This window comes from Cytobacillus spongiae, from assembly GCF_021390075.1.
Genome location: NZ_CP089997.1, coordinates 1,613,772 through 1,671,442, shown reverse-complemented (window position 1 = coordinate 1,671,442; position 57,671 = coordinate 1,613,772). Strand labels below are relative to the sequence as shown.

Below are 57,671 nucleotides of genomic sequence, written 5' to 3'. Positions count from 1 at the left end.
GTTCACAAGCTTCACGAATCTCTGCTTCTAATTCTTTATCTAGTTCAAATAGAGTAACTTCTCTATTTTGCTTCCCGATTTCAGCAACGATTTTTTCTTGGAATTCAATTAAACGCTTGATTTCATCGTGTCCGAACATGATTGCTTCCAGCATTACTTCTTCAGGAACCTCTTCAGCACCTGCTTCAACCATATTAATGGCATCCTTCGTTCCTGCCACTACTAGGTTCATATCGCTCTTTTCCAAATGTTCAACAGTAGGGTTAATGATGAAATTTCCATCTATACGACCGACTGTAACACCAGCAATTGGCCCTTGGAACGGAATATCGGAAACCATTAACGCTAAAGAAGAACCAAACATAGCTGCCATTTCAGAAGAGCAATCTTGGTCCACACTCATAACCATACTTACTACTTGTACTTCATTACGGAATCCATCTGCGAATAATGGACGAATCGGTCTGTCAATTAATCGACTCGCCAAAATAGCTTTTTCACTTGGACGTCCTTCACGCTTAATGAAACCACCTGGGATTTTCCCTACTGCATATAAACGCTCTTCATAATTAACAGTTAACGGGAAGAAATCTACAGTTTTTGGTTCTTTTGAAGCTGTTGCCGTACTTAATACAACGGTTTCTCCATAACGAATTAATGCAGCGCCGTTAGCTTGCTTAGCCAGTTGGCCAATTTCTACCGTTAACTTACGACCTGCCCAGTCTATTGAATAGACATGCTTACCTTGTTCCATATTAATAAACCCCTCTCTACCTATATAAACTACGGAGTTATAGCGATGAAGTCTAACAACTTAAATTTCGCTAATATCTTCTTGTATAGTGAAAAAAAGCATAATAATGCTTTTTATTGACTCATAAATTAGTTATAGTATGTCCATATTCTCTCATACTTAAAATAAAACAATCAATTATGTATGTATGAAAAACTGATGTTTTTTTTCCTAATAAAAAAGCGGGAACAAAATCCCGCTTTCTTTTGACTATCTACGTAAACCAAGTTTAGTAATTAACTCACGGTAACGTTGGATGTCTTTGTTACGTAGGTAAGTTTGAAGATTACGACGTTTCCCTACCATTTTAAGAAGACCACGACGAGAGTGATGATCTTTCTTGTGAGTACGTAAGTGTTCGTTTAAGTTATTGATTTGTTCTGTAAGGACAGCGATTTGAACTTCTGGAGATCCAGTATCGTTCTCATGAATTTTGTATTCATTGATCAGTTCATTTTTACGTTCTTGTGTAATTGCCATTATGTTAGCCTCCTAAAATTATAATCATAATCCCCTGTTACTGAGCAAGCGTCGGAGTCTCAACTAGCCAAGCAAAGGTTCATTTTTGATACGTTAATTAGAATACACGTTTTTATGACAAAAAGCAAGACTAAACGCTGTTTTTTTCAAAATAGCTTAATGCTTTCTGCTTGTCCCGTGCAATTTGAGTGACAAGCTCATCAATGCTTGTAAATTTTTGTTCACTTCTTATATGTGAATGCCATTCAATCTTAACTTCTTGACCATAGATTTCTTCATTGAAATCAAAGATGTGCACTTCAATTGAAGGCTTCTTTAATTCAGTATGGAAAGTAGGCTTATATCCGATATTACAGACACCTTCGTACCAGAGATTTGCCACTTGAATCCTTACAGAATATACACCTAAAGGAGGAATAATGTACTCACTATTCACATCAATATTCGCAGTTGGGAAACCAATTGTTCGCCCTCGCTTATCCCCATGAATGACAATCCCCGTAGTCGTATAATATCGACCAAGTAATCCTTGTAGTCGATCTGTTTTTCCTTCCCGAATCAATGAACGAATAAGGGAAGAGCTAATTTTCTCATCATCATTTGTCAACTTAGGAACAACTGTAAAATCAAACTCTTCGCGGGAATGGAAAGGTAATGTTTCCATTGTTCCTTTTCCCATTTTTCCATATGTATAGTCAAAACCAGCCACAACATGCTTCGCATTAAGGCTAATCACATACTGATCAATGAATTCCTGCGGAAGTAAGTTTGCAAATGCGTGGGTAAAATGAACAACAAACACATAGTCAATGTTCAGCTTCTCAATCACATTCAATTTCTCTTCTAATGGCGTGATATATTCTACATGCTGTGTACTTCTCCCAAGAATGACAGAAGGATGCGGATCAAAGGTCATCACTGCACTTTTGAGGCCTTTATGATTTGCAACCGTCTGTGCTTGATTAATTACCCTTTGATGTCCCAAATGGACCCCATCAAAGTACCCAAGGGCTAATGATAATGGTGGGAAATCGTCTTTATTAAACGAATGAGGGTGATGAATTTTAATTACTTCCATAATGATACTCACCTTTTTCTATATAGAGCGTCTACTATGATCAGTCATTTCTTAATACTTTTGACGGTTTCATTAGTCCAGGCTTTGTCGGATGGTGCTCATAAATTGCCAACACTAATCCGTCAGATGTTTCAATAGCTATAGGTCCTTTAATCATAGATAATTCGGCAGGAATCGACAAAACCGCCCCGTTTTTTACTTTCTCTGCTACTGTATCATTTATTTGATATTTCGGCAAATGAGAAAGCGCCATTTCCAAAGGTCGCAAAACATCGTCAATCGTTCCCTTCTCCATATGTTCTTCAATCTCCGTAAATGTTAAGCAATCCTTTACTGCAAAAGAGGAAGATTGAATTCTTGTTAATTCTGACATATGTGCTGGGTATCCTAATTGCTCTCCCATCATGACAGCTAGTGTTCGAATATATGTGCCTTTACTACAGCTGACGCGGAACTTAAACGTAATCGTCTCACCTGTAAATACGTCCCTGTCATCTAAAAGTTCGATGGAATAGATTGTTACTTTTCTCGTTGGCCTCTCGACTTCAATCCCTTGGCGTGCATACTCATAAAGACGCTTCCCATTTACTTTCACTGCAGAGTACATCGGTGGAGTTTGTTGAATTTCACCAGTAAGTGATTGAATGACTGCGAGAATGTCTTCTCTTTTCAAGCTTCCAGATACCTTTCTTTCTGCTACTACATCACCTGAAGCATCTTCTGTAGTAGTGGAAAAACCGATCGTCACTTCTCCTTCATATGCTTTACCCGCATCGGTAATGTACTCTGCTACCTTTGTTGCTCGTCCAATGCAGATGGGGAGTACACCTGTAACATCCGGATCTAACGTACCCGTATGTCCTACCTTCTTTGTTCTTAAGATCTTCCTTAACTTAAAAACACAATCATGGGATGTCATTCCCTTTGGCTTAAATAAAGGTAGAATTCCTTCCATTCTGTCTCCTCCTAAATGATGTGATGAGTGATAGAAAATAACAATATTCATGTGTATGGACTGAAAAAAAGGATAGACTTAAAAGTCTATCCAATTCGACTTACTATTCATCACCTTGTTCTTTCGGATTTTCCTCCGAAATCTGATGAAGCAATGACTCAATACGGTTTCCGTAGTCAATGGATTCATCAAACTCAAAGATGATTTCAGGTGTTTTACGGAGACGGATACGCTGACCAATTTCAGAGCGAATAAAGCCTTTCGCCTTTGCTAGCCCTTTCAATGTATCTTCTCTCTGCTTCTCATCACCTAGAACAGAAATATATATTGTTGCTTGCTGAAGATCTCCTGTCACTTGAACATCGGTTACCGTCACAAAGCCCACTCTTGGATCTTTGATTTTTCTGCCGATGATATCCCCAAGCTCCTTCTTCATTTGTTCTCCAACACGATTCGATCTAAGGCTCATCTAAATAAGTCACCTCTTTATATAGGTCTTAAAGGAGAGTTCCGATACTAGGAACTACACCTTATAAGAATATGATTGAACTGCTCAACCACTTGTTCGTGCACCGCTTAGAGCCATTCCATATCCGTAATCGTTCGCTCGATTTCAGGAAAAGAATCGATAAAAGCTAGCACCTTTTGAAGCTCTCTATCAACTGAAGTTTTTACAGATGCTACGGCAACAATCGCTAGTTTCGTTCGTTGCCAAGTATCCTGGTAGTCAACCTCTGATACAGATATATTATATTTTTGCTTTAATCTCGTCATTACTCTTTGCAGTACAGCACGTTTTTCTTTTAACGAATGGGCATCATAAATGATACATTCACAGGCAACAAGGCCTACGATCATTTACGCTCCACTTCTTCCATAATATAAGCTTCAATAACATCGCCTTCTTTAACGTCATTGAAGTTCTTAATGGTAATTCCGCATTCATAGCCTTGGCTTACTTCCTTCGCGTCATCTTTGAAGCGTTTAAGTGCATCCACTTCCCCTTCAAAAATAACCACACCATCACGGATTAAGCGAACGCCACTATCACGAGTGATTTTTCCATCCGTTACATATGAACCAGCAATTGTACCGACTTTTGATACTTTAAATGTTTGACGAATTTCCGCTTGACCAATAATTTTTTCTTGGAATTCTGGATCAAGCATCCCTTTCATGGCTGCTTCAATTTCCTCAATTACTTTGTAAATGATTCTGTGAAGTCGGATATCCACTTCTTCTGCATCCGCCGCACGCTTTGCATTTACATCCGGACGAACGTTGAATCCAATTACAATTGCATTTGAAGCTGCAGCTAATGTAATATCTGACTCATTAATTGCTCCAACAGCCGTGTGAATGATTCTTACATTAACACCTTCTACCTCAAGCTTTTGAAGAGCAGCTGCTAATGCTTCTACAGAACCTTGTACGTCTGCTTTCACAATCACATTTAAGTCTTTCATTTCCCCTTGCTTCATATGCTCAAACAAGTTATCAAGGCTAACACGTGTTTTTTCACTGCGCTGTGCTTGAAGTGCTTGCTGTGCTCTTGATTCTCCTACCTGGCGTGCTGTCTTTTCATCATCAAATACAACGAACCGATCCCCAGCAAGTGGAACATCATTTAAGCCAGTAATCTCTACCGGTGTTGAAGGACCTACTTCTTTAACTCGACGACCAAGATCATTAACCATAGCACGGACACGACCAAATGTATTTCCTACTACAATTGGATCTCCCACTTTTAATGTTCCGTTTTGGACTAATAATGTAGCAACTGAACCGCGCCCTTTGTCTAACTGAGCCTCAATTACTGTACCAACTGCATTACGACTTGGATTCGCTTTGTATTCTTCAACTTCACCTACAAGTAGAATCATTTCAAGTAAATTATCGATACCTTCACCAGTTAATGCAGAAAGCGGAACAAAGATGGTATCTCCGCCCCATGCTTCAGGAACTAATCCATGCTCAGTTAACTCCTGCATTACGCGATCAGGATTCGCAGTTGGTTTATCCATTTTGTTTACGGCAATGATAATTGGAACCTCAGCTGCTTTTGCGTGATTAATCGCTTCAACTGTTTGAGGCATTACTCCATCATCTGCAGCAACTACAAGAATCGTAATATCCGTAATTTTCGCACCTCGCGCACGCATCGTTGTGAACGCTGCGTGTCCAGGTGTATCAAGGAACGTAATTTTCTTGCCGTTTTCAATTACTTGGTATGCACCGATATGCTGTGTGATTCCACCAGCTTCTCCAGCTGTTACCTTTGTATTACGAATAGAGTCAAGTAACGTTGTTTTTCCGTGGTCAACGTGACCCATGATCGTTACAACTGCAGGTCTTTCTGAAACAGCAGTTTCATCGTCCTCTGTGAAGTACACTTCAAGGTCTGTTGTATCAACCTTGATTTCTTCTTCAACCTCAACACCGTACTCTCCAGCAATTAGTTCAATCGCATCTTTGTCTAGCTCTTGGTTGATCGTTGCCATTACACCAAGCATGAATAGCTTCTTAATTATTTCAGAAGGCTCACGGTGTAGCTTTTTCCCTAATTCAGCAACCGTTAATGATTCGCTAAACGTAATTTTAGCTGGAAGCTCTTTTTCTTTTTTAGGCTGTGGTGTATGTGTAGGTTGTTGATTATTCTTGCCCTTGTTGTTACGGTTGTTCTTTTGATTTTTATTGTTGTTGTTTTTATTTTTGTTAAAAGGCTTGTTGTCTTTAGACTGGCTTTGCTGCGATTGCTTTTTGCCATCGTTTGATTTAGGAGCTGTTTTGATTTTAACCGTGTTAGAGGTCTTGTCGTCCTCTTCAATAGAGCTGCTCTCTTGCTTGTTTGATTGATTCTGTGGTTGCTTGTTATTATTCACCTTGAAAACCTCATCAAGCTTCACAACAACCTCATCTTCGATAGTTGTCATATGGTTTGATACCTCAATATTCATATCTTGTAATTTTGCGATTACATCTTTACTTGAAAGATTATATTGTTTTGCATATTCATAAACGCGCATTTTACTCATATATTCACCCCCGCTAGTATTAATCGAGCAACGTCACCATTTTCTTGGCAAACCCATTATCTAAGATTGCTACTACTACCCGCGCTTCTTTGCCGATAGCTTGCCCAAGTTGATAGCGATCTTCAACTAATTTATATGGAACTTCGTAGGATTTACATTTATCGGTAATTTTTTTCATTGTATTTGCAGATGCATCTTGCGAAAGCAACACAAGCTTTGCATTACCATTTCTAATTTCCTTTACGGTTAGTTCCTCACCAGATATGATTTTACGTGCTCGATTGGCTAAGCCAAGCAATGACATCCATTGATTTGATTTCATTAGGATTGTCGTTTCTCCTTCTCGATAAGCTCAAAAACTTCATCATAAATTGCTTCAGGTATGGTTACCTGTAATTGGTTAGCTAAAACATTTTTCTTCTTTGCTAGTAAGACTGCTTCTTGATCTTTCGAAAGATAGGCACCTCTACCGGACTTTTTCCCTGTTAGGTCAACAGAAACTTCTCCTTCTTTCGAGCGAACGATGCGAACTAGCTCTTTTTTGGGCCTCATTTCACCTGTTGCTACACATTTTCGGAGAGGGATTTTTTTGCCGTTGTTCACATTCATACACCTCTCAATTATTCTAATTCAAACTCTTGATCATCCTGAGCGAACTCTTCTTCATCAAAAGAAAGAAGTTTCTCTTCTCTTGGATAGATCCCAGCTTCTCTTGCTTCACTTTCTGGCTTAATATCAATCTTCCAGCCTGTTAGTTTCGCAGCAAGTCTTGCATTTTGTCCGCGCTTCCCGATTGCTAATGATAATTGATAATCAGGAACAACTACAGTAGTCGCCTTCTCGTCTTCATTCACAATGACATCTAGTACTTTTGACGGACTTAGAGCGTTAGCTACAAACACGACAGGATCGTCTGACCATTTCACGATATCAATCTTTTCGCCCTTAAGCTCATTTACGATTGCCTGAACTCGAGTTCCCTTTGGTCCAACACATGCTCCTACTGGATCTACTTCTAGGTTGTCTGAATGAACAGAAATTTTAGAGCGGTCTCCTGCTTCACGAGCAACCGATCGAATTTCAACCGTACCATCAAATATTTCTGGCACTTCAATTTCGAATAAGCGCTTTAATAAGCCAGGGTGCGTTCGTGACACGTAAATTTGTGGACCCTTTGTTGTTCTTTCAACTTTAGTTAAGAACACTTTTATACGATCATGCGCCTTGTATTGCTCATTTGGCATTTGCTCATTAGCAGGTAAAATCGCTTCAATCTTCCCTAAGCTAACATAGATGAATTTAGGATCTTGTCTCTGAACAATTCCAGTCATAATATCTTCTTCACGATCAATAAACTCGGAATAAATAATGCCTCGTTCTGCTTCGCGAACACGCTGAGTAACTACTTGCTTTGCCGTTTGAGCAGCAATTCGTCCAAAGTCTTTAGGTGTAACCTCAAGCTCGACAATATCTTCAACTACATAGTTCTGATTGATCTTCTGTGCATCTTCTAAAGAGATTTCAAGTCTTGGATCAAACACTTCCTCAACTACCTCTTTACGAGCAAACACCCTCATCGTCCCCGAATCAAGGTTTAGGTCGATTCGGACATTTTGTGCTTGGTTGAAATTGCGACGATACGCAGACACAAGCGCTGCTTCAATCGCTTCAATAATTACATCCCTTGAAATTCCCTTATCTTTTTCCAGCAATATCAGTGCATCTAATAATTCACTGCTCATGAAATGGTATCCCCCTTTAATCTCTCAACATCATCTCTCGTATTTTAAGAGAAAGCTACTGCTAGACGAGCATTTGCCACTTTCTCATATGGAATTTCAACACGCTTCTTTCTCGTTTTGATTTTGACCTCAATCGAAACCGTTTCGCCATCAAAACCTGTTAAAATCCCTTCAAATGTCTTCTCTCCATCAATCGGTTCATACGTTTTTACAAATACATTTTTTCCAATTGCTTTTTGAAAGTCTTTTTCCTTTTTCAGCGGGCGTTCTGCACCTGGTGAGGATACTTCTAGAAAATAGTTATAAGGAATTGGATCGATTTCATCTAGCTTTTCACTCAATCTTTCGCTTACAATTCCACATTCCTCGATATCCACGCCTGCTTCTTTATCAATAAATATGCGAAGAAACCAGTCTTTCCCTTCCTTTACATATTCAATATCAACTAATTCTAATTGTAGTTCTCCTAAAATTGGAGTAACTAGTTGTTCAACGATCTCCGTCACTTTACTCATACGATCCCTCCTCTAGCATGAAAATTCCTTGGATTCATTTCAAATGGAGCATTCATTTTGTTGAGAAAGCTATGTATCACAAATGTTCATGATCAACTTATCTTCGTAAAAAGGATCCATTCAACGAAAACACTTAAAGTTACTTTTTCTGAGAAAATAGTGTAGACAAATACGAAAGAGTGGGTTTCCCCACTCTTTTCCTGAGAGTTATTAATAGTATTTCCAATAAAACTATAACATAACCATATATTTAATGCAAATAGAATAGCTGTCAGTCAAGGGGTTCGCTCCAATTACATACATATTTTTTAGGCTCTGTCTTCAGCTCTAATTTGCATGCATTTTATGAAGAAATGAAGAAAGAAAACAAGTTTTCTTCAAATAATCTTTTAGTCAAAAACAACCGTTTATAAAAAACTTAGAACAAGGATAACTGATTTTGATCAGGCAAGGATTCTAAGCACCCATGATTATCAAGATACTCGAGGATAGTTTTTGAAATCTTCCCCCGTTGCTGGAGGTCTTCTTTTGATAAAAACTCCCCTTCAGCTCTAGCCTTTACAATATTCAATGCAGCGTTTGTTCCAAGTCCAGGAATGGAATTAAACGGTGGGATCAGAGAATTTCCATCAATAATAAACTCTGATGCACTTGAGCGATATAAGTCTACTTTCGTAAAAGAATATCCTCGCTCGACCATTTCTAAGGATAGCTCTAACACCGTCAGTAAGTTCTTTTCCTTCGGGGATGCTTCCAACCCTTTAGCGCTGATTTCTTCAATCTTAGCCCGAATAGCTTGTCCTCCTTTTACCATCGCTTCAATATCAAAGTCTTCTGCACGAACGGTAAAATATGCCGCATAGTAAAGCAGCGCATGGTGAACCTTGAAATAGGCAATACGGACAGCCATTAATACATAGGCTGCGGCATGGGCTTTTGGGAACATATACTTGATTTTTTTACATGATGATATATACCATTCAGGTACTTCGTTTTTTCGCATTTCTTCTTCCATTTCGTCTGTTAACCCTTTTCCTTTACGAACAGATTCCATGATTTTAAAGGCAAAGGCTGGTTCTAATCCTTGATAAATTAAATAGACCATAATATCATCACGACAACCAATTACTTCACTAAGTGTACAAATTTTATTCTGAATAAGTTCTTGAGCATTCCCAAGCCAAACGTCCGTCCCATGAGAGAGTCCTGAGATTTGGACAAGCTCTGAGAAGGTAGTCGGTTTCGTATCTTCAAGCATTTGACGTACAAATCTTGTTCCGAATTCAGGGATCCCTAATGTACCTGTCTTACACATGATTTGATCCTCTGTCACTCCGAGGGATTCTGTTCCACTAAAAATTTTCATCACTTCAGGATCATCGGTTGGTATTGTTTTCGGATCGATTCCACTTAAGTCTTGAAGCATACGAATAACGGTCGGGTCATCGTGTCCAAGAATATCAAGCTTAAGCAAATTATCATGGATGGAATGGAAGTCAAAGTGTGTCGTCTTCCATTCAGAACCTTGATCATCTGCAGGGAATTGAATAGGTGAGAAATCGAAAATGTCCATATAATCAGGTACAACGATAATTCCCCCAGGATGCTGACCGGTTGTTCTCTTCACCCCAGTACAACCTGAAGCAAGTCTCTCAATTTCAGCACCTCGAAGCTGAAGGTTATTATCTTGCTGGTATGCCTTAACATATCCGAAAGCCGTTTTATCTGCAACTGTTCCTATCGTTCCTGCACGATATACATTGTCAGCACCGAACAGTACTTTCGTATAATTATGTGCACGGGGTTGATATTCTCCTGAGAAGTTCAAATCAATGTCTGGTACTTTATCTCCTTTAAAGCCAAGGAACGTTTCGAATGGGATGTCGTGTCCATCTTTTTTATATGGTTCTTGACAATTTGGGCAATCTTTATCAGGAAGGTCAAAGCCTGAGCCAACAGATCCGTCATTAAAAAATTCTGAGCCCTTACAGATAGGACATACATAGTGTGGTGGCAAAGGGTTTACTTCTGTAATTTCAGTCATTGTTGCAACAAACGAAGAACCTACTGATCCACGGGAACCTACAAGGTACCCATCGTTAAGTGACTTTTTAACGAGCTTATGTGAAATTAAGTATATTACCGCAAATCCGTGTCCAATAATACTTTTTAGTTCTTTTTCTAGACGAGCCTCTACAATTTCAGGGAGCGGATCACCGTAAATACTCCGGGCCATCTCGTAGCTCATATTCCTCATTTCCTCGTCTGCACCCTCAATTTTAGGTGTATACAGATCATCCTTAATCGGTTTAATATTGTCAATCCAATCAGCAATTTTATTCGTATTGGTCACTACGATTTCTTTTGCTTTTTCTTTTCCTAAAAAAGAAAATTCATCTAGCATTTCATTAGTTGTTCGGAAATGAACATCTGGAAGCTGATGGCGATTGAGTGGATTCGCTCCACCCTGTGAATTCACGAGTATTTTCCGGTGAATCTTATCCGTTTCCTTCAAGTAGTGGACATTGCCGGTTGCAACAACCGGGATATCTAATCGTTCACCTAACTCAACAATGTTACGAATAATATCTTCAAGCGCTTGATTATCTCTAACTAACTCAAGCTCTAATAAATGAGCATAGACCGGTTTCGGGTGAACCTCTAGATAATCATAAAATCTGGCCTTTTCTTCTACTTCTTCTATTCCTTTTTGCATCATACCTTCAAATACTTCGCCTTTATCACAAGCAGATCCGACAATAATCCCTTCTCGGTATTTCTGGAGCTGTGATCGCGGGATTCGAGGTACTCGAAAGAAATAGTTTAAATGAGAAATAGAAACGAGATGAAAAAGATTTTTTAACCCTACTTCTGTTTGAGCTAAAAGGGTACAATGGTATGGCCTTGCACGTTTATATGCATTTCCCGCTCCCATGTTATCGTTTAGACGATCATGGAACTCTATTCCCTTCTCCATCGAATCTTTTAACATTTTGAGTAACAGATACCCGGTTGCTTCGGCATCATAAATTGCCCGGTGATGCTGAGTAAGCTCTATGTCAAATTTCTTGGCAAGCGTATTTAAACGGTGGTTCTTCATCTCAGGATACAAGAAACGTGCAAGCTCAAGAGTATCAATGACAGGGTTCTTCGCTTTGTCATACCCCATTTTTTTATAGCCTATGTTTAAAAAGCCCATATCAAATGAAGCATTGTGAGCGACAAATATACTATCTTCTGCCCATACATGAAATTGCTTCAGCACCACGTCAATATCTGGAGCATTTCGAACCATATCATCTGTAATACCGGTTAATTCAATTGTTGTGGCAGATAATGGATGATGGGGATTAGCAAATGCTTCAAACCGATCAATAATCTCACCATCATGTATTTTAACAGCTGCAAGCTCAATGATTGTGTCATATACAGCTGATAATCCGGTAGTTTCCACGTCAAACACTACATACGTATCATCTGCTAATTTTCGCGGTGCATCATTATATGCAATTGGAACGCCATCATCTACTAAATTCACTTCAACGCCATAGAGAACCTTAATGTCATTCTTTTTTGAAGCTCCAAATGCTTCCGGAAATGACTGCGCAACCGCATGGTCTGTAACCGCAATCGCCTTGTGCCCCCATTTCTTCGCTTGAGTAATCAGCGTGCTAACAGATGTAACAGCATCCATTTGACTCATTGGAGTATGAAGATGCAGCTCCACTCGCTTTTCGCCTTCAGGTGCGGTGTCTCTTTTCTCAGGTGCTTTTATTTCATTAATATCATTCCCAATCATAACGAGGTCCCGAACGAACGTGTCGTTTTGAATACTACCTCTCACTCTTACCCACATGCCTTTTTTAACGAGCTGATAGAGGGCAGCGTCTTCCTTATCTCGAGAGAACATTTTTACCATGATCGAGCTTGTATAGTCTGTGACTTTAAAGGTAAGGAGTGTACGGCCACTTCTTAACTCTTTTGTTTCTGCAGCAAATACGAATCCTTCAATAGCAATTCTTCGTTCTTCATCTAGAACATCTTCAAGTTTTCTGAAATCAGCATCATCTTTAATCGTAAGCCCTATCGATAAAGGACCTTGGAGCTCAACAGGTCCATCCGTATCCTTCTCAGCTTCTTTCTTTTGCATTTCCAGTAAAGCCTGCATCCCACGCTCTTGATCTTCTTTTTGTTTCTTCTGGAGAAATTGCTCATATTCAGCATTTGAGTCTTCACTGCTTATCTCTGTATCTATTGATAACATGGGAAATCCAAAAGCCTGAAATATCCCAGAGATAATTTCTGCATACTTTCGTTTAATTGCCAGAGATTCTAGTTCATTACGAACTTGAATGATTACCTTTTGACCTTGTATTTTTGGAATTTGTTCACTTAAGAGCTTAATTAATGGAGGTGAAATCCCGTCAAGCTCTTGAATACAGCTGGTCCAGTAATCGATTACTTGTTGATCATGAAACTGTTGGTCGATTACATTAATCGTAAAGGAGGTATTGGCTATATGCGAAAAGCTTTTCGTAAGTTCAGAAGAAAACCGGGTATACACATCACCAGGTAGAATTTTTTCTAGGATAAAGAAGAAATGCCATTTTCTTTCCTGTTTATCAACAATGACTTTTTCAATTTGCGCATTCGAAAAATGCTGTACGAAAAGGTCTTCGGTCAATTGTAACTGCTGGAGTAAGAGTTGAAATCGCTCCTTTTTACCAGAAGGGTCACTCATAAGTCTCTCTCCCATCTATTGAAAATCTATTTGTCTTTTATATATTAATTAGTCAAAAATCGAATAAAATTAGTAAAGCAAAAGCTATTATAACATATAGGAGGTTATTGAGCCGTTTACAGCGTCAAGAAATTTCATCCATGGCAATAACGTCTTAAGAAAAAAACGGGCCGAATACTCGGACCCGCTTTCCTTTAGATTTGTTGCTGTAGGTCTGAAATGACTTGAATAAGCTCGTCTTTATGAACCTCAACCATTTCTCCTGTCTTGCGAACTTTTACTTCTACAATACCATCAGATGCTTTTTTACCTACTGTAATCCGTATTGGTATCCCAATTAATTCAGAATCCGTAAACTTTACTCCCGGTCTTTCATTTCGATCATCAAAAAGAACATCAAATCGTTGACCTTTAATATATCCATAAAGTTCTTCTGCTAATGCTGCTTGCGCTTCATCCTTCATATTCATCGCTAACAGATGAAGATCAAAAGGTGCCATATTTTTCGGCCATACAAAGCCTTTTTCATCATTAAATTGCTCTGCAATGGCTGCCATCGTACGTGAAACACCAATGCCGTAACATCCCATAATCATTGGCTGTGTTCGACCATTTTCATCCAGGTATACCCCATTCATTGCCTCACTATAACGAGTTCCAAGCTTGAATACGTGACCAACTTCAATTCCTTTTGCAAAAAGAATCGTCCCTTGACCATCTGGTGATACATCCCCTTCTTGGATAAAACGAAGATCCGCATATTGTTTCACCTCAAAGTCTCTGGCTGGACAAACATTCATGTAATGAACATGTTCTTCATTCGCGCCACAAACTCCATTTACAATCGCTTCAACTGCATAATCAGCTACCAATTCAACATTCGATACTTGAATAGGTCCTAATGAACCAACAGAGCACCCGAGAACTGCCTTTGTTTCTTCAGGCCCAGCAAGCTCTACCGTACTTGCTTCAAGTAAGTTCTTAAGTTTTATTTCATTTACTTCGTGATCCCCACGAACAAGAACGAGCACATATGCTTCATCTACTTTAAAAAGAAGAGATTTTATGCATCTTTCTGGAGAAACATTTAAGAAGTTTGAAACCTCTTCAATCGTTTTTTGATTCTCCGTTTGTACTTTTTCCAATGTTTTTAGTGATTCAGTTGATTTTTCATACTTCGTCACAACAGGGGCCATTTCGATATTTGCTGCATAATTAGATGTATCTGAGTATGCAATCGTATCTTCTCCTACCTCGGATAACACCATAAACTCATGAGTGTCTTTACCACCCATTGCGCCTGAATCAGCGATAACTGCTCTAAAGTTTAATCCGCAACGAGAAAATACATTTGAATAAGCTTGGAAAATTTGATCGTACACTTCATCTAAACTTTCTTGGGAAGAATGGAAGGAGTATGCATCCTTCATAATAAATTCTCGTCCTCTTAGTAATCCAAAGCGTGGACGCTTCTCATCACGAAATTTCGATTGAATTTGATACAAAGTTAACGGAAGTCTCTTATATGATTTCACTTCGTCTCTTACAAGACTTGTGATTACCTCTTCATGCGTCGCACCCAAAGCGAAGTCACGATCATGACGATCTTTTAATCGCATTAGCTCAGGCCCGTATGAATACCAGCGCCCTGACTCCTGCCAAAGCTCTGCTTGTTGTAAGGCTGGCATTAATAGCTCAACTGCCCCAGCTGCATCCATTTCTTCTCGGACAATCGCTTCAACCTTTTGTAGAACTTTCTTGGCTAAAGGTAGGTAGCTATACACTCCACTTGCATTTTGGCGGATAAATCCCGCTCTTAATAATAGTTGATGACTTTTAATCTCAGCATCTGCCGGAACTTCTCTAAGAGTAGGAATTAGCGTCATACTCTGCTTCATTATATTGCACCTCATTTTTCTGCAACCAATCTATGTCTCGGTTCCTATATATTTCTTTGAAAAAATCATCTTACAAGAAAAATCGTTGTATGTCATTCCAAGTAACAACGAGCATCAACAGCATTAATAAGGCAAACCCTATAAAGTGAACCATTCCTTCTTTTTGGCGATCAATCGGTTTCCCTCGTACAGCTTCAACTGCGAAGAACATTAATCTTCCCCCATCTAAAGCAGGAATCGGAAGTAGATTCATAATCCCTAGATTAATGCTAAGAATTCCTGCCCACTTCATTAAATAATAAATGCCTGATTTTGCAACCGTGTCAGTTGAAACGTAAATTCCTACTGGACCTGACAACGCATCAATCGAAAATTGGCCTGTTACAAGCTTCCCAAGCATCATAAAAATTTCCTTCGTCCAAAAATATGTTTCTTGGAATCCGTAAGAAATCGACTTTAGTGGAGATTTCTCCATAGGGCTATATACACCAATAATTCCGATCTTTTCATCCTCTGCTACTCTTTCCTTTGGAGTTACAGGAATCTCCATCTCTTCCCCATCACGATTGACAACAAACATCAGTTCCTGTTCTGGACTTTTGCGGATGATTTCAACAACATCCTCCCAGCTAGAAACTTCTGATCCTCCTACCGTTTGGACGACATCTCCCTCTTTTAGGCCAGCCTCAAGTGCCGCTCCATCTGGTGTCATTTTCCCTAAAATCGGTTCATTTGAAGGAACGCCTTGAAGGATTGCAATTAACATGAATACGAAAAAAGCCAAAATAAAGTTCATCATAGGACCAGCAAATATGGCCATTGTACGCTGTCCTAATGTTTTAGAAGAAAACTGACGATTATAAGGAGCAATTAACGTTTCTTCTCCATTTTCGACTAACATGGCATTTGGAAGCACATCAAAGCTTTTTAATATTTCATCATCATTGTCTTCATATCCCTTTATCACTAATGCATGCTCGATATCCGCATGCTCTACTTCCATCACAAGAGCGTTTGGATATTTTTCTTTATTGTTCAGTATAATTTTACTAATTTTATCCTCTTTAAACAAAAGCCCTACACGTTGACCTGGCTTTATTTCAACCATTTCAGGATCCTCACCAGCCATACGAACAAACCCACCAATAGGGAGCAAACGAATGGTATATACCGTTTCATTTCGCTTATGCGTAAAGACCTTCGGACCGAAACCAATCGCAAATTCACGACATAAGATACCTGCCCTTTTGGCAAATATTAAGTGCCCTAACTCATGGAAGAAAACAAGTGCACCAAAGATGACGACAAAGGCTATTACTGTACTCAAATGATTACCACCTTTTTATGTAAGTGTGTTAATGAAGCTTCTTGTTTCTCGATCAACTTCCTGTATTACATCTAAGCCAGGAGATTGAATTGCTTTGTGATTTTCAAGCGCTTTTTCGATTAAATCCTCTATTTGCAAGAATTGGATCTTCCCGGATAGAAAAGCAGCAACCGAAGCTTCATTAGCTGCATTTAAGACGGTTGGCATGGTACCACCAATCTTCCCTGCATCAAAGGCAAATTGCAAACAGCGGAATCGGTCATAATCCATCTCTTGAAAGTGTAGCATTCCAATCTCAGCTAAGTTTAATCTTTTAGAAGTAGCCAGTGGAAAACGATCTGGAAAGGAAAGAGCATATTGAATGGGTACCCTCATATCCGGAGTACCTAGCTGTGCGATGATACTACTATCATGAAACTCTACCATCGAATGAATAATACTTTCTTTGTGTAATAGCACATCAATTTTTTTATATGGCATAGAAAAAAGCCAGTGTGCTTCTATTACTTCTAATCCTTTATTCATCATAGTTGCAGAATCAATTGTAATCTTAGCTCCCATTGACCAGTTTGGGTGATTTAATGCTTCCTCAAGTGTAACACCTTTTAATTGATCACGCGTTCGATCACGAAAGCTACCCCCGGATGCAGTTAAAATAAGCTTTTCAATATTCTTTTCTCTTTCGCCTTGCAATGCTTGGAATAACGCAGAATGCTCACTATCAACCGGAAGCAAATGAACTTGATTTCGTTTAGCAGCTTCCATCACTAAATGACCTGCAGTAACTAACGTTTCTTTGTTTGCGATTGCGATCGTCTTCTTTGCTTCAATTGCTTCTAAAGTCGGTTCTAACCCGACACTACCAAGGACAGCATTGACAAGGATATCCGCTTCTTTATAAACAGCTACTTCAACTAACCCTTCCTGTCCATGTATAAATTTTATGCTCGGATACTCTGCTTTAAGACTATCACAATCAGACTTTTCTAAAGTAGAAACGAGTTTTGGTTGAAAATCATGAATGATTTTTCGTGCTAGCTCTAAATTGCGACCAACCGACATGGCGACTAATTGAAATTGTTCATGATGCTCTTTAATTACATCTAATGTTTGTGTCCCAATTGACCCTGTTGCCCCTAATAAGCTTATATATTTCAATACGTTCAACTCCTACAAAACAAACATAAATTAAATTTGTAGATCAAGTCCAATCTCAGACCATAAGTCCTCTATAATAAATAGAAGAAATGCAATAATGGCCATACAAATAATAGACTGTCAAAACGATCAAGGATTCCACCATGTCCAGGTAGAATAGTTCCCGAATCCTTTACATGATAATGGCGCTTTAATGCTGACTCTACCAAATCACCAATTTGTCCAAATATTGATAATACAATGGTGATAAGTAAAAGCTCGATATAAGTTGCATCTATCTCTGTAAAGGTTACAAATAACACACTTACAATGACAGCACAAAGGATTCCACCAATAAACCCTTCAATTGTTTTATTTGGGCTAATTTCTGGCCAAAGCTTATTCTTCCCAAATGATCTACCAATAAAGTATGCACCCGAATCAGTTGCCCAAACAACAAACAAGGAGTATATGATATATACTAATCCAGCTTCTCTTGTTTCAATAAAATAGAAGAAGCCTATTCCAATGTACAGAGTGGCCATTGTAGAGAAGGCTACATCGTCAAATGTAAACTTATTTTTTGTAGCAACTGTGTATGTAAGAAACAACAATACACCTAGAAGTGCTATTTCAATCTTTGAATGTGTAACTGTATCCAGTATGTATTGAAATTCATCTGGCAATAAAAAGACCCATAAGAGAGCTAATGAAATCAAACCCGGAACTGAAAATAGGTTTAAATTTCTCATCTTTAATAATTCATATAGCCCGATTGAAGCGAATACATATGTGAGTATGACAAAGGGCATTCCACCATAAATAACCGTAGGTAACAAGATCGCCCCAAAGACGATAGCTGTAATAATTCTTTGCTTCATTTCATTTTTCATCACCTTTATTGAGTATGGCTGTTTTCGTATATATTGTTGCTTTTGAAACATGGGCTGTTTTCCGCTCCAGGATACTCGCTTGCCTCGAGAGGAGCTGTGTGTTGTGGGTCTCTCTCTGCTTCACCTATGGGTCTCATTTGTCCCGTTGCTCCCGGAGGCGCCCCCTCACCCGTCTGCTCCAAACTACTAGCCTTCTTATGAAGAAGGGAATCTTACCTAGTATAAAACAACAATCATTCAGAATTTAGCCTTGAGTATTACCGAAAGAGAATCCAAACACAAACTTTGTGTAAACGCGTTAAAAGACCTCTAGCTTATTCTTCGACCAAAAAAGGAAGATTTAAACTCCTCCAAACCTTCTTTGACGGTTTTGGTAGTCTTCCATCGCTTGGACAAAATGCTCCTCAGCGAAATCTGGCCACAGTACATCCGTAAACCAAAATTCTGTATAAGCCAACTGCCAAAGCATAAAATTGCTTAAGCGAATTTCTCCACTCGTGCGTATAAGTAAATCCGGATCACCTAATCCTTTTGTCATAAGGTAATTAGCAAATGTTTCTTCCGTTATTTCCTCTACGTCTAACACACCAGCTTCACAGTCTATCATAACCTGCTTCATGGCAGAGACCATTTCAGCTCTACTTCCATAATTCAACGCAAAATTTAAGACTAGACCTGTATTATCTTTCGTATCTACCATTGCTTTTTCTATCGCTTTTAATGTATGGGATGGTAGGTTTTCCTTTTCTCCTATCATCGTGACCTTCACATTTTCTTCTATTAATTCAGGTAAAAAGCTTCCGAGAAACTCTTCGGGAAGCTTCATTAAATAGTCCACTTCCAATTTTGGCCGCTTCCAATTTTCAGTAGAGAATGCATATAAAGTAAGAGCTTGAATACCTAGCTCATTTGCTAGTTTTGTAATTTTTCTTACAACCTTCATTCCTTCATGATGGCCAGCTACTCGCGGCAATGCACGTTTCTTTGCCCATCGTCCATTGCCATCCATGATAATGGCAACATGCGAAGGTATTTGTTGCTCTTTAATCAATGTCATCCGCTCTTGGAGATTGGAAGATTGAGGCTGCTTCTTCCAAAGCTTCAATTTATTTATCATCACAATGCTCCTCCAATAATAAGGTCACCCTACTTCATGATTAGTTCCATTCCCCAAATAAGATGCCCCTATTTATAGCTTGCCTTAATCATACCAAAAATGAGAAAAGATATCTCTAAAAAATATTTATATGTATCGGCTCTAATATTACCAGTAGCATGTAGGAAGGCTGTGAATGAACCACCGTAAAAAAAAACCCCCTATTAATTAGAGGGTATCAACTATATGTCAGCCCAAATGCCGTTCGTTTACCGCTTAAACAGAAAGAATTTCGTTTTCCTTTTCTTTTGTCAAGCTGTCAATTTGATTAATATTTTCATCCGTAAGCTTTTGAATATCATCTGAATAACCGCGTAGCTCATCCTCGGTAATTTCACCATTTTTCTCTAGTTTTTTCAGATCATCATTTGCATCACGACGAATGTTACGAATGCCGACTTTTGCTTCTTCAGATTCTTTTTTCACAAGTTTAACAAGCTCTTTGCGACGCTCTTCTGTTAATGGTGGGATTGTTAAGCGAATAATTGATCCATCGTTTGCTGGGTTTAATCCAAGATCCGATTTAAGGATAGCCTTTTCAATATCACCTAATACCGTTTTATCATACGGTTGAATGACAAGCATACGTGCTTCTGGAATGGAAATCCCTGCTAATTGATTGACTGGAGTTGGAGCTCCGTAGTAATCAACAGAGATGCGGTCTAATAGAGATGCATTTGCTCTACCAGCACGAATACTTGCTAATTCGCGAGAGTATGCCTGAATTGCTTTAGACATTCTTTCTTTCGTATGGTCGATAACTTGCTTTGCCATTATTTTTTCCCCCTAACAAATGTTCCAATTTTTTCACCTAATACGGCACGTTCAATATTCCCTTTTTCCATAATGGAGAAAACAATTAAAGGAATATCATTATCCATACATAATGATGATGCTGTAGAATCCATCACAGCAAGACCTTCTTTTAAAACATCTAAATATGAAAGCTCATCGTATTTTTTAGCATTTTTGTCAATGCGAGGGTCTGCAGAATACACTCCATCAACATTATTCTTAGCCATTAGAATAACTTCAGCTTCAATTTCTGCCGCTCGTAATGCCGCTGTTGTATCTGTTGAGAAGTATGGATTACCTGTACCAGCTGCAAAGATTACGACACGTTTTTTCTCAAGATGACGAATCGCTCTACGGCGAATATAAGGCTCTGCTACTTGACGCATTTCGATTGATGTTTGCACACGAGTTTCGATACCAAGCTGCTCTAGACTATCTTGAAGTGCTAATGAATTCATCACTGTTGCCAGCATTCCCATATAATCTGCATTGGCACGATCCATGCCCATTTCTTCACCGATTTTCCCTCTCCATATATTGCCTCCACCAACAACAACAGCAACCTCTACGCCAAGCTCTGCTAATTCTTTTACCTGTGTAGCAATTGATTTAATGACAGAAGGATTAATTCCAAAGCCTTGCTCACCTGCTAAAGCTTCTCCACTTAATTTTAACACAACGCGTTTGTATTTAGGACTGGTCATAGCAACCTCCATATGTATTTTGCTTGTCTTGAAAAACAGGGAACACAAAGTGTTCCCTGTAAAGTTCTAATTATTAGAGTAAGATATAGGTTTATTATTTCTTTACTTGACTCATAACTTCTTCAGCGAAGTTATCTTCACGCTTTTCTAAACCTTCTCCTACTTCGTAACGTACGAATTCTCGAACCGTTCCACCTTTAGATTCTACGAATTGACGTACTTTTTGATCTGGGTTCTTAACGAAAGATTGATCAAGAACACAAACATCTTCAAAGTATTTGCTTAAACGACCTTCTACCATTTTAGCAACGATATTTTCAGGCTTTCCTTCGTTTAGAGCTTGTTGAGTTAATACTTCACGCTCGCGCTCAACTTCATCAGCAGATACTTCGTCACGTGAAACATATTTAGGGTTTAGTGCAGCAATGTGCATCGCAACATCTTTCGCAGCATCTTCGTCAGTTGTTCCTTCTAATACAGTTAGAACACCAATACGTCCACCCATGTGCAGGTAAGCACCGAATGCATCGTTATCTGTTTTTGTTTTAATTTCGAAACGACGAAGAGTGATTTTTTCTCCAATTTTAGCAATAGCAGAGTTGATGTGAGTATCAACAGTTGCACCGTTATCCATTGTTTGTGTTAATGCTTCTTCAACTGAAGCTGGTTTACTCTTTAGTAAGAATTCAGCAACTTCTTTAACAAGCGTTTGGAAGCCTTCGTTTTTTGCAACGAAATCAGTTTCAGAGTTAATTTCAAGAATGACTGCATCATTTCCTTCAGTTAAAAGGAAAGTTGTACCTTCAGCAGCGATACGGTCAGCTTTTTTAGCAGCTTTCGCAATACCTTTTTCACGAAGGAAATCAATTGCTTTTTCCATATCTCCATCAGTTTCTTGAAGAGCTTTTTTACAGTCCATCATACCAGCGCCAGTTTTTTCGCGAAGTTCTTTAACCATTTGTGCAGTGATTGCCATAATGATAATTCCTCCTTGTATCCTATGTATTTTATTTTAAGCAAAAAATGAAATAGGTAAACGGAAATATCTTAAAAAAAGGTGATAACGGGTACAGCCCTATTATCACCTTTTGACTGTCTAGTTTTGACCTGAAACGCCTTTTTCGCAAAAGGACATTATGACGAGTCGCGGCTTTTCAATCATTTCCGCTGTTCAATTAATTAAGCAGTTGGAGCAGCTTCTTCACCTTGTTTTGCTTCAAGGATCGCATCTGCCATTTTAGCAGTTAATAGTTTAACTGCACGGATTGCATCATCGTTTGCAGGGATTACAACATCAATTTCATCCGGATCACAGTTTGTATCAACGATAGCAACGATTGGGATGTTTAATTTATGTGCTTCAGCAACTGCAATACGCTCTTTACGAGGGTCGATGATGAATAAAGCATCAGGAAGTTGCTTCATATCTTTAATTCCGCCTAAGAATTTCTCTAAACGCTCAAGCTCTTTCTTAAGTTGTACAACTTCTTTCTTTGGAAGAACTTCAAATGTTCCATCTTCAGACATTCTTTCGATATCCTTAAGACGTGCAATACGCTTTTGGATTGTTTCGAAGTTTGTTAAAGTACCACCTAACCAACGTTGGTTAACAAAGTATTGACCTGAACGGATCGCTTCTTCTTTAACTGAATCTTGAGCTTGTTTTTTCGTACCTACGAAAAGAACAGTACCGCCGTTTCCAGCTAATTCTTTTACCCAGTTATAAGCTTCTTCCACTTTTTTAACTGTTTTTTGTAGGTCGATGATGTAGATACCGTTACGCTCAGTGAAGATGTATTTCTTCATTTTTGGGTTCCAACGGCGAGTTTGGTGTCCGAAATGTACACCAGCTTCAAGTAATTGCTTCATTGAAATTACTGACATGATTTGTTTCCTCCTAATGGTTTTTGTTTTCCTCCGCTTAAATCATTTTTAAACGGGACTGAACTGATCAGCACCATCCGTTTAAATCAATAAGCGTGTGTATTAACACCAAGAGTTAATATAGCATAACTCTTTTTGACAATCAAGTATAAGTGCTAATTTCGACGAAATTTTAGTAAAAGCTCAATTTCCGTCTTCCCTTTGTTCAGTTTTTTTGCAATTTCTTCCTCTGTATATCCTTGTTGTTTAAGGAGTAGTGCTTGGTTCAGAAGTGATTCAATATACAAGCTTTCAACTGGAGCTCTCTTGACTGAATGGACTTCAGCATTCGTTGTATCGTCTGGATGATCCATTCGTTTTTCATGTTCATTATGGTAACTTGGTAGGAAGATTGGTTCATCCGCTTCTTGAGTTGCTTGAATCGGCTTTTTTGATGTTTGATATGCTTTTGCAGCATAACCTGATGATGCTCTTCTTACCGAGTTCGTAACCTTCTCTCCTTGAGGATTAGATGCTTGAATGTTCTCTTTAGATGTTCGGCCAGCAACGCTCGTTTCAGGAACCTGATAATTGATTTCTGTCTTAGTATGTTGGACTCGTTTTATCTTCTCGATGAATTCTTCATTTTCTTCTTTCATTTCCATTAAATAAGTTGAGATTACTTCTTCCATCTCATTCATCATTTTTTCCTGCTTTGTTTCCATTTGTGCTAAACGGTTCTGTCTCATGAATAGGAGAATAATCGCAAACAAAGCTACGAAGTTTAACACGAAACTAATAAGTAATAAGAACGTCGTCATATCATCCCTCTATCCACTATAATCAATTGAATGCCCTTTGTATGGATGCTCTTGTTTTTCAAGTTCTTTTTGTTTTTTATTTGGAGTTTGATCTGAAAATGATTGATCTTGCCCTTTGGATCCTTCCTTTTCATGAAATTTAGCTTTTTCCTTTTGCTCATGCTTCATGACAGTAGTTCGTTTTTTCTCATCGTCCTTAAGAACACGATCGGAAGCTTGATCCTGTAATATTTGACCTCTTTGCTGTAATTGTTCCTGCAATTTCCCTGCATCTTGTGTTCTAGGAAGCGCAATTTGCATTTCAATGGCTTTAAGGCTCATACGCTCACTTCCTTTGATAAATGGAATAATTAATTAATTAATTAATTAATTAATGGTTTCAAATAAAATTTCACCATTTTTAAAGTAAAATTTAGCATAAGCATGTTTCTGCTGAATATGCTTTGTATATTTCCCAAAGTGTATATACGTATTAGGATGTACAGTCTCATATACATAAATCTTAGCTAGTAGTTGTTCTAACCGTTTTTCTTGAAGATCCTCTAGATTTTCTAATATTCCTGCTAGTTCTTTCGTGAATTGTTCTTTCGTAGATCGTTGTTTCAACAACAGATCTTTTTGTTCTGCTGACAAATTTCCAGTAGCTTTTAATAGGTGAAGGAGTTTATTTTCTATTTCAGTCAATTTTTCTATATTGGCCTTTTTCTCATTAAGCTGTTGATTGAGACTTTTTTCGACTTCCTCGATCATGGGATCCCATCCAGCATAGATTTCAGATTTTGTAAATAAGTGATTGCCTAATTCTTTCACATGAATATCTTTTCCAGCCATAAGTGCTCCACCTATGACAACCCCTTGCTTGCAAACAATGGATTCTCCTGCCTGAACTTTACTATGTAAGATGGATGATGATACATGAACTTCTTGCCCAGCATGTACACTTGCCTGATTCATAAACGCTGCTTGAATCGTTCCTCCAGCTTGTACGAACCCGCGATTTGCTCCTGTAATCCCACCGCTAATTAAAATATTGCCTTGTGCTTCTAAGTGAGCACCTTCTACTAAGCCGAAAATCCGGATATCTCCGCCTGCTTTAATTCGAAATCCCGTTGGAACATTTCCATTAATGGTGACATTCCCTATGAAGTCTATATTTCCAGTTCTTAAATCCAAGTCTCCCCTTACTTCAAAAATTGGATTTACTGAAATAGACTTACTCATAAAGCTTACCTGTCCATCCATGGTTGCATAAAAGCAATCATTCGTAAAAACAACATTTTTACCTGCTCTTACTCTGAGAGGGCTTCCATTTTTCGCAGGTATCGGTTTCCCGCAAACATCCTGACCAGGAGTCCCTGGAGTAGCATGAATGACTCTTGCAATTAGCTGCCCATTTTGAACAGATGGAATGGTGAGCACATCTCGAAAATTAAATTTTTTCTTCTCTACTTGATTTTCTTGATGAAGTTCGTTTTGTAAAATGGCATCCGTACCATTCTCAGGAGGAATACCCGTAGCAATTATAACAGGAAAGGAAACAGACGAGGGGTTTGATGCGATTTGGTTTAAAATATCTGTATGGATTCCATATGTTACGCCTTGCTTTAGAAGCAATCCTTCTAGTTCGTGTAAACTATAAGCCGCATCATTAAGAGGCCTTACGAGATGAATTTCTGCGGTTAACCTCTTGTCCGTAAGTTTGATTTGAAAAGGAGTTTCCATATAATCTCCCTCTTTCCCTTAATTTAGAAATCTAATGAAAGATATACAAAAGGGCATCACTTGCGATTACACAAACTAATGCCCAAAAGATTACATAATTTTCTCTATAGAGTTTCTCAGTTTAAATAGTGCTTTGGAATGGATTTGCGAAATTCTTGAAGTCGAAAGATTCATCACTTGTCCTATTTCAGTTAGCGTTAATTCTTCTTTATAAAATAAACTAAGTACCAATTGTTCCTTATCGTTTAAGTGAGAAATCATTTCTGTCATCTCTTCAAGTAGTTCATTTCTCACGATTTTATCTTCAGGGATATCTGCCTTGTCATCCTTCAAAACAAAAGATGAACCTTCTTCCTCATGTTCTTTCGGCTGCTCATCCATTGATAATACATTTGCAAAAAAGTGTTCATTCATTGTTGAATAAACATCTTCTTCATTCATATTTAATTCAAAAGCAATTTCTTCAACTGTTACATTTCTCATATATTTCTGTTCGAGCTTTTCAATTACTGCCTCGATTTTCTTTGCTTTGTCTCGAGTGCTGCGTGGTAGCCAATCTTCTTTTCGAAGTCCATCAATAATTGCACCTCTTACTCGAAAAGATGCATACGTATCAAATTTTAAATCTCGGTTAATATCAAATTTTTCGAGTGCATCATACAAGCCTAGCATTCCTAAGCTTTTCAGATCATCTCTAGAAACGCTTTTTGGAAGACCAACAGATATTCTTTGTACATGATACTGAACTAATGGCATATATTTCTGAACTAAAAGATTGCCTGCCTCCGAATCACGAGATTGAACCCACTTTTCCCAAATAACTTGTTCCTCGGTTGTTGGTTCATGCACCATTGAAATCCTCCTACAATGTAACAATAACTACTGAATATCGACATTATATCAAATATTTCGCGTGAATCCTATAGAGTTTCTATTAACTTTCCAAATACAAATTTGGATTATATTGCTATCAAAAATGCATAATGAAAGCTCGCCAACCGGCGAGCCTATTCATCCTCTAACAAGTGTTTTATATGGGTAGAAAGCTGCTCGACTTGATTTTCTTGAAGAGGAGGAATAGGTTGCTGGCTTTCATCTTCGCCTCTTGTTTCTTGAGTATTAGAATCTACGTTTTCACCTGATAATGGTTCAACAGTAAAATCTTTATTAATATAGACTAGTAACCAACGAAACAAATAGGCAGCTATGTAAATTAAGCTTGCTGCTATTATTGATTCAAGTACCGCTCTTACTAGAGGCTTATTAAAAAGAGCGATTACAAAATATACGACTAGCGTAATCATCGAGACAACTAGATTAAAAAGCCATGTACGATACATTATATATCTCTTACCCCTTTGTTAACTGTACGAATATTTAACAGTCCAGTTTTAGGGTTGAATTCGATCGTTCTCCCGCTATTGCCTCCAACATCTTCAGCTAATAAGGCAATTCGTAGCATATCAAGCTCTCGCTTTACAGCCTCTACATTACGAGGTCCAATTCTCATCATATCATTCGTTGTTGAGAACTGGAACATTTGAGCCCCTCCAGCAATTTTCGCTTTTAGCATACTCGAACGGGCTCCTTGTCTTATCAAACGATTCACCAATTCTTTAACGGCTGTATCTGCATATTTTGCAATATTTAATGACCCTGCTTTGGCAAGAGAAGAATCAGGGAGCATGACATGTGCTAACCCTGCAACTTCTCTATGCTCATCAAATACGATGACCCCAACGCATGACCCTAATCCTGATGTTCTAATGGTGTGGGGTGCCTTTACAATATTCATGTCGGCTATCCCGACTTTTACCACTTGAATGCAATCATTCATCTTGTGCAACTCCTAGAGATTGAAAGATGATATGAAAGGAATCAGGATCAGGAAGTAAAAAGAAATGACCATTTACACTTTCTGATAATTCCACATCATCTTCACTAACTGCCGTATCAATTACAATTGCAAAATCACTCACCTGTGACAATTCAATTAATCCATAACTAATCACAGCACCTACCATATCAATAGCTAATGCAGGAACAGATGGGTATAAGGATAAATTTGTGAAATCAGATAAAGCAGATAAATAAGATCCTGAAAGAATATTGCCTAATTCCTGTAATGCTGATAGAGCAATTTCATCATAAGGTGGTTTTTCAAAATCAAAGCTCGTATCGCCGATCATTTGCTGAATAAAAGCAGTCGCTTGATGCAGCGGTAGCATAAAAAACATGCTGCCAGGAGCTTCCCCTTCGATTCTAAGAAACACACTTGCTACTACATTATCTGGGCCACCAGCCATGTCCATCATTTCATCAAAACTCACGATACTTACATTAGGCACGTTCATATCAATTTTTTTATTTAAAAGTGTAGATAATGCCGTTGCAGCATTACCAGCGCCTATGTTGCCAATTTCCTTTAATATATCTAAATGAAGAGAATTAATTTTATCAATAAATGACATGCGAACTACCCTTCTATTCCTATTGCAGCTTTCACTTCATTAGGGCTTAACACCTTATCTAAGTCAATAAGCACCAATAAGCGTTTATCAATTTTCGCTACACCACTAATGTATTCAGCCTCAATGGCACCTACAACTTCTGGAGGAGGCTCAATTGAATCTGCTACGATATCAATGACATCATTCGCTGCATCAACAATTAGCCCTACCTCCATATCCTCTAAAGCTACGATAATCACTCTAGTACTATCCGAATAACTAGACTCGTCTAATTCAAAGCGGCTTCTGAGATCAATAATCGGAGTCACAAGCCCTCGTAGATTAATAACACCTTTAACAAAGGTACTGGTTCCAGGAACTCTTGTAATATGTTGTACTTTCTCAATAGAACGTACTTGACTAACAGGAATCGCATATTCTTTTTCTTTTAATTGAAATACGATTAACTTTAAATCAGCTGCTAACGCTTCGGTCATGTAGATTCAATCCTCCTAAGTATCATAATGAAAGGATGGCTCTGTTACATTTAACAGAGCCTATTTTTTTCACTTAATTTACTTAATTAATGCATTGCAATCAACAATTAATGCGACTTGTCCATCACCTAGTATAGTCGCACCAGAAATGGCAAACACATTCGTTAAATAATTTCCTAATGATTTAAGTACAACTTCTTGTTGACCAATAAATGAGTCAACAACAAGTCCAGCCATTTTATCTCCCTTACGAACGATGACAACTGAATAAAACTCATCATCTTCTTCGAATACAGGAACTTCAAAAATGTCCTTTAATTGTAGTAATGGAACGACTTTCCCACGGAAATCAATGACTTGTTGATTATGTGCATTTAATATATCTTCCTTCTTCACAATAGCTGTTTCGATAATAGAAGATAACGGGATTGCATATTTTTCTTTTTGGATTTCAACTAACATAACCGAAATGATGGACAATGTTAACGGTAGCTGAATCGCAAATCGTGAGCCTTCCCCTTCTTTCGAATCGATTGTAATGGATCCTCCTAGAGATTCAATCGTACTCTTAACAACATCTAACCCTACTCCACGACCTGAAATATCGGATATTTTATCTGCTGTTGAGAAGCCAGAAGCAAGGATAAGCTCATATACTTGTTTATCAGACATGGCACTTGCTGTTTGTTCTGATACAATGCCCTTACTTAGCGCTTTTTCTAGTACTCTTTGACGGCTAATTCCTGCCCCATCGTCTTCAATCTCGATAAAGACATGATTCCCGCTGTGGTATGCCTTAAGAACAACCGTACCTTCTTCAGGCTTCCCTTTTGCTCTTCGAACCTCTGGAGTTTCCACTCCATGGTCCAGGGAATTACGAATTAAGTGGACAAGCGGGTCACCTATTTCGTCTATTACAGTACGATCAAGTTCTGTTTCTGCACCAATTATTTCTAAGTTGATCTTTTTGTTAAGATCTCTTGCTAATTGTCGTACCATACGCGGGAAACGATTAAACACTGTTTCAACTGGAACCATTCGCATATTTAAAATGATATTTTGCAAGTCTCCAGAAATCCTAGACATACGCTCAACTGTTTCGTGAAGCTCTCCATTATTAAGCTCCTTGGATATCTGCTCTAATCGACCACGGTCAATAACGAGCTCTTCAAACAAGTTCATTAAAATATCTAGTCGTTCAATATTCACACGGATCGTTTTATTTGAAACGTTCGCAGCAGCTGGTTGTTTACCATTATTGCTTTTCGTTTCTGAAGGTGTATGTTCCTTTTGAACAGGTGCTTCAGCTGATGGAGTGACCTCCACTGTATCCGTTTTGTCTTCTTGATTTTTACGAACATCTGATAAAGATAAAGAATGCACCTCAACCTTATCCACTTCTGAAACTTTCATTATTTTCTTCTGAATATCTTCTTGAGGTTCTTTCGAAACGAGTGTTACCGTGAACTCGTGATCGAACTGCTCATCTTCAAGCTGCTCAACAGATGGAGTAGATTTAACAACCTCACCTATTTTTTCGAAGATTTCAAACACCATGAATACGCGAGCTGCTTTCAAAAGACAATCTTCCCGTAATCCAATCGTAACTTCATATGTGTTGAATCCTTGCTCTTTTGATTGTTCAAGGACAGTAAGCTCAAATTCATCATATACACTTTTCGTCTCAGTCTTTTGATCAGCTAATGCCGGAGCCGCTTCTTGTTTGGCCGTCACAGCAACAGGTGATTCACCCTTTTCAATTGCTTTAAGCTTTTCAACCACTTCAACGACATCTCTTTTTCCGTCGCCACCGCTAGCAATCGAAAGTACCATTGCTTCTAAATCATCCACTGCTAAAAAGACAACATCTAACACCTCAGCAGTGACAGATACCTTTTGATTTCGAATCGCATCTAACACGTTTTCCATCTGATGAGTTAGACTGGCAAGATCCTCATAGCCCATTGTTGCAGACATCCCTTTTAACGTGTGAGCTGATCGGAAAATCTCATTGACTATTTTTAGATCTTCAGGATTTTTCTCTAATTCTAGTAATTGCTCATTACAAGATTGCAAATGTTCTTTACTTTCTTCAATAAAAACCTCTAGATATTGATTCATTTCCATTTGGCTTCACCCCTCGGCATTAAACATATTTCAATATAGTTTCAGCAATTTTCTCTACATTTTGTACTTCTTCTACTAAACTAGTAGCTATAGCTGACTTAGGCATTCCAAATACAATTGATGTTTCTTGAGATTCAGCAATTGCTTTTACAACTCCATGCTTCTTTAATGACCTTAGGCCTGCAGCCCCATCTGAACCCATACCAGTCATAATAACTGCAATCTTCACAAATTCAGTAAGAGCGCTTACAGATTCAAACATTACATCAACAGAGGGACGATGCCCATTTCTTGGTTCTGTTTGATCTAATTGGATAGCTAGACTTGTTCCAACTGCCTTCACCTTTAAATGAAAGCCGCCAGGAGCAATATATACTGTACCTTTTTTTACAAGCTCTCCATCTTCTGCTTCTTTTACAGAGATTTCAGATAAAGAGTCAAGTCTATTCGCGAGCGATTTCGTGAAACCAGGTGGCATATGCTGAACGACCAAAACAGGAGCATCTAAATTCTTGGGTAGCTTTGTAATGACTTGTTGCAGGGCTCTTGGTCCACCAGTCGAGGTGCCAATACAAATGACCTTCTTTTTTGAATGATGCCATGTTGTAGCTATGGAGCTGACTGGCTTAACGGAATCACTCTTTGGTTCTATCTTACTATAATCACTGTGTAAATTTGTAGGTTTTTTTGTTAAAAAAGAGACTTTTGTCGCTTGCTTCATATTTGCCCTACTAGCTGAAATCACCTTTTCAATTAACTCTTCTTTCACTTTATACAAATCTAATGAGATAGCACCAGAAGGTTTCGCAATAAAATCAATCGCGCCATATTGCATCGCAAGGATTGTATTTTCTGCTCCCTCTTTTGTCGTACTAGATATCATAATTGTCGGTGTCGGATGCTGTTTCATTAGCTCTTTTAAAGCCTCTAACCCATTCATTACAGGCATTTCAATATCCATTGTTACCACATGGGGATTTAGATCTTGAATTTTCGTTAGGGCATCTGCTCCATTACGGGCAGTTCCTATAACCTGTATTTGTGAATTTTCTGAAAGAAAATCACTTATTAGCTTTCTCATGAATGCAGAGTCATCTACGACTAATACATTGATTTTTTTCACATAAATGCACTACCTTTCAAAGAGAAATTGCTTAAGTCTTTTAGCAAATTGAGAAACAGTCGATGTTGGGATTTCTTGCGTTCGCTTTGTGTTGATCCGATCTGCCATTTCACTAAACGCTCGTGCTGCAGGCGCATTTGGATTATACTGAACAACTGGCGATTGATGAATGACCGCTTGTCTTACATTCCGATCTTCTGGAATCATTCCAAGTACAGAGGTCTCTTTTTCTAGAAATCGGTTTAACACTTCAGCTAATCGTCTATACGTGTCCATTCCTTCTTTATTGGAAGTCACACGATTGACAACGATCGAAATGGGCAGGTTTTTGTTATGAAGGATTAAGTGCTTCATCATCGCATAAGCATCTGTAATAGAAGTGGGTTCAGGTGTTGTAATCACAACCACTTCATCCACCGATAATATAAATTTCAATGACTGCTCATTAACCCCTGCTCCCATATCAAAGAGAATATAATCATACTTTTCCATCACCTGTGATAGTTGTGCATCAAACTCGTGCACCATATCATCACTTAAATGAACAAGATGGTTTAAGCCTGATCCCCCTGCAATATATTGAAGTCCTCCTGGTCCATCATATATCGCTTCTTCTAAAGTACATTCACCTTGAAAAAAATTAGCAATAGTTAATTTAGAAGACGTTCCCATGAGAATATCTAAATTTCCCATTCCTATATCCATATCAAATAGTAACACGGTATAGCCTTGTTTGGTTAAGGACAAGGAAAAGTTTAACGAAAAATTCGATTTTCCTACGCCCCCTTTACCGCTAACAACTGCGAGAGTCTTAGTAATTGTCTGTCTGTCCATCTGCTGAAGTCTAAGTCGTAAGCTCTCTGCCTGATCATTCATGAGTTTCTACCCCAAGTAATAGATTTGTAAGTACTTTAGGACTGGCAGGAATCATATCATCCGGTACATTTTGACCATTTGTTAAGTAGGCTACTCCTTTATTGTACTGTGTAATCATATTTAAGATAGCACCATAACTCTCAGTCTCATCCGTCTTAGTAAAGATAAACTGATCGATAGTAATGAGTGAGAATTGCTTATAAATCTCCATCATATCACGTTGTTTAGAAGTGAGTGAAAGTACTAAAAACGTCTGCATATCAGACTTAAAATCAATTATCTTCTTAAGATCCTCTACATATTGTTGATTACGAAAGTTGCGCCCTGCCGTATCTATTAATACAATATCATAGTCACTGAATGCTTCTTTTGCCTTTTTAAAGTCTTCTAGGTTATAACACACTTCTATAGGGATATTAAGAATACTTGCATACGTTTTTAATTGCTCAATAGCTGCTATACGGTACGTATCAGTCGTAATAAACGCTACTTTTTTCTTATGTTTAATCACGCATTCTGCAGCAATTTTTGCTAATGTGGTCGTTTTCCCAACTCCAGTAGGACCAACTACATTTACATATTTTTTTACAAATGAAATGCCTCCAAATTGGATTGATTCCATTTCAGAATCTATTAACTCTTTTAGCCATTGCTGTATATTCTTTTCATCTGATCTTGCACCAGCTATATACCATTTTTCTATAAGTTTGGATAACCATTTATCTTGCAGATTTTTATTTACTTCCTGTTCATCTAACAACCTCTGAACGGATTGAATCGGCTCAGGGAAGTTGTATGCTTTATGCCCTTCTTGAGCAGAAGGAATTCCTTTAATTAGCATTTTCAACTCATTGATTTCTTTCATTAAATCGTCCGTTGACTTGTCTTTTTGAACGACCCCAGTACGCTTTTCAGTTGAAGGAGGAGCTTCTACCTCATCAAACTCTTGTCTAGAAGCTGTTGTCGGCATTTTTTTTACTTTTTCTTTTACAACTGGTTTTGGTTCTACTTTCGGTTTAGGGTCAATTGCTGCAATAACCTCAAGATTCTTCTTTTTAAAAAACCCTAGAAATCCACCTGTTTGAACCATTTTCGAATTTAAAATCACTGCATCATTACCTAATTCTGCACGAATTTTCTTCATTGCTTCTGGCATAGATGGTGCAACGAACTTTTTTACCTTCAATCTATATTCACCACCCCAACACTTTGTACTTCAACATTTGATTCTAATTCGTTGTAAGATAAAATCGGTATTTGTGGGAAATACCTTTCGGTTAGCTGTCTTATATACATTCTGACTGCGGGAGAACACAATACTAGCGGCGTTTGCTCCATTAGAGATAACTGCTCTACTTGTGAAGCAATCGACTCTAAAATCGATTGTGAAACTGCCGGGTCTAGCGATAAGAAGTTCCCATGCTCTGTCTGTTGAATTCCTTCTGCAACGAGCTTCTCAACCTTGCCTGAAAGAGTAACTACCTTTAAGGTTTCCCCGCCGGCAGCGTATTGAGTCGTAATTTGTCTAGCTAATGCTTGTCTAACATATTCAGTAAGTAACTCTGTATCCGAAGATATTTTTCCATAATCGGCTAACGTTTCGAAAATAACTGGAAGATTACGAATGGATACTTGTTCTCTTAACAGCTTAGCCAGCACCTTTTGAACTTCACCAACTGAAAGTGGATTTGGCGTCACTTCATCAACGAGTATTGGATAGCTTTCTTTTAAGTGGTCGATAAGCTGTTTCGTTTCTTGTCTTCCAATGAGTTCGTGTGCATTTGTTTTAATAAGTTCAGTTATGTGTGTAGATACAACTGAAGGTGGATCAACAACTGTATAGCCAAAGATTTCAGCCTGCTCCTTCATATCTTCTGTAATCCATTTCGCAGGAAGTCCAAAAGACGGCTCTACTGTATCAATCCCTTCAATTGAGTCATCTTCAATCCCAGGGCTCATCGCTAGATAATGATCGAGAAGAAGCTCTCCTCGTGCCATTTCATTCCCTTTAATCTTTAATCGATATTCATTTGGCTGAAGCTGAATGTTGTCACGAATTCGGACAACTGGAATGACCAACCCTAGCTCAATCGCGAGCTGTCGACGAATCATAACAATACGGTCAAGTAAGTCTCCGCCTTGGTTCGCATCTGCTAATGGTATAAGTCCATATCCAAATTCAAATTCGATAGGATCAACATTTAACAAATTGACAACACTTTCTGGGCTTTTCATCTCATCCGTCTCGATTTCTTCTTCTGACTCTTGAAGCTGTTCTTTACCTATCTCTGGTGTACGAGATAACATAAACCCACCGATTGCAAATAAAGCAGCAATCGGAAAGGTTAACAGATTGCTTATTGGTGTAAATATTCCTAGTAAAAAGATTGTAGCACCTGTTACAAAAAGCATTTTCGGATATGCTAGTAATTGGGCGGTAATATCTTGTCCTAGATTACCATCTGACGCTGCTCTTGTTACCACAATCCCTGTTGCCGTTGAGATTAATAGAGCTGGAATCTGACTTACTATTCCATCCCCAACAGTTAATAGAGAATATTTAGTAGCTGCATCCCCAATCGCAAGACCTTGCTGCACAGTACCAATAACAATCCCGAATATTAAGTTAATAATTACAATAATGATTCCGGCGATTGCATCCCCTTTTACGAACTTACTCGCACCATCCATCGCACCATAGAAATCCGCTTCTCGGCTAACTTTTTCACGGCGTTCACGGGCTTCATGCTCTGAAATCATTCCGGCATTTAAGTCTGCATCAATACTCATTTGTTTCCCAGGCATTGCATCCAACGTAAAGCGAGCTGCTACCTCTGAGACACGCTCAGACCCTTTTGTGATAACAACGAACTGAATAATAATTAATATTAAAAAGACGACCATCCCTACAACTACATTTCCGCCAACAACAAACGTTCCAAACGTATCAACAACTCCTCCAGCCTCACCCTTTGACAGAATAGAACGAGTTGTCGAAACGTTTAAACCTAGCCGAAATAAAGTTAATAGTAATAATAAAGATGGAAATATTGAAAATTGTAATGGCTCACTCATATTCATCGAAGTAAGAAGAACCAAAAGTGCTAGAGATATATTAATAATAATTAGTATACTTAATAGCCATGATGGAAATGGAATAATCAGCATTGCTACGATTAAGATGACACTAAGCAATACAGATAAATCTCTTGCTGACATAATTGTTCTCTCTCCTAACTCGACCTATAAAACTGGTTCGTTGTGATCGATCGTTATATCTTATTTTTTGTTCGATACACATAAGCTAAAATCTCAGCAACCGCTTTAAAGAATTCCTCTGGAATTGCATCGCCAATTTCTGCTTGATCGTATAACGCTCTCGCAAGTGGTCTGTTTTCTACCGTCATTACTTCGTTTTCCTTTGCGATGTATTTGATTTTCTGCGCTACATAATCGACACCTTTTGCCACTACAAATGGAGCGTCTAGCTTTTTCTCATCGTATTTTAAGGCAATTGCATAATGGGTAGGATTTGTGATTACGACATCCGCATTGGGGACCTCCTGCATCATTCTCCGCATGGCCATTTCTCGTTGGCGTTGTTTAATCTTTGATTTGATTAATGGATCCCCTTCAGAATTTTTGTATTCGTCTTTAATATCTTGCTTCGACATTCGAATATTTTTTTCAAAATCATATTTTTGATAAAGGTAATCTAACACCGATAAGAAAAGGAGTGCAGCAGAGGCAAATAACCCCATTTGAACAGTTAGCGATGCTAATGTTACCATTGCAGCTCCAACCGATTTCTGTGAAAGAATTAAGATATCATCAATTCTTAACCACAGTACTGTAAACGTAACAATTCCTACAAAGCTAATTTTTAATATCGACTTAAAAAGTTCAACTATAGCACGGATCGAAAATATGCGCTTAAACCCTTTGATTGGATCTATTTTTTCTAACTTAAATTGGATTGCCTCTGTAGAAAATAAAAAGCCAAACTGCATGTAATTTGCTGCCACTCCTGCGATCATCGCAACGAGCATAATTGGACCTAAGAAAAATACGAGTTCTTTTAAAATATCTAAAAAGAGAACATACACATTTTCTTCCGTCACTTGTATATGAATAAATTCATCAAAAGAATGCCTAAATAAATTCAAGATAATATCATTTAAATAGCCACCCGCAAATAGTAAAAACAAGAAGATTGCTAATAAAACAACCGCTGTATTCACATCCTGGCTTTTCGCCACTTGCCCTTTTTTTCTGGAATCTTGCCGCTTTTTCGGTGTCGCCTTTTCTGTTTTTTCACCAGCGAAATACTGTAGGTTTAATGATAAAAGCTTCAACTTTTACGTACCTCCAATTAGCTCCATTAACCCTCTCATCGTTGTATACATGGTTTCAAATAATTGGGTTACCCCAAGCATTAACACACCCATAACGGCAATGAGAACGATAAAGCTCACACCTATTTTAATCGGGATTCCAACGACAAATATATTTAGCTGTGGAACCGTTCTAGCGACAATTCCTAAAGCAACATCGACTAAGAAAAGGCTTCCCACAACGGGAATGGACATTTGAAAAGCTATAATAAACATGGAATTAAAAGCTCGAACCACATATTCCAACAAATTTTCATTTCCAAATGAGATCCATGGCTTTTCAAGTGGAATAAACTCATAGCTATAGTAAACACCATCTAATAACAGATGGTGGCCATTTACAGTTAGTAATAGAAAAAGGCCGACCGTATACAAATACTGACCTAAAAGAGGACTCTGTGCTCCTGTTTGGGGGTCAATGACGTTCGCTATAGCAAACCCCATTTGAAAATCAATAAACCCACCTGCAATTTGAATGGCAGATAACATTAAATAAGCTATAAAACCAATCATCAAGCCTACAAGCGCCTCTTTTATAATTAATAAATAGTAAGCACCGTTAATCTCAAGGACCGGTGCTTCAATCGTATAAAACATGATCCAAGCTAATATTAAGCCAAATCCTATTTTATGTGTCGTAGGGATCGTTCGATAAGAGAACAAGGGCATCATCAGAAAAAAAGAAGTCACCCTGACAAAAATCAATAAAAAGGCTGGGAATGTTGGGACTAATTCTAACATCCTCCTATCCCACAAACCTTGTTAAATTTGAAAATATTTCATTCGCATAAGAGAGCATATGCTTTAGCATCCAAGGTCCGAAAAAGACAACACCTAATAGGACGGCCACAATCTTCGGAACAAACGCAAGGGTCTGCTCTTGAATTTGTGTCGTTGCTTGAAAGATACTCACAATTAATCCGACAACAAGTGCCAATAGAATTAATGGTCCACATACAATTAGAACCGTCATGATGCCTCTCTCCGCGATCGAGATTACTGTCTCTGGAGTCATCCTCATTCACCTGCTTAAAAACTTTCTAATAGTGATTTGACCAATAAATACCAACCGTCAACAAGTACGAAAAGTAAGATCTTGAATGGCAATGAAATCATAACTGGCGGTAGCATCATCATCCCCATTGACATTAGTACACTTGCAACAACCATATCAATGACTAGGAATGGAATAAAAATCATAAAGCCAATCTGAAATGCTGTTTTAATTTCACTGATCGCAAATGCTGGTACAAGAGTCGTAAGTGGAATATCTTCTATCGACTTAGGTGTTTCTGCCTGTGAATATTCAAGGAATAAGGCCAAATCTTTTTGCCGTGTGTGTGCACTCATAAATTCTTTAAACGGCAATGATGCTTTTTCATATGCTTCCTCTAAGCTAATTTCTTCATTAAATAATGGCGTTAGAGCCTCCTCATTTACCTCTTGAAAGGTAGGGGCCATAATAAAAAATGTCAAAAACAATGATAAACCTATTAATACTTGATTGGGTGGCATTTGCTGGGTAGCAAGCGCCGTTCTGACAAAGGAAAGAACAATGACAATGCGCGTAAAGGATGTCATAAGAATTAGGATGCTTGGTGCAAGGGTAAGTACAGTTAAAAGTAATAACATTTTCACAGATGTAGACACATTTTCTGGTGAACTGTTATTAAAGAATTCCACAAATTCATTCATTACTTGTCTGACCCTTTCTTTTCCATCTCTTCATAAAGCTTTTTTCTACCTTTTTTAATCTCATCGAGCTGATTTTTTAATAAGGACTGAAAGTGATTTCCTTCAGTAACAGATGTAGAACTTTTCTTTGTTCTTTGCAATACCTTTGTCACAATATCGCTTGGTTGAACAAGCTGTTCCATTCGATTGTTATAATCAGAGATGATTTGATGATATTCTTCTGAATCATCAATTTCTTTTAACAGCTGAATATTCTCTCCTACCCCTACGATTAATAGACGATTTCCTATTTTCACAATTTGTACGGAACGATTTGTTCCTAGTGACGTACCGCCCAAATTCTCAACTAATTGAGTACTTTGATAGGATCTATTTTTTTTATTGATAAACTTTAGAATAATATAGAGTAATGCTACTACAAATATGGTTGCGAGAATCATCTTGAAAACGTCCCACACCGTTATGCCAACCTCTCCGCTTGTTGAAGCATTTGAGTCGGTTCCTTCTTCAACAGCAGGCGTTGTTTCCTTACAGTTTTCTGGGTTTTCAATACAATCCTTAACGCTCGTATTTAATTGCTCCGCATAGGCTTCTGACTGAAAGCCTAGCAGAGCAATGATCACTAGTAGTAGTACTTTTAATATTGGTTGAAGTCTCTGCATTGAAATGCACCCTTTATAAAGTAATTCCCTAGCTTAAAGTTTTGGCGATTGCCTCCAATACACGATCTGCCTGGAATGGTTTGACAATAAAATCCTTTGCCCCTGCTTGAATTGCATCAATAACCATCGCCTGCTGCCCCATTGCAGAGCACATTATAATTTTAGCATTGGGATTTAATTTCTTAATTTCCTTTAATGCAGTAATCCCATCCATTTCTGGCATGGTAATATCCATAGTGACTAAGTCTGGCTGAGTTTCTTTATATTTCTCTACAGCTTGTGCACCATCAGCAGCTTCACCAACTACGTCATATCCATTTTTCGATAAGATATCTTTAATCATCATTCTCATAAAAGCTGCATCATCTACGATTAGTACTTTGTGTGCCATAAAAAATTATACCTCCAAGTATTATTTTAATTTTTTCAAACGGTCAGATTGACTCACAATATCTGTTACTCGAACACCGAAGTTTTCATCAATGACAACCACTTCGCCCTTAGCAATTAAACGATTATTGACGAGAATATCAACAGGCTCGCCAGCTAATTTATCTAATTCAATAATAGAACCTGATGAAAGCTCTAAAATCTCCTTTACTGAGCGCTTCGTTCTCCCTAGTTCAACTGTTACTTGTAAAGGGATGTCTAGTAGCATATTTAAATTCTTCGTTTCTGATTCCTGTAAAGGATATGATTCGAAATTAGAGAATACAGCAGGTTGAACATTCGGTTGTTCTCCACCAGGATAAGCAGAACCAAAATGCTGTGGACCATTAAAATAATTCATATTTTGCGGAGGCATTTGTCCACCTTGTGGTGGTTGTTGCCCATAACCGTAGGATGAATTCATTGGTGCTGAAGGGTGTTGTCCCATCCCACTTGGGTTCATATCGTTATATATAGGCTGCTCTGGTTGCGTATGATTTGATGCTACTTGTGTGCTAGAGTTCGTTATTGGCGTCTCTTCTATTTTAGCTGGTTCCTCTGGTGTTTGAACACCCGGATTCAACAATTCATTGACTAAGCTTTTAGCGAATTCAAGTGGAAGAAGCTGCATGATGCTTGAATCTATGAGTTCTCCTATTTTTAAACGAAAAGAGACTTTTACTAACATATCATCTATTGGAATCTTTTCCGTTCCCTCTCCATGCTGTACATCTAAAATATCAATGGAAGGTGGAGATATATCTACTTTTTTACTAAAAATGGTTGACATAGAAGTCGCCGATGAACCCATCATCTGATTCATAGCTTCTTGGACGGCACTTAATTGAATTTCTCCCATTAATTCTGCTGGGTTTAATCCATCCCCTCCAAGCATTAAGTCAGCTATGATCGCTGCATCACTTTGCTTTATTACTAGTAAATTGGATCCGGAAAAACCTTCCGTATAGCTAACATGAATCGCTACATATGGATGCGGAAATTCTTCTGAAAGCATGCTTCTTGGAATTACTGAGACAGTAGGTGTTGTAATATCTACCTTTTGATTTAATAAGGTGGATAATGCAGTGGCAGAGCTTCCAAATGAGATGTTACCAATTTCACCTAATGCATCTTGTTCCATCGAAGAAAGATAATCTTCGACGTTAAATTCAATTTCATTTATTTCTTCGTTGTCATCATCAGACCCACGTAATAGAGCATCAATCTCATCTTGAGAGAGCATGTCATCACTCACCATCGTCGTCTCCCCCCTTGAATGTATCTAATATTTGGATGGCTAATTTCTTGTTAACTTTCCCAGGCTGTCCAATGAATTTCGGAATATCTCCTACTTTTATTGTCAATGGATCTTCTATCGTTTGATCTAGCTCAATGACATCTCCTACATCAAGCATTAAGAAATCTTGAATAGAAATATCAGAGTATCCAAGTTCAGCCTTTACCCATACATCTGCTTTATGAATGTTTTTCTCAAGCAGCATCATCTCTTGTGGTTCTCTATCTTTTTTATCTGTTTGCATCCAGTAGTGAACAGATAGTTTCGGGATAATCGGCTCCAATACAACATGTGGGATACAAATATTAATCATTCCGCTTGTTTCCCCAATCGTTGTGTTTAAAGAGATTACGACAACCGTTTCATTTGGAGAGACCATTTGTAAAAATTGTGGGTTCACTTCAAAATCCGTTAAAAGCGGATCGATATCTGCAATCGTCTCCCATGCTTCTCGTAAGTTATCAAATGCACGCTCAAAGGAATTCGACATAATTTTTGTTTCTATTTCTGTCAGGTTTTCCACTTTATTCACGCTGGTCCCACGGCCACCCATCATTCGATCCATCATCGCATAAGCAATATTGGGGTTAACCTCCATTAAGATTCTGCCATCTAGTGGAGGAACTTCAAAAACATTTAGAATGGTCATTTTAGGAATCGAACGGATAAATTCCTCATAGGGAATTTGGTCAGCAGATGCCACACTTATTTGAACATAGGTTCTTAGCTGAGCAGAGAAATATGTGGTCAGCAATCTTGCAAAGTTTTCATGAATACGAGTTAGGCTTCGGATTTGATCCTTTGAAAAGCGTAATGCTCGTTTGAAATCATAAACTTTAACTTTCTTTTCTGATTGCTCCTTTTTTAACTCGTCAGCATCCATTTCACCTGTTGATAACGCAGATAACAGGGCATCAATTTCACTTTGAGACAGAACCTCTCCAGACATGAAAACTCACCTCCATATCAGTTATTTATATTCGTTTATTTTTTATTGGAGGAGAGCCTGTGTAATATACACCATCTCAATCTTTCCTTCTTGCATGACCTCATTTATCTTGGTTTTCAAGTCATCTTGAAGCTTAACTTTCCCATCCTTGCCTTGAAGCTCTTCTGCCTTCATTTCGGAAAGCTCTTGAATAATGATATTCTTAACTTGAAAATCACGCTTTTCCAATTCTTCTTTTGCTTTCTTGCTATCTGTTTGGATTTTAAAAGAAATACGTATAAAGTCATCTGTTGCTAAATTAGTTGTGATCTCCGGAATATCTACTGATGCCTCTAACACTTCATCAATCGTTGGCTCCTTAGCTGCATCATCTCCAGTAAATTTCAAAACGACAACGAGGGCGATTGCACCTACCAATGTAATTGCAACAAGCAATATTATCATGATCATTAATAGCTTATTATTCTTCATTTTCATCCCCCTCCAAATGCTGCCCTAGAAGATTGACAGATTTGTAGAAATGATTAATCCGCTCATACACTACATCTTCTGCTTCCTTCACGACATATTTTTTCCCATTCGTTAACGTAATGGTTGTATCTGGAAAGGACTCAATTGTTTCAATATAAATTGCATTAATCATAAAGCTTTTCCCATTTAACCGAGTAACTTTAATCAATCAATTTCAGGGTTAAGGCTTGGACCTTAACCCTGTCCCTCCCTTAGCCTATCGTTTTAAGTTTACTAGTTCTTGCAGAATCTCATCAGAAGTTGTAATAATACGTGTATTGGCCTGGAATCCACGCTGAGCTGTAATCATTTCTGTGAATTCTTCAGACAAATCAACATTTGACATTTCTAGAGAACCTGCTGCAATCGATCCTCGACCTTCACCAGGAATTGAGATATTCGCTGTCCCTGAGTTAATAGACTCTTGGAAAAGGTTCGTTCCCGCTTTAGATAACCCTGAAGGATTACTAAACTTCGCTAGAGCTAATTGGCCTAAAGTGATTACCAGTCCATTTGAATAGACACCGTTAATCTCCCCTAGCGCTCCAATGTTAAAGCTCTCTAACGCACCTTCTGTGTTACCATCAGGATTTACGAATGCTGAAGTTGGCCCAGATAATTGAGTCAATTTAGTAAAATCAAGGTTAATTCTTAAATCGTCAGTTGTTGTTCCAGGACTATCACCATTTACGTCAAACACATACTCAGTAAATGTGTCTGCATTACTATCAGCAAGGACTGTAGCGGATGTCGTATTTGAAACAAACTTTCCTGCTCCATCAAATGTAATCGTAGTATCAGCTACCGGTGCAGGTGTAGCGTTAGGATCCTTGTTAATATAAGCCTCCCAAGTTGTTGCTGAAACTTTCTTAAAATTGACATCCAGTTTGTGTGGCTTACCTGACTTATCAATTACTTCAATTTGCTGGGTATAAACTGACCCTGTAGTAGATGCTGAAGAAAGATTATCAGTAAATGTCATTTTATTTGTCGTCACTGAAGGTAGTACAGCGTTCACATTTACCGCAACATCTCCATAGGTATTCGTACGATTGCCTGTAGCATCAAATTTATATGCTTGGACCTTTAATCCATCTCCCGTTACTAATGAACCATTATCATCTAAATAAAAGTTCCCTGCTCTTGTATAAAACTGAGCATTGCCTTGGCTTACGATAAAATACCCATCTCCCGAAATTGCGAGGTCTAGCGGACGTCCCGTTGTTTGTAAGCTTGATTGCGTATGGATGGTATCGATCGTCGCAAGGGTTGTTCCTAGTCCGACCTGCATTGGGTTTTTCCCTCCGCGGTTATCTTGTGCTGCAGATGCACCTGAAATCGTTTGGTTCATTGTATCTTTGAATGTTACGCGACCTTTTTTGTATCCGAATGTATTTACGTTAGCAATATTATTCCCTATGATGTCTAACTTTGTTTGGAAATTCTTCATTCCGCTTATTCCAGAGTACATTGAACGTAGCATGTATGATTGTTCTCCTTTCAATTTGAGCTGCTTCAATCGGTCCACAGCTTAGGCTTCCTTATTAGGTCCAGCCTCTTCTATTATTCTAGTACAATCGTCCCGTTAATGTTAGTGAAAATTTGCGACGACGCTTCTTGTCGATCCATAGCCGTAATCACCGTATTATTTTTTGCGCTAATTATTAGAGCTGCATCCTTTAATAATACTAATGATTCTTTCACACCCATTTTCTTTGCTTCCTGGACTTTACTTTCGATAGTTGTCCATTGCTTCTCATTGATCAGAATATTCCTTTGAACTAATCTCTCATTTGCATGCTTACTAATGGTTAGCCGACTCGTTGGTGTGAGTAAAGCTGCTTGAAAATGATTTGAGAATGATTGATTGCTAACCTGTTTTTCCTTAGCATGTGAAACTTGATAGGGTGTTACTGGCTGTGTTTGAATCGGACGATAGATCGGCTTATTCATCCAGCCACTTCCTTTATTTATTCAATTTTAGTGATTTGGGATGAAGTAATACTTGTTTCAGCTGCGTCATTTAGTTGAAACAATGTTTTCCCATTTTTAAATGAAGCTGATTTTACAACAGCAGTCACTTCTTCTTGTTTATCATTTACATACGTAACCGTCTTTCCTATTAACATACTTGCTTGAAGCAACCCGTTATCGGCTGATACCTCGTTAATCTTCGAAATATTACCAGGTTCAAGAATTGTCCCATCCTCAAGTAAAAACTGAACTGTATTATCTTTAAATTGAATCGCCTTAACTTTTCCAGTTCCTTCTACTACTTTAGGTTCTTTAGATGGATCCTCAGATTCAATTAGCTTATGCCAAGTAATTTCTCTTCCAACAAATTCACTATAAGAAATCAATTTGCTTTGTTCTTGAACTTCAATAAACTTTTCAATTGACTGTGCCATGTTCGTCATTTGTTCAAGACTTGAAAAAGTGGCCATTTGTGCGATAAAATCTTTATCTTCCATCGGGTTTAGAGGGTCTTGGTTTTGTAATTGAGTCATTAATATTTTTAAGAAATCGTCTTTTCCTAAAATATCTGTATTTGCTTTACGCTGTTTCTGCTGATAGGTTGATAACATCAATGATGTATCGACTGAGTTTGCCAAATATCCCACTTCCCTTATACTTCAATACTTAATAAGGTCTCTTCAAAAGATTGCTTTCCTTCATCCTCTGTAGATGTTTGAGCTGTGTCAGGCTGTTTTTCCTGCTTTTGCTGTTGGTGCTGTTGATTTTCTTTATTTAAGAAACGTTCTTGCTGAAAGGATTGCTGCGAGATCTCAATTTTCTCTACTTGGATATTTTGAGAACTAAATGCATTTTTCAAGGCATTGATTTGCGAGTCTAGTGTTTCTTTCGCTGTACCTGTAGTTGTGAGAATTCTGGCCATAAGCTGAGAATCTTTTTGAATTAACTCTACTCTTAATGACCCTAAATGCTCTGGATTTAACTTAATAAATAATTTTTGCGTACCGCCTACATTGGTAAATTTACTCTTCGATAGTATATTCTCGAATTGCTGGATTAACTGTTCAGCAGATACCGGTTTTGATTTATCAAGCATAAGTGTAAGTTGCTCTGGCTTCGACATTTGCTGTAGTTGATAAGGAATTCCGTTCATCATCTCTAATTTTGAAACTAGTTGAACTTGATTTTCATTTGTAGACAACACACCATTTTTCAGATCTGATGCAACCGCTTTGAACGTTTTTTGAAGGTAATCAAGCCGTTCATTATTTGATGATCCCTTCAGTAATAAATCGAGCTTTTCAGTCATTCGTTGTACCCATTCTTTTAAATCGGTACGGGAATCATTTGACATATTTTGATGCTGTGATAGCAATTCAAATAACTTCACTACTTTTACAACCTGTGAAAATTCTTTCGTCATCATTGGCTCTTGAGGACTTATGTTTTGTTGAGAGACAAAATTCATGATTGCCTCAAGCGGTTCAATCTCTTTTTCGATTTGTTCTTTAGAAGTTGATTGAATTTCTAAAAATAAGTTTAATGATTCGACCATCTTTTCAAGCTCCGAATCATTTATCCCTAAGAATTCCTGAATCATCTTCATTAATTCAGGGTTTGCTGAAGATAATACTTGGTCTAACAACTTCATCCCACCATCGAGATCTAATACATCCTCCGTTTGAAGGAACGCTAATAATTCGAACCCATCCGGTTGTGAAATACCATTCATTAAGGATTGAGGCATTTCAGTTACTTCTTTCATAGGTAATCCATTTAATATCGCATGGCCAAATAAACTATTAAAGCTTGAGCCTTCTGATGGTGAGTTGGACTTTTCGCTATTTGAAACGATTGTATTAATAAATCCTAAACTTCCAATTTCCACTTTAATTTTTTCACCTCCTTTCAAATAGACACCCAATTAATTGCCTCGCGCACTTTCACTTGTCAACAATTCAGTAAACCTTGCTGCGTCTTCTGGAGGCATATTTTCCATAATACCTGCTAATGTTTCAGCTTTAATATTTGTTAGAATTTTTATTGCTTCATCATCTGTCATGCTTGTGATAATTGGTGCCGATTTTTTAGGAGATATGGTCTCATATGTTTTAATAATGTCTTTAAAAGCACGTTTATTTTCTTCTTGGATGGCTACCAGTTCGTCTATTTGCTTTTGTAGCTGTTCCTTTTCAAGCTTTACTCTTTCTACTTCTTTATCTTTAGTATCTATATCTGTTTCTAATTTTGAGATTTTTGCTTCTCTATCCTTGATCTGACCTTGCAACTCAATCATATGATCTTCAAGTTTCTCCAATGACTTCGTCTCATCTGCTGGAATGATTGAAGATAAAATTGGTACTTTGCTTCCGTACTCCTTTGCAAGTTCAAATACGTTAAATCCTGCAACAGTTGAGACAATTAATGCTACTGTAACAGCAAAAAGTACCGGTATCAGAAATGCGACCAAAAACCATTGGAATTTATTGTATTTCTTACCTTCTTTTTCTTCTATCTCTTTTTCCATATGACCACCTAACTTCCACGGTTCATAAAATGCTGTATCGATATATCGTCCATTTGTTTGCCTTCAACCATTTTCAGTTCAGTGATAAAATTTTGAAAATCTTTCTCTTTAATCTTTTCGTATTTTTTCACTTCAATATTTTTTTCCATCAGCTTTTCTTGATAAAAGGTCATTCGATTACGTGCATTTATGACCATCTTTTGATAATGGGAAATAGACTTCTCTAAATTGCTAATAAAGTGTTGAAAATGCTTAATTTCTTGAACAGGTAGGCCATTAACTAGCTTTGAAGATTGATGTAATTCCAGATCTTCCTTTTTCTTTAATAGTTCATATAATTTTTCAGCAACTTCTTCAAATTTCTTTACTGAATCATTGTAAACGGAGAATGCATCATCTTTTTCTCGTTCTTTAATAGACAATAATTTATCGAATTTGAATTGGTATTGCATCATTGACCACCTTTTCCTATTAAGCGATATAAGCTTTCAACACTTTCTTGTATAGCAGTCCGTTCATCCGTACTTTGTTTTAGGAATGAAATAATTTCTGGATACAGCCGAATCGCCTCATCAATTTCAACACTTGAGCCCCTCTTATACGCCCCTATGTTGATTAAATCCTCAGAATTAATATAGGTACTTAATAACTCTCTTAACTTCTCTGCAGCTTCTTTATGCATGGTCGGAACAATATGGTTCATAACACGACTTACGCTTTTTAGGACATTTACAGCGGGGTACTGCCCTTTATTTGCTAACGCTCGATCAAGGACAAAATGACCATCTAAAATTCCACGGACAGTGTCAGCAATTGGTTCATTCATATCATCCCCATCAACTAACACTGTATAAAAGGACGTGATGGAGCCATGTTCATTTGTACCAGTCCGCTCAAGTAATTTAGGTAATATGGCAAAAACAGAAGGTGTATATCCTTTTGTGGTTGGAGGCTCACCAATTGCTAAGCCAACTTCACGTTGTGCCATTGCTACTCGGGTTACTGAATCCATCATCATCATGACATTTAGTCCCTTATCACGGAAATACTCTGCAATCGCAGTAGCTGTAAATGCACCTTTAATTCTCATAAGTGCTGGCTGATCGGATGTTGCAACAACGACAATCGACTTCTTAAGGCCTTCTGGGCCGAGGTCTCTCTCGATAAATTCACGTACTTCTCTGCCACGCTCTCCTATTAAGCCAATTACATTAATATCGGCTGTTGTATTTCGTGCAATCATTCCTAATAGAGTGCTCTTTCCTACACCACTTCCAGCAAATATCCCTACCCTTTGGCCATTTCCTACTGTAAGGAGACTATCAATCATTCGAACCCCCACATTTATAGGCTCGGTTATTGGTGGTCGACTCATCGGGTTTGGTGGTGCTTGGTCAGTCGGTACTGAGGTTAATCCTTTTGGTAAGAGGGAACCATCCAAAGGTTGTCCAAGTGAATCGATTACTTGACCAACTAAACCGCTTCCTACTTTTACTTGAAGTGGGTTTAATGTTGCTTCTACTAAACTCCCTGGTGATATATCACTTACGGAAGTGTAAGGCATCAAGATTACATTCTCATCTTTAAATCCAACAACCTCTGCCTGAATTTTTCGTTTTTGATTTTGACCGACATGAATGATACAAACATCGCCAATGGAACTTTCTGGACCTTGAGACTCAATCATCAAGCCGACCACACGCTTTACTCGTCCATATCTTTTGAATGTGTCTAATTGGTCTATCCGCTCTAAAAGCTCATTTATCATCATTCTCATTCACTCTCCAGCACTTCAAACAGCTTTCGTTTTATTTCTTCTAACTGACTATTGACACTCGCATCTATTCGTCCATTAGGTGACTCTATCACACAAGCATTTTCCACTAAGTCTTCGTCTGGAAAAATGTAAAAATCTATTTCACGAGGAAATATAGACATGAGTTCTTCTTTTTGTGATAAAAGGTAGCCGTACTGTACTGGGTGAACATGCAATTGTACCTCTCTATAATCCCGCGCTTCCTTGATCGCTCGTTTCACTATTGCTAGAAAGCTTTGTTGATCTTCCTCGATCCGCTTCCCTAAAATTCTTTCCGCAACCTTCAATCCTATATCAAGGATCGTTTTGTCAGAGGAATCTATTTTAGTAAGGTAGTCTTTTTTAGAAGACTCAACAATTCCTTTTGCAAACTCAATGGTCTCTCGATATTCTTGATAGCCTGCTTCCCTACCATGGTTCAAACCTTGCTGATATCCCTCTTGTTTGGTTTGTTCTAAAACCATTTGCTTTTCTTCTTCAAATTGAAGACGTTCTTGTTGAAGATGATGCCCTAACTCTTCCGCCTGTTTATTAGCTTTTAGGAGGATTTGATTGGCTTCTTCTTGAACAGATTTAATCATTTCCATTCGTTCTTGTTCGAGGACTTCTACTGAGTAGTCTTCAACGATGGCATCCGATTCTGGTAAATCCCGGTGGATATTTTTTATGGATATGACTTTTTTTTCACTTTTGGCAGAAGGGGCCCATTGAGATTTAATCAGCCTAGACAATAATATCATCTCCTCCACCACGAGCAACGACAATTTCATTTGCTTCTTCTAGGCGGCGAATGACTCCAACAATTCTGGATTGAGCTTCTTCCACATCACGTAAGCGTACAGGACCCATAAATTCCATTTCATCTCTAAACGTTTCCGCCATACGAGACGACATATTTTTGAATACAATCTCTTTAACTTCCTCACTAGAAACTTTAAGAGAAAGCATAAGATCTTCGTTTTCACAATCTCTAATAACACGCTGAATAGCTTTATTATCCAATGTAACAATATCTTCGAATACGAACATTCTCTTTTTGATTTCTTCAGCTAACTCTGGATCCTGAATTTCAAGAGCATCTAAAATGGTTCGTTCCGTTGATCTGTCCACTCCATTTAACACATCAACAACTGCTTCAATTCCACCTGTCTGCGTGTAATCTTGTGTAACAGTGGCTGATAATTTCCTCTCTAGGACCTGTTCAACTTCATTGATAATTTCTGGAGATGTACTGTCCATTACAGCAATCCTTCTAGCAATATCGGCTTGCATTTCTTGTGGTAGCTCAGATAGGATTTGACCTGCTTGAGGAGCATCCAAATACGAAAGGATTAACGAGATCGTTTGTGGATGCTCATTTTGAATAAAGTTCAAAATTTGACCAGGATCAGCTTTTCGGGCAAAATCAAACGGTCTTACTTGGAGTGAAGAAGTTAACCGATTAATGATTGCAGAAGCTTGCTCTGATCCAAGGGCTTTTTCTAAAACGGTCTTAGCATAGCCAATTCCACCTTGAGAAATATAGTCCTGTGCCAAGGCGATGTTATGAAATTCTTCAAGTATTGACTCTTTTGCTATCGTGTCTACTTTCTTGACCCCTGAAATTTCAAGTGTTAACTTTTCTATTTCTTCTTCAGATAAATGCTTATATACGGATGCAGCTACATCTGGCCCTAATGATACTAAGAGGATGGCTGCCTTTTGCTTACCTGATAAATCTTTATCATCTTTCTTGGCCATTTTCTTTCCCCCTAATCTTCAATAATCCAAGTTCTTAGGAGCTTAGCAAACTCTTCAGGTTTATCCTTGGCCATTTTTTCAAGCTGTTTTCTACGCATAGTCCCTTCTGTCTCCTGCTCTTCATTCACATCAGGTATGCTAACAGATTCGATTCTTTCCTCTACCCATTCTTCCTCTTCATTTTTCTTACGAGCTCGGATAAATAAGAAGATAAGTAGGCCAATAATTGCTAATAATACTCCACCAATCGCATAAACCCACCAAGGGATTACAGGTGTAGAGCTATCTGGAAACTCTACTTTTCCATTAAACGGTTGCACAGATACTACCACTTTATCTTGAATATCATCGTCTGTTAGTTCTTCAACCGTAGCATCCTTATGAATAGTTGTACGAACAATCGTGCTAAGCATTTTCGTTATATCGTCGACCCTTTCCTGAGGCAAAGAGTTAGGATCATCTGCTGTAGGAGGCTCAACCATTACTTGAATCCCTAAATCTCTAATTTTATATGGGCTTTCAACGATTTCTTTTCTAATCTTGTTAACTTCGTTATTAATGGTTTCTTCTACTCTCTCGTAATCGCCATTACCATTCGCACCTTCTATATAAGAAGCACCTAATGAATCTGCCGGATCTTCCCCTTGTGGGACACCCCCTGCAGCAGCATCAGCATTCCCTGTAAATGTTTCAGTAATTTTTTGAGCGCTAATCGTAATTCCTTCCATGTTCTCTTGATCAACAGGCTCCACAAGATTTTCCTCACGATTCTCTTGTGTGAAATCCACATCTGCTGTAACAGAAACGGCGACCTTGTCCTGTCCCATGAGAGTTCCAAGCATACTTTGAACTTGTCTTTGAATATCTCTTTCGATTTCCTTTTTTATCTCATGTTGAGCAGTAAATGAATGACTAGAAGAATTTTCATTATTTTTTAAGTCAAAGTACTCAAAGAATTGATTGGTTATGACGATATTATCTGTGGGAAGATTAGGGACACTTTTTGCAACTAAGTGATACAATGCCTTGATTTGATTTTCTTCGAATTGATAGCCTGGTTTTGTATTTAATACAATTGACGCAGAAGCGGTATCCTGAACGTCATTGATAAAAACACCTTTTTCAGGCAATGTAATCATTACCTTTGCATCACTTACCCCATCGATTCCTTTAATTAAATTTGATAATTCCGTTTGCATCGCATCAAGCTTCTGCATATTAAATTCGTTCTCAGTTACCCCGATACCAGCATTTTGCGAAAAGAAAGAATAGTCGATACTACCTGATTTCGGAATTCCTTCGGCAGCTAGTTCTACCTTTAGAGTATCTACAGATTCTTGTGGAACCTTTATTGTTGTTCCCCCATCAGCAATCTCAGATTGAATTCCTCTACCATCTAGACTTTCTTTAATCGCACCAGTTTCTGAGGGTGTCAGATTGCTATATAAAGGGACAAGTGTTGTTCTTGTAGCAAAAAAAGAGATGATAGCGACAAAAACAACTAACAATAGAAACGTTCCAAAAAAAACAAACTTTTGTTTTTTTGTGCGAGATCCCCAATATTCTTTAATGTTTGCTGTATATTTCTGAAACGATTCGTTCATTATGACCCTCCGGTTATCCTGTCAATTTAGCGGGTGTTTTTCATTGCAAGCAGTCTATTTTTGTTAAACTTGCATTCTCATAATCTCTTGGTATGCTTCGACCACTTTATTTCGAACTTCCAAGGTTGTTTGCAATGTAATACTTGCCTTTTGGCTTGTAATCATGACTTGATGCAAGTCTACGTTTTCACCTCTAGCTAACTTCTCTGTCATTGCGTCTGATTGAATTTGTGCTTCGTTAACTTTTTCAATTGATTGTTTTAATACCGACGCAAATTTCCCCTGTGCTTCGAAAGGTGTATGTGTACGTGTATTGTTTTGAGTTTGCCCTGTTGTGCTCATCACTTGATTAATAGAAGGAAATGAAACGTTATTCACCATAATCTACCCCTTACTTCCCTATTTCTAATGCTTTCATCATCATGCCTTTAGAAGCGTTAAAGACAGTAACATTGGCTTCATAGGATCTTGTGGCACTTATTAAGTCGACCATTTCTCTTAATGGATCTACATTCGGCATTTGTACATATCCTTCTTCATTGGCATCTGGATGCTCTGGATCAAAAACAAGTTTAAAAGGAGTTTTATCTTCTTCAATTTTGGAAACCTTAACCCCATTACCTATATTCCCATTGCTGCTTGAGTTCATTGCTACTTGTAAAAAAGACGAAAACTGCCCTTCTTTCGGCTGTAAGACAACCGATTTACGTTGATATGGCTGCCACTCACCATTAACCAACTTCGCTCTTGTGGAATCCACATTCGCCATATTTGATGAAATGACATCCATCCTTAATCGTTGAGCTGTTAGAGCTGAAGCTGTGTTATTCATGCTGTGAAACATTGTCATAATTATTTTCCACCCCTTATGACATTTTGTAGACTAGAGAATTTCCCGTTGATTCTCTCTACCAATGCATTATAGTAAATTTGATTTGTCGCTAAATCTGACATTTCCTTATCCATATCCACGCTATTTCCATTCTCGTTATATGCAACATTCTTTTTTGTCACGATAGTTGAATTTGTTGACCCATTACTTGAAAATTCAAAATGACGATGATCCGTTCGATTCGCATGAAAAGAATCCATTGCGCCTTGCAGTTCTGCTTTAAAACTTACATCCTTTGCTTTGTAGTTCGGCGTGTCAACATTGGCAATATTTTGCGAGATGACTTTTTGTTTAGTTGCGGAATAATTCAACGCGCTTTCTAGCGTTGTTATCGTATTGGAAAACAATTTCAAAATAATCACCTCACAAATTGATATATACATAGTGTAAATGGTATTTTTTGTAGAATAAAGTTAGGTTTCGTCGAAATATATTATCACATATCTATTGTAATGAAATTGAAATAATATGTCTATGTGTTACAAGTGGATTTTGCTGATTCATTAGACCTAATTTATGGAATATCATTTCAAATCATATGCTTGAAAAAAGAACAGTATTTTGAATCATACCATATAAAATAGTGAAGTTAATAGTGGCTTTACAATTTCTTAATGGTTGTGTAATAATACCTAACTAACCATAACTTTTTCCTTATCCAGTCTAATGCATACTGTTTTTTATGACTACTATCTGTGTATTTTGTCACAAAATGTCCTTTTTTGTCTATTCCTTTTTTGTAATTTTTTTGTTATTTATGTGGTATCTTCTTCTTCTAAACCCACAAAACTGTTTTTTTTATCATCCCAAATGACTAACTATAGGAACAAAAGCGCATTGCGCCTCTGTCAGGCATGCCAAGCATAAGTTCGTTTAAAATAGAAGGCCCTATTTTCCTTCCAATCTACCTGAGTTATGACCTCGAGAGGCTAGGCGTTCGAGCTGGATGTCGAGGTAATTATCAACAAGTGATAAATTTTTTATTTTCATAAACACAAAAAAGGCATACTCCTTATGGTTTAGCCCTAAGGAAGTATGCCTATTATCATGTATTTCTAGTTTGTTTTTAACTTCTCTAACTCCATTAAGAATTTATCATTAAGGACTTTGATATAAGTTCCTTTCATCCCTAGAGAGCGAGACTCAATAACACCAGCACTTTCTAGTTTTCTAAGTGCATTAACGATAACCGATCTTGTAATTCCTACACGGTCCGCAATTTTTGATGCTACTAATAGTCCTTCTTTTCCATTTAACTCTTCAAAAATGTGCTCAATCGCTTCTAATTCACTATATGATAGTGAACTAATTGCCATTTGAACAACAGCTTTGCTACGAGCTTCTTCTTCAATCTCTTCTGCTTTTTCACGAAGGATTTCCATCCCAACTACAGTTGCACCATACTCTCCAAGAATCAAGTCATCATCATGGAATTGCTCTTGAAGTCTAGCTAAAATTAATGTACCTAATCTTTCTCCCCCGCCGATGATAGGAACAATGGTTGTTAATCCATTTCGGAAAAGATCTTTGTTTTCTACAGGGAATGCTGTATATTCACTTTCTACATCTAAGTTAGACGAAGTCTCTTGAATGTTAAATAAGTTCTTAGTATATTCTTCTGGAAACTGGCGATCTTCAAGCATTTTTTTCATGCGTTCATTTTCAATTTGTTGGTTTACAGCAAAGCCTAATAGCTTCCCGCGACGACTTACGATAAAAATATTTGCTTCAATAACAGCACTTAGCGTTTCTGACATTTCTTTGAAATTCACTGGCTTTCCAGCTGCCTTCTGTAGCATAGCGTTAATTCTTCTAGTTTTTGATAATAAATCCATTGTTTCTTCCTCCTATTTACTTTGACAAGTAAGTCATTCATATGTTTTTTTCTAGTTTGATCATAGCTAGATCATTTTCTAAGGTTTAAGGAGTAATGTTCATATATACCCATCTTAGCATTTCTTAAACAATTAAAGAATTAGACATTCATTGAGTGCATCCTGATTATTCGTACAAATTCAATCGACAAGAAGGACTCGCTATAAAATAAACTGGCTCAAATCTTTGTTTCGTGAAATGGCACCTAGCTTTTCTTCGACGTATTGTGGGGTAATCATAATTTTTTCCATTGTAATATCAGGCGCTTCAAAAGAAAGATCCTCTAGAAGCTTTTCAAGTATCGTATGCAATCTCCTTGCACCTATATTATCGGTATTTTGGTTGACTTCATAAGCAATTTCAGCAATTCTACGAATAGCTTCGTCAGAAAATTCAATTTGTATACCTTCTGTTTCCAATAAGGCCTCATATTGCTTGACAAGTGCATTGTCTGGTTCGATGAGAATTCTAAAGAAATCGTCGACTGTAAGCTTTGTTAACTCAACACGAATCGGAAAACGTCCTTGGAGTTCTGGTATCAGATCAGAAGGCTTAGCAATATGGAATGCTCCAGCTGCAATAAATAGAACATGATCGGTTTTAACCGATCCATACTTTGTTACTACTGTTGATCCTTCAACAACTGGCAAAATATCTCTTTGTACACCTTCTCGTGAAACATCTGCCGAAGATCCCCCGCTACTCTTGCTTGCGATTTTATCAATTTCATCTATGAAGATAATCCCCGTTTGCTCTGCACGGAAAAGCGCCTCTTGGGTTACTTCATCCATATCAATTAACTTTTGGGCCTCTTCATTTGCAAGTACTTTTCTTGCTTCTCTTACAGTCAGCTTACGTTTTTTCTTTTTCTTAGGCATAAGATTGCTAAATGCATCCTGCATATTCATGCCCATTTGCTCCATTCCTGAACCTTGAAGCATATCAAACATTGAAGGCTGTTGTTCTTCTACTTCGACCGTAACTAATTCATCTTCTAGTTCGAGAAGAGCTAATTTCTCTTTTACGATCTTACGCTTTTCGTGCAAACTGTTGTCTTCTGTTGAGTTTTCTGGCTCTGGCGGCTGGCTGCCACCGCCAAATAACATTTCTAATGGATTCTTATAGGCGGTTGATTTTTTTGCAGAAGGAACTAATAAATCTACCAGTCGTTTATTTGCATGTGATTCTGCTAAGTCTTTTACACTCATCATCTTTTCTTCTTTGACAAGTCGAACAGATGTCTCGACAAGATCTCTGACCATTGATTCAACATCTCTACCTACATATCCGACCTCTGTAAATTTCGTCGCTTCCACTTTAATAAAAGGTGCTCCGACTAGCTTTGCCATCCTTCTAGCGATTTCCGTTTTCCCAACACCTGTCGGTCCCATCATTAATATGTTCTTAGGATTGATTTCATCTCGTATGCTCTCGTCCAATAGACTGCGACGATAGCGATTCCTTAGTGCAACAGCTACTGCTCTTTTTGCATCGTTTTGTCCCACAATATGTTGGTTTAAACGCTCTACAATTTGTCTTGGAGTTAAGTTCATTCCTTTCATCATATAACCCTTCCTCCCATTACAGTTCTTCCACAATGATATTATGGTTTGTGTAGACGCATATTTCTGCAGCAACCTCTAATGATGCTTTTGCAATCTCTCTCGCAGTTAAATGCTCACCTGCATACTTTTTTAATGAACGCCCAGAAGAAAGGGCATAATTCCCGCCCGAGCCAATGGCTAGAATTCCGTCATCTGGTTCAATGACCTCACCCGTACCAGATATTAGTAGCAAATGATTCTCATTCATAACAATCAGCATCGCCTCAAGTGTTCTTAATACTTTGTCACTTCTCCATTGTTTGGCAAGCTCAACGGCTGCTCGCTGCAAATTTCCATTATACTCTTCTAGCTTACCCTCAAACATCTCAAACAGTGTAAATGCATCTGCAACAGAGCCCGCAAAACCAGCTAACACTTTTCCATTAAATAACTTTCTTACTTTTCGCGCTGTGTGTTTCATCACAACGGCATTTCCAAAAGTTACTTGACCATCTCCTGCCATTGCACATTTCCCTTTATGCTGAATGGCAAAGATCGTCGTTGCATGAAATTGAGACATGGTAATTCCTCCTTTATTGGAGTCTATGCCCTCGGATGATGGGTCATATACGTTTTTCGTAAATATTCATTCGTAACATGAGTATATACTTGTGTAGAAGACAAATTTACATGCCCTAGTAATTCTTGAACAGTTCTCATATCTGCTCCATTGTTTAACAAATGCGTTGCAAACGTATGCCTTAATTTATGAGGATGAATTTTTCCAGTTAACGTGGATTTCTTAATCATCTCATTTAGAATGTTACGAACACCTCTTGCAGTTAATGGACCACCTCTATAATTGACAAACAAATAGCTATTGGGTGGCTTATTCTCTAAGAGGGCTTTTCTTCCATTTTCTATGTATGTTTGCAATGCATCATGTGCGAAGCTTCCAAAAGGAACATAACGATCTTTATTCCCTTTGCCATGTACAAGAACGGTATCAATAAATAGATCAACATCTTTCATTTG

The 57,671-nt window shown here is 38.0% G+C and carries 61 protein-coding genes (2 of these 61 cut by a window edge); all 61 read right to left on the bottom strand.

Annotated elements, in window-relative coordinates; all coding sequences use genetic code 11:
- Positions 1-754, bottom strand: the 5' end (the start) of a protein-coding gene (gene pnp, locus LS684_RS08485) for a polyribonucleotide nucleotidyltransferase (protein WP_233811174.1). 1,367 nt of this gene lie to the left of the window's left edge; 754 of the gene's 2,121 nt are visible here — the first part of the coding sequence; the start codon lies at positions 752-754; its stop codon lies beyond the left edge, outside the window.
- 249 nt (positions 755-1,003) lie between these two features.
- The gene (gene rpsO / locus LS684_RS08480) at positions 1,004-1,273 is read right to left on the bottom strand and encodes a 30S ribosomal protein S15 (RefSeq protein WP_233811173.1); all 270 of its coding nucleotides are present in this window, start codon (positions 1,271-1,273) and stop codon (positions 1,004-1,006) included.
- Between the two features lie 130 nt (positions 1,274-1,403).
- Complete coding sequence (gene ribF / locus LS684_RS08475) at positions 1,404-2,351, bottom strand: bifunctional riboflavin kinase/FAD synthetase (protein WP_233811172.1); 948 nt, start codon at positions 2,349-2,351, stop codon at positions 1,404-1,406.
- A gap of 40 nt (positions 2,352-2,391) precedes the next feature.
- Entirely contained in the window at positions 2,392-3,306 is a 915-nt protein-coding gene (gene truB, locus LS684_RS08470) for a tRNA pseudouridine(55) synthase TruB (protein WP_233811171.1), read from the bottom strand.
- Between the two features lie 103 nt (positions 3,307-3,409).
- A complete protein-coding gene (gene rbfA / locus LS684_RS08465) occupies positions 3,410-3,775 on the bottom strand; it encodes a 30S ribosome-binding factor RbfA (protein ID WP_233811170.1) in 366 nt (121 codons plus the stop codon).
- A gap of 107 nt (positions 3,776-3,882) precedes the next feature.
- Positions 3,883-4,164 (bottom strand): DUF503 domain-containing protein, encoded by a 282-nt coding sequence (locus LS684_RS08460; RefSeq protein ID WP_233811169.1) that lies wholly within the window; start codon positions 4,162-4,164, stop codon positions 3,883-3,885.
- Positions 4,161-6,341, bottom strand: a complete 2,181-nt coding sequence (gene infB, locus LS684_RS08455) for a translation initiation factor IF-2 (RefSeq protein WP_233811168.1) — start codon at positions 6,339-6,341, stop codon at positions 4,161-4,163. The genes LS684_RS08460 and infB overlap by 4 nt, the downstream gene beginning before the upstream one ends.
- Before the next feature lie 19 nt (positions 6,342-6,360).
- Entirely contained in the window at positions 6,361-6,663 is a 303-nt protein-coding gene (locus tag LS684_RS08450) for a YlxQ family RNA-binding protein (RefSeq protein WP_233811167.1), read from the bottom strand.
- The gene (gene rnpM, locus LS684_RS08445; protein ID WP_233811166.1) at positions 6,663-6,944 is read right to left on the bottom strand and encodes an RNase P modulator RnpM; all 282 of its coding nucleotides are present in this window, start codon (positions 6,942-6,944) and stop codon (positions 6,663-6,665) included. Before rnpM ends, LS684_RS08450 begins: the two co-directional genes overlap by 1 nt.
- 17 nt (positions 6,945-6,961) lie before the next feature.
- A complete protein-coding gene (nusA, locus tag LS684_RS08440; RefSeq protein ID WP_233811165.1) occupies positions 6,962-8,083 on the bottom strand; it encodes a transcription termination factor NusA in 1,122 nt (373 codons plus the stop codon).
- A gap of 44 nt (positions 8,084-8,127) precedes the next feature.
- Entirely contained in the window at positions 8,128-8,598 is a 471-nt protein-coding gene (rimP, locus tag LS684_RS08435) for a ribosome maturation factor RimP (RefSeq protein WP_233811164.1), read from the bottom strand.
- A 418-nt stretch (positions 8,599-9,016) separates the two neighbouring features.
- Positions 9,017-13,339, bottom strand: a complete 4,323-nt coding sequence (locus tag LS684_RS08430; protein ID WP_233811163.1) for a PolC-type DNA polymerase III — start codon at positions 13,337-13,339, stop codon at positions 9,017-9,019.
- Positions 13,340-13,533: 194 nt separating this feature from the next.
- Complete coding sequence (locus LS684_RS08425) at positions 13,534-15,237, bottom strand: proline--tRNA ligase (RefSeq protein ID WP_233811162.1); 1,704 nt, start codon at positions 15,235-15,237, stop codon at positions 13,534-13,536.
- 70 nt (positions 15,238-15,307) lie between these two features.
- Entirely contained in the window at positions 15,308-16,564 is a 1,257-nt protein-coding gene (rseP, locus tag LS684_RS08420; protein WP_233811161.1) for an RIP metalloprotease RseP, read from the bottom strand.
- Positions 16,565-16,579: 15 nt separating this feature from the next.
- A complete protein-coding gene (gene dxr / locus LS684_RS08415) occupies positions 16,580-17,722 on the bottom strand; it encodes a 1-deoxy-D-xylulose-5-phosphate reductoisomerase (RefSeq protein WP_233811160.1) in 1,143 nt (380 codons plus the stop codon).
- Positions 17,723-17,793: 71 nt separating this feature from the next.
- Positions 17,794-18,582 carry a phosphatidate cytidylyltransferase gene (locus tag LS684_RS08410; RefSeq protein WP_233811159.1) on the bottom strand — a complete coding sequence of 263 codons (789 nt, stop codon included), beginning with the start codon at positions 18,580-18,582 and terminating at the stop codon, positions 17,794-17,796.
- A 352-nt stretch (positions 18,583-18,934) separates the two neighbouring features.
- A complete protein-coding gene (gene uppS, locus LS684_RS08405; RefSeq protein ID WP_267930391.1) occupies positions 18,935-19,711 on the bottom strand; it encodes an undecaprenyl pyrophosphate synthase in 777 nt (258 codons plus the stop codon).
- 255 nt (positions 19,712-19,966) lie between these two features.
- Positions 19,967-20,524, bottom strand: a complete 558-nt coding sequence (gene frr, locus LS684_RS08400) for a ribosome recycling factor (RefSeq protein ID WP_233811158.1) — start codon at positions 20,522-20,524, stop codon at positions 19,967-19,969.
- Entirely contained in the window at positions 20,524-21,249 is a 726-nt protein-coding gene (gene pyrH, locus LS684_RS08395) for a UMP kinase (RefSeq protein ID WP_233811157.1), read from the bottom strand. The genes frr and pyrH overlap by 1 nt, the downstream gene beginning before the upstream one ends.
- Before the next feature lie 94 nt (positions 21,250-21,343).
- Positions 21,344-22,225 (bottom strand): translation elongation factor Ts, encoded by an 882-nt coding sequence (tsf, locus tag LS684_RS08390; protein ID WP_233811156.1) that lies wholly within the window; start codon positions 22,223-22,225, stop codon positions 21,344-21,346.
- A gap of 203 nt (positions 22,226-22,428) precedes the next feature.
- Positions 22,429-23,133, bottom strand: a complete 705-nt coding sequence (gene rpsB, locus LS684_RS08385; protein ID WP_233811155.1) for a 30S ribosomal protein S2 — start codon at positions 23,131-23,133, stop codon at positions 22,429-22,431.
- A 155-nt stretch (positions 23,134-23,288) separates the two neighbouring features.
- Positions 23,289-23,933: a hypothetical protein gene (locus LS684_RS08380; protein ID WP_233811154.1), complete on the bottom strand. Its 645-nt coding sequence runs from the start codon at positions 23,931-23,933 to the stop codon at positions 23,289-23,291.
- Positions 23,934-23,942: 9 nt separating this feature from the next.
- Positions 23,943-24,254 (bottom strand): hypothetical protein, encoded by a 312-nt coding sequence (locus tag LS684_RS08375; protein WP_233811153.1) that lies wholly within the window; start codon positions 24,252-24,254, stop codon positions 23,943-23,945.
- Between the two features lie 45 nt (positions 24,255-24,299).
- Positions 24,300-25,655, bottom strand: coding sequence for a flagellar assembly protein A (locus tag LS684_RS08370; protein ID WP_233811152.1), 1,356 nt, complete (start codon positions 25,653-25,655; stop codon positions 24,300-24,302).
- Between the two features lie 90 nt (positions 25,656-25,745).
- On the bottom strand, positions 25,746-26,507 hold the full coding sequence (locus LS684_RS08365) for a FliA/WhiG family RNA polymerase sigma factor (protein WP_233811151.1): 762 nt from the start codon (positions 26,505-26,507) through the stop codon (positions 25,746-25,748).
- A gap of 155 nt (positions 26,508-26,662) precedes the next feature.
- Positions 26,663-26,995, bottom strand: coding sequence for a hypothetical protein (locus LS684_RS08360; protein WP_233811150.1), 333 nt, complete (start codon positions 26,993-26,995; stop codon positions 26,663-26,665).
- Complete coding sequence (locus tag LS684_RS08355) at positions 26,995-27,492, bottom strand: chemotaxis protein CheD (RefSeq protein ID WP_233811149.1); 498 nt, start codon at positions 27,490-27,492, stop codon at positions 26,995-26,997. The genes LS684_RS08360 and LS684_RS08355 overlap by 1 nt, the downstream gene beginning before the upstream one ends.
- Complete coding sequence (locus LS684_RS08350) at positions 27,485-28,126, bottom strand: chemotaxis protein CheC (RefSeq protein WP_233811148.1); 642 nt, start codon at positions 28,124-28,126, stop codon at positions 27,485-27,487. The genes LS684_RS08355 and LS684_RS08350 overlap by 8 nt, the downstream gene beginning before the upstream one ends.
- 5 nt (positions 28,127-28,131) lie before the next feature.
- Positions 28,132-28,602 carry a chemotaxis protein CheW gene (locus tag LS684_RS08345; RefSeq protein WP_233811147.1) on the bottom strand — a complete coding sequence of 157 codons (471 nt, stop codon included), beginning with the start codon at positions 28,600-28,602 and terminating at the stop codon, positions 28,132-28,134.
- Between the two features lie 78 nt (positions 28,603-28,680).
- Positions 28,681-30,729 (bottom strand): chemotaxis protein CheA, encoded by a 2,049-nt coding sequence (locus tag LS684_RS08340; RefSeq protein WP_233811146.1) that lies wholly within the window; start codon positions 30,727-30,729, stop codon positions 28,681-28,683.
- Between the two features lie 19 nt (positions 30,730-30,748).
- Complete coding sequence (locus tag LS684_RS08335; RefSeq protein WP_267930390.1) at positions 30,749-31,852, bottom strand: protein-glutamate methylesterase/protein-glutamine glutaminase; 1,104 nt, start codon at positions 31,850-31,852, stop codon at positions 30,749-30,751.
- A 9-nt stretch (positions 31,853-31,861) separates the two neighbouring features.
- Positions 31,862-32,728 (bottom strand): MinD/ParA family protein, encoded by an 867-nt coding sequence (locus LS684_RS08330; protein ID WP_233811145.1) that lies wholly within the window; start codon positions 32,726-32,728, stop codon positions 31,862-31,864.
- On the bottom strand, positions 32,721-33,914 hold the full coding sequence (gene flhF / locus LS684_RS08325) for a flagellar biosynthesis GTPase FlhF (RefSeq protein ID WP_233811144.1): 1,194 nt from the start codon (positions 33,912-33,914) through the stop codon (positions 32,721-32,723). Before flhF ends, LS684_RS08330 begins: the two co-directional genes overlap by 8 nt.
- Positions 33,911-35,947, bottom strand: a complete 2,037-nt coding sequence (gene flhA / locus LS684_RS08320) for a flagellar biosynthesis protein FlhA (protein ID WP_233811143.1) — start codon at positions 35,945-35,947, stop codon at positions 33,911-33,913. Before flhA ends, flhF begins: the two co-directional genes overlap by 4 nt.
- A gap of 53 nt (positions 35,948-36,000) precedes the next feature.
- Positions 36,001-37,083 (bottom strand): flagellar biosynthesis protein FlhB, encoded by a 1,083-nt coding sequence (flhB, locus tag LS684_RS08315; RefSeq protein ID WP_233811142.1) that lies wholly within the window; start codon positions 37,081-37,083, stop codon positions 36,001-36,003.
- Positions 37,084-37,086: 3 nt separating this feature from the next.
- Positions 37,087-37,863, bottom strand: a complete 777-nt coding sequence (gene fliR / locus LS684_RS08310) for a flagellar biosynthetic protein FliR (RefSeq protein ID WP_233811141.1) — start codon at positions 37,861-37,863, stop codon at positions 37,087-37,089.
- Positions 37,864-37,867: 4 nt separating this feature from the next.
- Positions 37,868-38,137: a flagellar biosynthesis protein FliQ gene (gene fliQ / locus LS684_RS08305; RefSeq protein ID WP_233811140.1), complete on the bottom strand. Its 270-nt coding sequence runs from the start codon at positions 38,135-38,137 to the stop codon at positions 37,868-37,870.
- Positions 38,138-38,151: 14 nt separating this feature from the next.
- Positions 38,152-38,817: a flagellar type III secretion system pore protein FliP gene (fliP, locus tag LS684_RS08300; protein ID WP_233811139.1), complete on the bottom strand. Its 666-nt coding sequence runs from the start codon at positions 38,815-38,817 to the stop codon at positions 38,152-38,154.
- Positions 38,817-39,479: a flagellar biosynthetic protein FliO gene (locus LS684_RS08295; protein ID WP_233811138.1), complete on the bottom strand. Its 663-nt coding sequence runs from the start codon at positions 39,477-39,479 to the stop codon at positions 38,817-38,819. The genes fliP and LS684_RS08295 overlap by 1 nt, the downstream gene beginning before the upstream one ends.
- 28 nt (positions 39,480-39,507) lie before the next feature.
- Entirely contained in the window at positions 39,508-39,870 is a 363-nt protein-coding gene (locus LS684_RS08290) for a response regulator (RefSeq protein WP_233811137.1), read from the bottom strand.
- A 21-nt stretch (positions 39,871-39,891) separates the two neighbouring features.
- The gene (gene fliY / locus LS684_RS08285) at positions 39,892-41,166 is read right to left on the bottom strand and encodes a flagellar motor switch phosphatase FliY (RefSeq protein WP_233811136.1); all 1,275 of its coding nucleotides are present in this window, start codon (positions 41,164-41,166) and stop codon (positions 39,892-39,894) included.
- On the bottom strand, positions 41,156-42,154 hold the full coding sequence (fliM, locus tag LS684_RS08280) for a flagellar motor switch protein FliM (protein WP_233811135.1): 999 nt from the start codon (positions 42,152-42,154) through the stop codon (positions 41,156-41,158). The genes fliY and fliM overlap by 11 nt, the downstream gene beginning before the upstream one ends.
- Before the next feature lie 42 nt (positions 42,155-42,196).
- Positions 42,197-42,625, bottom strand: coding sequence for a flagellar basal body-associated protein FliL (gene fliL / locus LS684_RS08275; protein WP_233811134.1), 429 nt, complete (start codon positions 42,623-42,625; stop codon positions 42,197-42,199).
- Positions 42,615-42,833: a flagellar FlbD family protein gene (locus LS684_RS08270; protein WP_233811133.1), complete on the bottom strand. Its 219-nt coding sequence runs from the start codon at positions 42,831-42,833 to the stop codon at positions 42,615-42,617. Before LS684_RS08270 ends, fliL begins: the two co-directional genes overlap by 11 nt.
- A 48-nt stretch (positions 42,834-42,881) precedes the next feature.
- Positions 42,882-44,147, bottom strand: a complete 1,266-nt coding sequence (flgF, locus tag LS684_RS08265; protein WP_233811132.1) for a flagellar basal-body rod protein FlgF — start codon at positions 44,145-44,147, stop codon at positions 42,882-42,884.
- Between the two features lie 80 nt (positions 44,148-44,227).
- Entirely contained in the window at positions 44,228-44,617 is a 390-nt protein-coding gene (locus LS684_RS08260; protein WP_233811131.1) for a TIGR02530 family flagellar biosynthesis protein, read from the bottom strand.
- Positions 44,618-44,634: 17 nt separating this feature from the next.
- The gene (flgD, locus tag LS684_RS08255; protein ID WP_233811130.1) at positions 44,635-45,285 is read right to left on the bottom strand and encodes a flagellar hook assembly protein FlgD; all 651 of its coding nucleotides are present in this window, start codon (positions 45,283-45,285) and stop codon (positions 44,635-44,637) included.
- A 5-nt stretch (positions 45,286-45,290) separates the two neighbouring features.
- Positions 45,291-46,526: a flagellar hook-length control protein FliK gene (locus LS684_RS08250; RefSeq protein ID WP_233811129.1), complete on the bottom strand. Its 1,236-nt coding sequence runs from the start codon at positions 46,524-46,526 to the stop codon at positions 45,291-45,293.
- A 36-nt stretch (positions 46,527-46,562) separates the two neighbouring features.
- Positions 46,563-47,165: a MotE family protein gene (locus LS684_RS08245; RefSeq protein ID WP_233811128.1), complete on the bottom strand. Its 603-nt coding sequence runs from the start codon at positions 47,163-47,165 to the stop codon at positions 46,563-46,565.
- Between the two features lie 8 nt (positions 47,166-47,173).
- On the bottom strand, positions 47,174-47,617 hold the full coding sequence (fliJ, locus tag LS684_RS08240) for a flagellar export protein FliJ (protein ID WP_233811577.1): 444 nt from the start codon (positions 47,615-47,617) through the stop codon (positions 47,174-47,176).
- Positions 47,617-48,936, bottom strand: a complete 1,320-nt coding sequence (fliI, locus tag LS684_RS08235; protein WP_233811576.1) for a flagellar protein export ATPase FliI — start codon at positions 48,934-48,936, stop codon at positions 47,617-47,619. The genes fliJ and fliI overlap by 1 nt, the downstream gene beginning before the upstream one ends.
- A 2-nt stretch (positions 48,937-48,938) precedes the next feature.
- Entirely contained in the window at positions 48,939-49,721 is a 783-nt protein-coding gene (fliH, locus tag LS684_RS08230) for a flagellar assembly protein FliH (protein WP_349293112.1), read from the bottom strand.
- Positions 49,705-50,721, bottom strand: coding sequence for a flagellar motor switch protein FliG (gene fliG / locus LS684_RS08225; RefSeq protein ID WP_233811126.1), 1,017 nt, complete (start codon positions 50,719-50,721; stop codon positions 49,705-49,707). The genes fliH and fliG overlap by 17 nt, the downstream gene beginning before the upstream one ends.
- Positions 50,722-50,732: 11 nt before the next feature.
- Positions 50,733-52,325 carry a flagellar basal-body MS-ring/collar protein FliF gene (gene fliF, locus LS684_RS08220; protein ID WP_233811125.1) on the bottom strand — a complete coding sequence of 531 codons (1,593 nt, stop codon included), beginning with the start codon at positions 52,323-52,325 and terminating at the stop codon, positions 50,733-50,735.
- A 63-nt stretch (positions 52,326-52,388) separates the two neighbouring features.
- Entirely contained in the window at positions 52,389-52,703 is a 315-nt protein-coding gene (gene fliE / locus LS684_RS08215; RefSeq protein ID WP_432418819.1) for a flagellar hook-basal body complex protein FliE, read from the bottom strand.
- A 13-nt stretch (positions 52,704-52,716) separates the two neighbouring features.
- Positions 52,717-53,175 (bottom strand): flagellar basal body rod protein FlgC, encoded by a 459-nt coding sequence (flgC, locus tag LS684_RS08210; protein ID WP_233811124.1) that lies wholly within the window; start codon positions 53,173-53,175, stop codon positions 52,717-52,719.
- Positions 53,176-53,177: 2 nt separating this feature from the next.
- Positions 53,178-53,570, bottom strand: coding sequence for a flagellar basal body rod protein FlgB (gene flgB / locus LS684_RS08205; RefSeq protein ID WP_233811123.1), 393 nt, complete (start codon positions 53,568-53,570; stop codon positions 53,178-53,180).
- Positions 53,571-54,272: 702 nt separating this feature from the next.
- Entirely contained in the window at positions 54,273-55,052 is a 780-nt protein-coding gene (gene codY, locus LS684_RS08200) for a GTP-sensing pleiotropic transcriptional regulator CodY (RefSeq protein WP_233811122.1), read from the bottom strand.
- Between the two features lie 201 nt (positions 55,053-55,253).
- The gene (gene hslU, locus LS684_RS08195; RefSeq protein ID WP_233811121.1) at positions 55,254-56,657 is read right to left on the bottom strand and encodes an ATP-dependent protease ATPase subunit HslU; all 1,404 of its coding nucleotides are present in this window, start codon (positions 56,655-56,657) and stop codon (positions 55,254-55,256) included.
- Between the two features lie 16 nt (positions 56,658-56,673).
- Positions 56,674-57,216 carry an ATP-dependent protease subunit HslV gene (gene hslV, locus LS684_RS08190; RefSeq protein WP_233811120.1) on the bottom strand — a complete coding sequence of 181 codons (543 nt, stop codon included), beginning with the start codon at positions 57,214-57,216 and terminating at the stop codon, positions 56,674-56,676.
- Positions 57,217-57,239: 23 nt separating this feature from the next.
- On the bottom strand, positions 57,240-57,671 hold the 3' portion of the coding sequence (xerC, locus tag LS684_RS08185) for a tyrosine recombinase XerC (RefSeq protein ID WP_233811119.1). Its footprint extends 471 nt past the window's final position; only the last 432 of its 903 coding nucleotides appear in the window; the start codon falls outside the window, past its right edge — the gene reads right to left on this strand; its stop codon occupies positions 57,240-57,242.

Bases quoted from the DNA above. Each gene is read 5' to 3' on its own strand.
- LS684_RS08330 (WP_233811145.1), bottom strand. From the start codon at position 32,728: ATGAATGATCAGGCAGAGAGCTTACGACTTAGACTTCAGCAGATGGAC.
- LS684_RS08350 (WP_233811148.1), bottom strand. From the start codon at position 28,126: ATGTCATTTATTGATAAAATTAATTCTCTTCATTTAGATATATTAAAG.
- uppS (WP_267930391.1), bottom strand. From the start codon at position 19,711: ATGATAAATAAATTGAAGCTTTGGAAGAAGCAGCCTCAATCTTCCAAT.
- rimP (WP_233811164.1), bottom strand. From the start codon at position 8,598: ATGAGTAAAGTGACGGAGATCGTTGAACAACTAGTTACTCCAATTTTA.
- ribF (WP_233811172.1), bottom strand. From the start codon at position 2,351: ATGGAAGTAATTAAAATTCATCACCCTCATTCGTTTAATAAAGACGAT.
- fliL (WP_233811134.1), bottom strand. From the start codon at position 42,625: ATGAAGAATAATAAGCTATTAATGATCATGATAATATTGCTTGTTGCA.
- rpsB (WP_233811155.1), bottom strand. From the start codon at position 23,133: ATGTCAGTAATTTCAATGAAGCAATTACTTGAAGCTGGTGTACATTTC.
- LS684_RS08290 (WP_233811137.1), bottom strand. From the start codon at position 39,870: ATGGCACACAAAGTACTAATCGTAGATGATGCAGCTTTTATGAGAATG.
- fliI (WP_233811576.1), bottom strand. From the start codon at position 48,936: ATGATGATAAATGAGCTTTTAGAGCGGATAGACCAATTAGACACATTC.
- LS684_RS08295 (WP_233811138.1), bottom strand. From the start codon at position 39,479: ATGCAGAGACTTCAACCAATATTAAAAGTACTACTACTAGTGATCATT.
- LS684_RS08245 (WP_233811128.1), bottom strand. From the start codon at position 47,165: ATGGAAAAAGAGATAGAAGAAAAAGAAGGTAAGAAATACAATAAATTC.
- pyrH (WP_233811157.1), bottom strand. From the start codon at position 21,249: ATGACCAGTCCTAAATACAAACGCGTTGTGTTAAAATTAAGTGGAGAA.
- LS684_RS08340 (WP_233811146.1), bottom strand. From the start codon at position 30,729: ATGGAAATGAATCAATATCTAGAGGTTTTTATTGAAGAAAGTAAAGAA.
- truB (WP_233811171.1), bottom strand. From the start codon at position 3,306: ATGGAAGGAATTCTACCTTTATTTAAGCCAAAGGGAATGACATCCCAT.
- fliQ (WP_233811140.1), bottom strand. From the start codon at position 38,137: ATGACTCCAGAGACAGTAATCTCGATCGCGGAGAGAGGCATCATGACG.
- codY (WP_233811122.1), bottom strand. From the start codon at position 55,052: ATGGATTTATTATCAAAAACTAGAAGAATTAACGCTATGCTACAGAAG.
- LS684_RS08410 (WP_233811159.1), bottom strand. From the start codon at position 18,582: ATGAAGCAAAGAATTATTACAGCTATCGTCTTTGGGGCGATCTTGTTA.
- LS684_RS08260 (WP_233811131.1), bottom strand. From the start codon at position 44,617: ATGAATAAGCCGATCTATCGTCCGATTCAAACACAGCCAGTAACACCC.
- LS684_RS08355 (WP_233811149.1), bottom strand. From the start codon at position 27,492: ATGAATGATTGCATTCAAGTGGTAAAAGTCGGGATAGCCGACATGAAT.
- nusA (WP_233811165.1), bottom strand. From the start codon at position 8,083: ATGAGCAGTGAATTATTAGATGCACTGATATTGCTGGAAAAAGATAAG.
- hslV (WP_233811120.1), bottom strand. From the start codon at position 57,216: ATGTCTCAATTTCATGCAACGACGATCTTTGCCATTCAGCATAAAGGG.
- hslU (WP_233811121.1), bottom strand. From the start codon at position 56,657: ATGATGAAAGGAATGAACTTAACTCCAAGACAAATTGTAGAGCGTTTA.
- flgF (WP_233811132.1), bottom strand. From the start codon at position 44,147: ATGCTACGTTCAATGTACTCTGGAATAAGCGGAATGAAGAATTTCCAA.
- LS684_RS08375 (WP_233811153.1), bottom strand. From the start codon at position 24,254: ATGAGCCTTAAAGCCATTGAAATGCAAATTGCGCTTCCTAGAACACAA.
- rbfA (WP_233811170.1), bottom strand. From the start codon at position 3,775: ATGAGCCTTAGATCGAATCGTGTTGGAGAACAAATGAAGAAGGAGCTT.
- LS684_RS08345 (WP_233811147.1), bottom strand. From the start codon at position 28,602: ATGACCGAAGCGTTAGCAGCTGATTTAAAGTTAATCGTATTTCAATTA.
- flgC (WP_233811124.1), bottom strand. From the start codon at position 53,175: ATGACAATGTTTCACAGCATGAATAACACAGCTTCAGCTCTAACAGCT.
- frr (WP_233811158.1), bottom strand. From the start codon at position 20,524: ATGGCAAAGCAAGTTATCGACCATACGAAAGAAAGAATGTCTAAAGCA.
- fliH (WP_349293112.1), bottom strand. From the start codon at position 49,721: ATGATATTATTGTCTAGGCTGATTAAATCTCAATGGGCCCCTTCTGCC.
- fliR (WP_233811141.1), bottom strand. From the start codon at position 37,863: ATGTTAGAATTAGTCCCAACATTCCCAGCCTTTTTATTGATTTTTGTC.
- LS684_RS08460 (WP_233811169.1), bottom strand. From the start codon at position 4,164: ATGATCGTAGGCCTTGTTGCCTGTGAATGTATCATTTATGATGCCCAT.
- fliF (WP_233811125.1), bottom strand. From the start codon at position 52,325: ATGAACGAATCGTTTCAGAAATATACAGCAAACATTAAAGAATATTGG.
- infB (WP_233811168.1), bottom strand. From the start codon at position 6,341: ATGAGTAAAATGCGCGTTTATGAATATGCAAAACAATATAATCTTTCA.
- LS684_RS08370 (WP_233811152.1), bottom strand. From the start codon at position 25,655: ATGGAAACTCCTTTTCAAATCAAACTTACGGACAAGAGGTTAACCGCA.
- fliM (WP_233811135.1), bottom strand. From the start codon at position 42,154: ATGTCTGGAGAGGTTCTGTCTCAAAGTGAAATTGATGCCCTGTTATCT.
- flhA (WP_233811143.1), bottom strand. From the start codon at position 35,947: ATGTCAGCAAGAGATTTATCTGTATTGCTTAGTGTCATCTTAATCGTA.
- tsf (WP_233811156.1), bottom strand. From the start codon at position 22,225: ATGGCAATCACTGCACAAATGGTTAAAGAACTTCGCGAAAAAACTGGC.
- LS684_RS08380 (WP_233811154.1), bottom strand. From the start codon at position 23,933: ATGACGACGTTCTTATTACTTATTAGTTTCGTGTTAAACTTCGTAGCT.
- LS684_RS08360 (WP_233811150.1), bottom strand. From the start codon at position 26,995: ATGTATCGTACATGGCTTTTTAATCTAGTTGTCTCGATGATTACGCTA.
- LS684_RS08425 (WP_233811162.1), bottom strand. From the start codon at position 15,237: ATGAAGCAGAGTATGACGCTAATTCCTACTCTTAGAGAAGTTCCGGCA.
- LS684_RS08430 (WP_233811163.1), bottom strand. From the start codon at position 13,339: ATGAGTGACCCTTCTGGTAAAAAGGAGCGATTTCAACTCTTACTCCAG.
- fliY (WP_233811136.1), bottom strand. From the start codon at position 41,166: ATGGTGAGTGATGACATGCTCTCTCAAGATGAGATTGATGCTCTATTA.
- rpsO (WP_233811173.1), bottom strand. From the start codon at position 1,273: ATGGCAATTACACAAGAACGTAAAAATGAACTGATCAATGAATACAAA.
- fliG (WP_233811126.1), bottom strand. From the start codon at position 50,721: ATGGCCAAGAAAGATGATAAAGATTTATCAGGTAAGCAAAAGGCAGCC.
- LS684_RS08450 (WP_233811167.1), bottom strand. From the start codon at position 6,663: ATGAAATCAAATCAATGGATGTCATTGCTTGGCTTAGCCAATCGAGCA.
- LS684_RS08365 (WP_233811151.1), bottom strand. From the start codon at position 26,507: ATGGTGCATGAACCAACAACCGAGGAACAAGTTATTTGGGAAAAGTGG.
- fliJ (WP_233811577.1), bottom strand. From the start codon at position 47,617: ATGCAATACCAATTCAAATTCGATAAATTATTGTCTATTAAAGAACGA.
- fliP (WP_233811139.1), bottom strand. From the start codon at position 38,817: ATGAATGAATTTGTGGAATTCTTTAATAACAGTTCACCAGAAAATGTG.